Origin of the sequence: Neolewinella agarilytica, from assembly GCF_900110645.1 — a bacterium.
Lineage (GTDB): Bacteria > Bacteroidota > Bacteroidia > Chitinophagales > Saprospiraceae > Neolewinella > Neolewinella agarilytica.
Genome location: NZ_FOFB01000022.1, coordinates 57,672 through 111,761 on the forward strand (window position 1 = coordinate 57,672; position 54,090 = coordinate 111,761).

Annotated in this window: 50 protein-coding genes; 25 read left to right on the top strand and 25 right to left on the bottom strand. The window is 51.6% G+C overall.

All coding sequences use genetic code 11. From position 1 onward, the window contains the following. Positions 1-33: 33 nt before the first annotated feature. The 3 genes from BM123_RS17665 to BM123_RS17675 form a co-directional block, all read right to left on the bottom strand. On the bottom strand, positions 34-1,563 hold the full coding sequence (locus BM123_RS17665) for a SulP family inorganic anion transporter (RefSeq protein ID WP_090171188.1): 1,530 nt from the start codon (positions 1,561-1,563) through the stop codon (positions 34-36). A 257-nt stretch (positions 1,564-1,820) separates the two neighbouring features. Continuing rightward, on the bottom strand, positions 1,821-2,360 hold the full coding sequence (locus BM123_RS17670; protein ID WP_090171191.1) for a hypothetical protein: 540 nt from the start codon (positions 2,358-2,360) through the stop codon (positions 1,821-1,823). Between the two features lie 105 nt (positions 2,361-2,465). Further along, positions 2,466-2,900: a DMT family transporter gene (locus BM123_RS17675; protein ID WP_245748607.1), complete on the bottom strand. Its 435-nt coding sequence runs from the start codon at positions 2,898-2,900 to the stop codon at positions 2,466-2,468. A 76-nt stretch (positions 2,901-2,976) separates the two neighbouring features. On the opposite strand from BM123_RS17675, the gene BM123_RS17680 reads away from it, so the two are divergent. The 5 genes from BM123_RS17680 (at position 2,977) to BM123_RS17700 (ending at position 7,383) form a co-directional block, all read left to right on the top strand. After that, positions 2,977-3,471, top strand: coding sequence for a hypothetical protein (locus tag BM123_RS17680; protein ID WP_090171197.1), 495 nt, complete (start codon positions 2,977-2,979; stop codon positions 3,469-3,471). A 39-nt stretch (positions 3,472-3,510) separates the two neighbouring features. Then, positions 3,511-4,716 (top strand): saccharopine dehydrogenase family protein, encoded by a 1,206-nt coding sequence (locus BM123_RS17685; protein ID WP_090171200.1) that lies wholly within the window; start codon positions 3,511-3,513, stop codon positions 4,714-4,716. Between the two features lie 32 nt (positions 4,717-4,748). Further along, positions 4,749-5,573, top strand: coding sequence for a patatin-like phospholipase family protein (locus BM123_RS17690; RefSeq protein WP_175489446.1), 825 nt, complete (start codon positions 4,749-4,751; stop codon positions 5,571-5,573). Positions 5,574-5,710: 137 nt separating this feature from the next. After that, positions 5,711-6,253, top strand: coding sequence for a peroxiredoxin-like family protein (locus tag BM123_RS17695; protein WP_245748608.1), 543 nt, complete (start codon positions 5,711-5,713; stop codon positions 6,251-6,253). Positions 6,254-6,489: 236 nt separating this feature from the next. Continuing rightward, complete coding sequence (locus BM123_RS17700) at positions 6,490-7,383, top strand: MBL fold metallo-hydrolase (protein WP_090171209.1); 894 nt, start codon at positions 6,490-6,492, stop codon at positions 7,381-7,383. A 64-nt stretch (positions 7,384-7,447) separates the two neighbouring features. Here the strand turns inward: BM123_RS17700 and tilS are convergent, their stop codons facing one another. The 6 genes from tilS to BM123_RS17725 form a co-directional block, all read right to left on the bottom strand. Then, entirely contained in the window at positions 7,448-8,767 is a 1,320-nt protein-coding gene (tilS, locus tag BM123_RS17705) for a tRNA lysidine(34) synthetase TilS (RefSeq protein WP_175489447.1), read from the bottom strand. Between the two features lie 211 nt (positions 8,768-8,978). Next, the gene (gene miaE / locus BM123_RS17710) at positions 8,979-9,584 is read right to left on the bottom strand and encodes a tRNA-(ms[2]io[6]A)-hydroxylase (RefSeq protein WP_175489448.1); all 606 of its coding nucleotides are present in this window, start codon (positions 9,582-9,584) and stop codon (positions 8,979-8,981) included. A 198-nt stretch (positions 9,585-9,782) separates the two neighbouring features. Then, on the bottom strand, positions 9,783-12,338 hold the full coding sequence (glgP, locus tag BM123_RS17715; protein ID WP_090171215.1) for an alpha-glucan family phosphorylase: 2,556 nt from the start codon (positions 12,336-12,338) through the stop codon (positions 9,783-9,785). Between the two features lie 24 nt (positions 12,339-12,362). Next, entirely contained in the window at positions 12,363-12,602 is a 240-nt protein-coding gene (locus BM123_RS24045; RefSeq protein ID WP_139211934.1) for a hypothetical protein, read from the bottom strand. A 269-nt stretch (positions 12,603-12,871) separates the two neighbouring features. After that, entirely contained in the window at positions 12,872-13,657 is a 786-nt protein-coding gene (locus tag BM123_RS17720; protein WP_090171218.1) for an OmpA/MotB family protein, read from the bottom strand. Positions 13,658-13,731: 74 nt separating this feature from the next. After that, the gene (locus tag BM123_RS17725) at positions 13,732-14,811 is read right to left on the bottom strand and encodes a Smr/MutS family protein (RefSeq protein WP_090171220.1); all 1,080 of its coding nucleotides are present in this window, start codon (positions 14,809-14,811) and stop codon (positions 13,732-13,734) included. A gap of 162 nt (positions 14,812-14,973) precedes the next feature. On the opposite strand from BM123_RS17725, the gene BM123_RS17730 reads away from it, so the two are divergent. Continuing rightward, complete coding sequence (locus tag BM123_RS17730; RefSeq protein ID WP_090171222.1) at positions 14,974-15,654, top strand: class I SAM-dependent methyltransferase; 681 nt, start codon at positions 14,974-14,976, stop codon at positions 15,652-15,654. A gap of 105 nt (positions 15,655-15,759) precedes the next feature. Beyond that, positions 15,760-17,565 (top strand): translational GTPase TypA, encoded by a 1,806-nt coding sequence (typA, locus tag BM123_RS17735; RefSeq protein ID WP_090171227.1) that lies wholly within the window; start codon positions 15,760-15,762, stop codon positions 17,563-17,565. Positions 17,566-17,717: 152 nt separating this feature from the next. Here the strand turns inward: typA and BM123_RS17740 are convergent, their stop codons facing one another. Then, positions 17,718-21,293 carry a T9SS type A sorting domain-containing protein gene (locus tag BM123_RS17740; RefSeq protein ID WP_090171230.1) on the bottom strand — a complete coding sequence of 1,192 codons (3,576 nt, stop codon included), beginning with the start codon at positions 21,291-21,293 and terminating at the stop codon, positions 17,718-17,720. Positions 21,294-21,671: 378 nt separating this feature from the next. Here BM123_RS17740 and BM123_RS17745 point away from each other — a divergent pair, with 378 nt between their 5' ends. The 3 genes from BM123_RS17745 to BM123_RS17755 all read left to right on the top strand — a co-directional run bounded on the left by BM123_RS17745 (position 21,672) and on the right by BM123_RS17755 (position 24,447). Then, complete coding sequence (locus tag BM123_RS17745; RefSeq protein WP_090171233.1) at positions 21,672-22,379, top strand: response regulator transcription factor; 708 nt, start codon at positions 21,672-21,674, stop codon at positions 22,377-22,379. Between the two features lie 74 nt (positions 22,380-22,453). Further along, the gene (locus BM123_RS17750) at positions 22,454-23,926 is read left to right on the top strand and encodes a sensor histidine kinase (RefSeq protein WP_090171330.1); all 1,473 of its coding nucleotides are present in this window, start codon (positions 22,454-22,456) and stop codon (positions 23,924-23,926) included. Between the two features lie 281 nt (positions 23,927-24,207). Further along, complete coding sequence (locus BM123_RS17755; protein ID WP_090171235.1) at positions 24,208-24,447, top strand: hypothetical protein; 240 nt, start codon at positions 24,208-24,210, stop codon at positions 24,445-24,447. 383 nt (positions 24,448-24,830) lie between these two features. Here BM123_RS17755 and BM123_RS17760 read toward each other — a convergent pair whose 3' ends face one another. Next, on the bottom strand, positions 24,831-26,201 hold the full coding sequence (locus BM123_RS17760; protein WP_090171238.1) for an OmpA family protein: 1,371 nt from the start codon (positions 26,199-26,201) through the stop codon (positions 24,831-24,833). A 148-nt stretch (positions 26,202-26,349) separates the two neighbouring features. Between BM123_RS17760 and BM123_RS17765 the strand changes: the two genes are divergently transcribed. Then, positions 26,350-26,778 (top strand): 6-pyruvoyl trahydropterin synthase family protein, encoded by a 429-nt coding sequence (locus BM123_RS17765; RefSeq protein WP_090171241.1) that lies wholly within the window; start codon positions 26,350-26,352, stop codon positions 26,776-26,778. 3 nt (positions 26,779-26,781) lie between these two features. Next, on the top strand, positions 26,782-27,378 hold the full coding sequence (gene folE, locus BM123_RS17770) for a GTP cyclohydrolase I FolE (RefSeq protein WP_090171244.1): 597 nt from the start codon (positions 26,782-26,784) through the stop codon (positions 27,376-27,378). Between the two features lie 76 nt (positions 27,379-27,454). On the opposite strand, the gene BM123_RS17775 is transcribed toward folE, so the two are convergent. Then, the gene (locus BM123_RS17775; RefSeq protein ID WP_090171247.1) at positions 27,455-28,132 is read right to left on the bottom strand and encodes a DM13 domain-containing protein; all 678 of its coding nucleotides are present in this window, start codon (positions 28,130-28,132) and stop codon (positions 27,455-27,457) included. 301 nt (positions 28,133-28,433) lie between these two features. Here BM123_RS17775 and BM123_RS17780 point away from each other — a divergent pair, with 301 nt between their 5' ends. Beyond that, positions 28,434-29,639 carry a pyridoxal phosphate-dependent aminotransferase gene (locus BM123_RS17780; RefSeq protein ID WP_090171249.1) on the top strand — a complete coding sequence of 402 codons (1,206 nt, stop codon included), beginning with the start codon at positions 28,434-28,436 and terminating at the stop codon, positions 29,637-29,639. Positions 29,640-29,992: 353 nt separating this feature from the next. On the opposite strand, the gene ggt is transcribed toward BM123_RS17780, so the two are convergent. Next, positions 29,993-31,687, bottom strand: a complete 1,695-nt coding sequence (gene ggt, locus BM123_RS17785; RefSeq protein WP_090171251.1) for a gamma-glutamyltransferase — start codon at positions 31,685-31,687, stop codon at positions 29,993-29,995. A gap of 391 nt (positions 31,688-32,078) precedes the next feature. On the opposite strand from ggt, the gene ctlX reads away from it, so the two are divergent. Together ctlX and BM123_RS17795 are read left to right on the top strand one after the other, a co-directional pair. Continuing rightward, positions 32,079-32,996, top strand: a complete 918-nt coding sequence (ctlX, locus tag BM123_RS17790; RefSeq protein WP_090171254.1) for a citrulline utilization hydrolase CtlX — start codon at positions 32,079-32,081, stop codon at positions 32,994-32,996. A 185-nt stretch (positions 32,997-33,181) separates the two neighbouring features. Continuing rightward, positions 33,182-33,964 (top strand): enoyl-CoA hydratase/isomerase family protein, encoded by a 783-nt coding sequence (locus BM123_RS17795; RefSeq protein WP_090171257.1) that lies wholly within the window; start codon positions 33,182-33,184, stop codon positions 33,962-33,964. Positions 33,965-34,664: 700 nt separating this feature from the next. On the opposite strand, the gene BM123_RS24630 is transcribed toward BM123_RS17795, so the two are convergent. Then, on the bottom strand, positions 34,665-35,570 hold the full coding sequence (locus BM123_RS24630; protein ID WP_090171260.1) for an FKBP-type peptidyl-prolyl cis-trans isomerase: 906 nt from the start codon (positions 35,568-35,570) through the stop codon (positions 34,665-34,667). Between the two features lie 5 nt (positions 35,571-35,575). Next, positions 35,576-36,607, bottom strand: coding sequence for a DHH family phosphoesterase (locus BM123_RS17805; protein ID WP_090171264.1), 1,032 nt, complete (start codon positions 36,605-36,607; stop codon positions 35,576-35,578). Between the two features lie 257 nt (positions 36,608-36,864). On the opposite strand from BM123_RS17805, the gene BM123_RS17810 reads away from it, so the two are divergent. Both BM123_RS17810 and BM123_RS17815 read left to right on the top strand, forming a co-directional pair. Continuing rightward, positions 36,865-37,287, top strand: coding sequence for a nucleoside-diphosphate kinase (locus BM123_RS17810; protein ID WP_090171266.1), 423 nt, complete (start codon positions 36,865-36,867; stop codon positions 37,285-37,287). A gap of 48 nt (positions 37,288-37,335) precedes the next feature. Beyond that, complete coding sequence (locus BM123_RS17815) at positions 37,336-38,319, top strand: bifunctional heptose 7-phosphate kinase/heptose 1-phosphate adenyltransferase (protein WP_090171269.1); 984 nt, start codon at positions 37,336-37,338, stop codon at positions 38,317-38,319. 12 nt (positions 38,320-38,331) lie between these two features. On the opposite strand, the gene BM123_RS17820 is transcribed toward BM123_RS17815, so the two are convergent. The 4 genes from BM123_RS17820 to BM123_RS17835 form a co-directional block, all read right to left on the bottom strand. Then, on the bottom strand, positions 38,332-39,450 hold the full coding sequence (locus BM123_RS17820; RefSeq protein WP_090171272.1) for a hypothetical protein: 1,119 nt from the start codon (positions 39,448-39,450) through the stop codon (positions 38,332-38,334). Positions 39,451-39,474: 24 nt separating this feature from the next. Then, a complete protein-coding gene (locus BM123_RS17825; protein WP_090171275.1) occupies positions 39,475-39,903 on the bottom strand; it encodes a hypothetical protein in 429 nt (142 codons plus the stop codon). Between the two features lie 92 nt (positions 39,904-39,995). Next, on the bottom strand, positions 39,996-40,208 hold the full coding sequence (locus tag BM123_RS17830; RefSeq protein ID WP_090171278.1) for a PspC domain-containing protein: 213 nt from the start codon (positions 40,206-40,208) through the stop codon (positions 39,996-39,998). Positions 40,209-40,264: 56 nt separating this feature from the next. Next, complete coding sequence (locus tag BM123_RS17835; RefSeq protein ID WP_090171281.1) at positions 40,265-40,858, bottom strand: pseudouridine synthase; 594 nt, start codon at positions 40,856-40,858, stop codon at positions 40,265-40,267. Between the two features lie 84 nt (positions 40,859-40,942). On the opposite strand from BM123_RS17835, the gene BM123_RS17840 reads away from it, so the two are divergent. From BM123_RS17840 to BM123_RS17865, 6 genes are all read left to right on the top strand, one after another. Further along, complete coding sequence (locus BM123_RS17840; RefSeq protein WP_090171284.1) at positions 40,943-41,887, top strand: mechanosensitive ion channel family protein; 945 nt, start codon at positions 40,943-40,945, stop codon at positions 41,885-41,887. A gap of 111 nt (positions 41,888-41,998) precedes the next feature. Further along, positions 41,999-42,463: a hypothetical protein gene (locus BM123_RS17845; protein ID WP_090171287.1), complete on the top strand. Its 465-nt coding sequence runs from the start codon at positions 41,999-42,001 to the stop codon at positions 42,461-42,463. Between the two features lie 99 nt (positions 42,464-42,562). Continuing rightward, complete coding sequence (locus BM123_RS17850; protein WP_090171290.1) at positions 42,563-42,772, top strand: hypervirulence associated TUDOR domain-containing protein; 210 nt, start codon at positions 42,563-42,565, stop codon at positions 42,770-42,772. A 79-nt stretch (positions 42,773-42,851) separates the two neighbouring features. Further along, the gene (locus tag BM123_RS17855; protein WP_139211935.1) at positions 42,852-43,547 is read left to right on the top strand and encodes a coiled-coil domain-containing protein; all 696 of its coding nucleotides are present in this window, start codon (positions 42,852-42,854) and stop codon (positions 43,545-43,547) included. A gap of 99 nt (positions 43,548-43,646) precedes the next feature. Continuing rightward, positions 43,647-44,135, top strand: a complete 489-nt coding sequence (locus BM123_RS17860) for a hypothetical protein (RefSeq protein WP_090171295.1) — start codon at positions 43,647-43,649, stop codon at positions 44,133-44,135. A 12-nt stretch (positions 44,136-44,147) separates the two neighbouring features. Then, entirely contained in the window at positions 44,148-45,419 is a 1,272-nt protein-coding gene (locus BM123_RS17865; RefSeq protein ID WP_090171298.1) for an AI-2E family transporter, read from the top strand. Here BM123_RS17865 and BM123_RS17870 read toward each other — a convergent pair. Then, positions 45,324-46,451 carry a DUF819 family protein gene (locus BM123_RS17870; RefSeq protein ID WP_090171301.1) on the bottom strand — a complete coding sequence of 376 codons (1,128 nt, stop codon included), beginning with the start codon at positions 46,449-46,451 and terminating at the stop codon, positions 45,324-45,326. The two genes, BM123_RS17865 and BM123_RS17870, sit on opposite strands and share 96 nt — an antisense overlap. An 11-nt stretch (positions 46,452-46,462) precedes the next feature. Beyond that, positions 46,463-46,987, bottom strand: coding sequence for a SixA phosphatase family protein (locus tag BM123_RS17875; RefSeq protein ID WP_175489449.1), 525 nt, complete (start codon positions 46,985-46,987; stop codon positions 46,463-46,465). A 63-nt stretch (positions 46,988-47,050) separates the two neighbouring features. On the opposite strand from BM123_RS17875, the gene BM123_RS17880 reads away from it, so the two are divergent. Beyond that, complete coding sequence (locus tag BM123_RS17880) at positions 47,051-47,767, top strand: HAD family hydrolase (protein ID WP_090171307.1); 717 nt, start codon at positions 47,051-47,053, stop codon at positions 47,765-47,767. A 95-nt stretch (positions 47,768-47,862) separates the two neighbouring features. Then, entirely contained in the window at positions 47,863-50,565 is a 2,703-nt protein-coding gene (locus BM123_RS17885; RefSeq protein ID WP_139211937.1) for an FG-GAP repeat domain-containing protein, read from the top strand. A 74-nt stretch (positions 50,566-50,639) separates the two neighbouring features. Here the strand turns inward: BM123_RS17885 and BM123_RS17890 are convergent, their stop codons facing one another. From BM123_RS17890 to gatC, 4 genes are all read right to left on the bottom strand, one after another. After that, the gene (locus BM123_RS17890) at positions 50,640-51,386 is read right to left on the bottom strand and encodes a DUF5683 domain-containing protein (protein ID WP_139211938.1); all 747 of its coding nucleotides are present in this window, start codon (positions 51,384-51,386) and stop codon (positions 50,640-50,642) included. 118 nt (positions 51,387-51,504) lie between these two features. Further along, positions 51,505-52,431, bottom strand: coding sequence for a ParB/RepB/Spo0J family partition protein (locus tag BM123_RS17895; RefSeq protein WP_090171315.1), 927 nt, complete (start codon positions 52,429-52,431; stop codon positions 51,505-51,507). A 281-nt stretch (positions 52,432-52,712) separates the two neighbouring features. Continuing rightward, positions 52,713-53,453 carry an ABC transporter ATP-binding protein gene (locus BM123_RS17900; protein ID WP_175489451.1) on the bottom strand — a complete coding sequence of 247 codons (741 nt, stop codon included), beginning with the start codon at positions 53,451-53,453 and terminating at the stop codon, positions 52,713-52,715. A gap of 106 nt (positions 53,454-53,559) precedes the next feature. Beyond that, positions 53,560-53,853 (bottom strand): Asp-tRNA(Asn)/Glu-tRNA(Gln) amidotransferase subunit GatC, encoded by a 294-nt coding sequence (gene gatC / locus BM123_RS17905; protein ID WP_090171318.1) that lies wholly within the window; start codon positions 53,851-53,853, stop codon positions 53,560-53,562. Positions 53,854-54,090 lie beyond the last annotated feature (237 nt).

Consider the following 54,090-nt stretch of genomic DNA (forward strand, 5'->3'; position numbering starts at 1 on the left):
CTGCACCTGCGGAAGCGCCCGGATAGTATTTCCTCACACAAAGTCCGTCATCACCTTATACTTCGGATCTTCCGAAACATTGACCTCGATGATGTCTTTTGCTTTACCCAACAGGCGGCGGCAATCAGGAGACAGGTGCTTTAATGTCACCTCTTTCCCGACTTTAGCGTAGCGCTCCGTAATGCGGTTTACGGCTTCAATGGCGGACATGTCCACAATCTTGGACTCCATGAAATCAATCACAATTTCCTTGGGGTCGTTGAGAACGTCAAACTTCTCATTAAAGACCTGTACGGAGCCAAAGAATAAGGGACCATAAATTTCATAGTGTTTCACCCCGTTTTCGTCAACGCGCTTGCGGGCGCGGATACGCTTGGCGTTCTGGTAGGCAAAAACAAGAGCGGAAATCACCACCCCTACTAAAACAGCCAGGGCCAGGTTGTGCAGGAATACCGTGATGAGGGTAACCAGCACCAACACGAAGATGTCCCACTTTGGCATCTTGCCAAAGGTGCGGAGGCTGGCCCATTCAAAGGTGCCGATGGATACCATTATCATGATGCCGGTCAGCGCGGCCATCGGCAGCTGTTCGATCAGACCAGCGCCAAACATGATGAAAACCAATAGCATCACCGCCGCTACAATGCCGGAAAGGCGGGCACGGGCACCGGAGCTGATGTTGATCAGGCTCTGACCAATCATGGCGCAACCGCCCATTCCTCCGGTAAAACCGCTAAGGATATTGGCGGCTCCCTGAGCGACGGCCTCCTTGTTGCCGCGGCCCCGTGTTTCCGTGATCTCGTCGATAATGTTGAGCGTCAGCAGACTTTCAATGAGACCAACGCCAGCAACGATAAGTGAATAGGGGAAGATGATCTTCAGCATCTCCAGCGTGAATGGTACCTGGGGGATGCTTGGCCAGGGAAAATCTCCCTGTATAGGGGCAATATCGCCCACCGTTTTAGTGTCAATGCCGAAGGCGTAAACCAGCCCGAAAACAACGAGAATACCCGCCAGTCCGGAAGGAAAAGCTTTCGTGAGTTTGGGTAGGCCCCACATGATCAGCATCGTTAGCCCGACGAGGCCCAGCATTATCCATAAAGAGGAACCTGTGAGCCAGTTGCCGGCTGCGTCCTGAAACTGGGGAAGTTGTGCCATGAAGATGACGATGGCCAGTCCGTTCACGAAGCCAAAAACAACGGGGTGAGGAACGAGTCGCATCAGTTTACCCAGCCGGAGAACACCTGCGATGACTTGCAAAATACCCGCTAAAATGACACAGGCGAAAATGTATTCCGGGCCATGCGAAATGGCCAGAGCAGCAATAACTACGGCGACAGCACCGGTGGCGCCGGAAATCATACCCGGCCGGCCACCAAAAATGGAAGTAACGAGACCCATCACGAAAGCTGCGTACAGTCCGATGAGCGGATCAAGCCCGGCAATGAGGGCAAAGGCTACTGCTTCGGGGATCAGCGCAAGAGCTACCGTAAGCCCGGAAAGGATTTCCGTCTTGTAATCCACTTCCTGGCTAAAATCGAAAAGGTTGAGATATTTCTTCATCTGGAGGCTGTGATCTGGGGTTCACACCAGGGGAAGGTCCGTGGCATGCTTAATATTGATCGACAATAAGACTATGGGAATGCGCCTAAGCACTGAGTAACAGTAATTTGCGGTCAGTACTTAGTTTAAATAAGGCGCAAAGGTAGTCGTATTCGATGACCCAGACAAGCATTTGGGGCAGCGGGAATTTTTTGGGCGCTACCGCAGGTGCAGTGGACGGGATGAAGGAGCAAGGTGAGATGGCTCATGACCCGTTATCAGCGGTTTTTGGTGACCGTGACTTCCAGGTAGAATTCTCCGCTGGCAAGCCCTTCCGCACCGGCAACGCCGATGGTGACGGGGTAGGGCCGGGTTACCGCTCTCAACTCCACTGAGCGCGTATGATCGGGGCGTGGGCGGTTGATGGACGGGCGCTCCTGCTTGAAATCCGCTTCACAGCTAACACAGCCGTTTAACTCCGGAGGCAGTGCTCCGTGGCCACCAGAGTACGCATAAAGGCTCATGTTTTGCTTCTTGTCTTTAGGAACCAGTCTGATGACCATAGTTGAATACTTCGGTATTTCCGTTGTCAGCAGAAGGTGCTTGCCCGTAAACCAGGCTTTGCGGGGCTCCACAAAGCAGGCATTCTGGCTGTTCCAGGCCCAGCTGAGGTCGGCCATCGGAGCTCCCTGGTTCAGGTCCAGCTCATAAGTAAGGGATTCTCCTGCTTTGGCCTCCAACCGAAGAGGAACCGACTGAGCGGCCAGGCCGCCGAAAAGTATCGTGCAGACCAGTGTACTGAATAAAAGACGTTTCATAATGGAGGGATGATGAGGGAATAAAATTAGTCAGCATTATGAAGCTGCCAACCACCCACGTGGGTGAATTTTAAGTAGGGACGAATTTTTAGCGCGAAATGCACATCAGTAAGCCCGCACCAGCGCTACTCCGCCAATAATCATCGTAACCCCGATCACGCGCATCCAGTTAATGGGGTGTTCCGGCACACCAAGCCAGCCGTAGTGATCCATCAGTACACCAAAGATCATCTGCGCTGCAACGGTGATTCCGAAGGTGAGGGCCACGCCCAGGCGTGGCGTCAGAATGATAATGGCGGCTACATAAACGGCTCCTAGTAAACCTCCGATCCAGTAGAACCAGGGGAGCTGAAAACCTCCCTTAATGTCCGCCCAGTTTGCTCTGGTAAGTACCATATAGAGTAGTAAGCCCAGGGTGCCAACCAGAAAAGAAATAAGGGTTCCGTAGACCGGACTTTTGACGGCTTTACCGATTTCAGAATTCAACCCGGCCTGAATGGGAAGCATGACGCCGGCAAAGATGGCAAGGAGAAAAAACAATACCTGCTGCATAGGGTTATTCTGTTGACGGTGAAACCATTTTTGTTCCACTATATTTGCGCCAAATTAGCACAATATGATCAGAGAATTTAAGAATCTGACCCCGGCCGAGCAACAGATCATGTTCGACGCCATTCCTCTCATTACCATCCTCGTTGCCGGAGCGGACGATGATATGGACGAAGTAGAGCTGGCGGAAGCCCAGCGCCTGGCGGATATCCGCAGCTACAACAACACCAATCTGATCGGAGCTTTCTATGAGATCATCGATAACGACCTTACCGGACGGATCATGTCTTTGGTCGCCGAGCTTCCCAATGCCCTGGCTCCTCGTCAGGAGGAGGTCGTTGCACGGCTGACTAAGCTCAACGACGTATTGGCTAAGATTCCGGAACCATTTGGCTACCTCTACTACAAAGACTTTGTTTCCTTCGGACACCACGTTGCGGAGTCTCACGGAGGATTTATGCGCTTCATGACCGTTGGCCCGGAGGAGGCTAAGGTGATGGACCTGCCAATGCTGACCCCCGTACCGCGTCCTTCAGAAGTAGATTACCCGGACCTGCCTTAAGTAAGGTCCGTCCTATAAAAAAATAAACAGTTTCCAAGTATGTCCAGAGTAATGATTATCGGCGCCGGAGGCGTCGGGCGGGTAGTGGCGTATAAATGTGCCCAATACCCTGAAGTTTTCTCAGAGTTCATGATTGCCAGCCGAACGATCCAGCGCTGTCGGGAAATCGCCGCTGATATAAAGGAAGACCTGGGCTATGACAAGATTACCACTGCTGCAGTAGACGCGGAGGACATCCCTGCGCTTACAAATCTGCTTAAGGAGTATAAGCCCGTCATGGTTATCCACGTTGCGCTACCGTATCAGGATCTTACGATTATGGAGGCCTGCCTGGCGGCCGGTGTTCATTATCTGGATACGGCAAACTATGAACCTAAAGAGGAGGCCAAGTTCGAGTACAGCCATCAGTGGGCTTACCATGAGCGCTTTAAGAAAGCTGGCCTGACGGCTATTCTGGGCTGTGGTTTTGACCCCGGGGTAACGAGCATCTTTACGGCACGGGCTGCGAAGCATATCTTCGACGAAATCCACTACCTCGACATCGTTGACGCCAATGCAGGAGACCACGGAAAGGCCTTCGCCACCAACTTTAACCCGGAAATCAATATTCGGGAAATCACCCAAAATGGTAAGTACTGGGAAAACGGAGAGTGGGTTGAAATTCCTCCCTTCAGTATCCGTAAGGACCTAAACTACCCCGACGTAGGCCCCAAAGCCAGCTATGTTCTCTATCACGAAGAACTCGAAAGCCTGGTGAAACATTTTCCAACCATCAAGCGCGCGCGCTTCTGGATGACCTTCGGAGATGAGTACCTGACTCACCTGCGGGTGATTCAAAACATCGGAATGGCAGGCATTGAGCCCGTTATGCATAAAGGAGTTGAAATCATTCCCCTGGAGTTTCTCAAAACGGTTCTACCTGACCCGGGAGAGTTGGGCGAAAACTACGTTGGGCAAACCAGCATCGGCTGCCGCATCCGCGGCATCAAGGATGGAAAGCCGGAGACTTACTACATCTGGAATAACTGTCATCACGCTCAGGCCTTCAAAGAGACGCGCGCGCAGGGTGTAAGCTATACCACCGGCGTACCCGCCATGACCGGTGCCATGATGCTGCTTAAAGGAGAATGGACCGGAGCTGGTGTCTTTAACGTTGAGCAGTTTAATCCGGACCCCTTCCTTAAAGTACTGGGGAAACATGGCCTGGAGTGGAAGGAAGAAATTGGTGCAGACCTTGAGCTGTAGAACCTTTACGAGAGCCTTCTTGTCTTCTGTGCGTGAAAAGAATTGCACCTGAATTAACTGTAGGTATTACCCTTTCCGGTGGAGGCGTCCGGGGAGCAGCTCACATTGGGCTGATCCGTGCTTTACTGGAGGCCGGCATCGTCCCTACCCGCATTGTTGGCGTGAGTGCCGGGTCTATAGTCGGCACGCTCTATGCTGCGGGCCTGAGCCCGGATGAAATGATGGAGCGCGTTCACGCTACTTCCCTGCGCCGGATCATTAAGGTGGGCTTGCCAACAACTGGCCTGACGACTCTTGAATACCTAAAGGAGCGCTTACGGGAGATCGTTCCGGAAAATTCATTCGAAGGGCTGAAGTATCCGCTTTTTGTTGGTATTACCAATCTGAATACGGGCCAGCTGGAAATTAAGAGTGAAGGCCCCTTGCACGATATTGTCGCAGCCAGCTGCGCGATACCCTTCGTTTTTAAACCGGAAGTAATTGATGGCGATCATTATGTTGATGGAGGAGTAATCAAAAACATGCCCGTTGATCCGCTCCTGAATGAGACAGACTTTATTATCGGTAGTAACCTGATGCCCTACGGCCTGCTGCCTCCGGCGGATACCGGAACGGTAATCAATATCGTCTGGAGGGTTTTTGATCTGTCCATTATGGCCAATACCCTTCCTTGTACGGAGGTCTGTGATATCGTAATCGAGCCTTCTCAACTGAATGCCTATCACATATTCAGCATTACCAAACTACAGGAGTTGCATGACCTCGGTTATGAGCATACGAAGCAGCGAATGCCCGAAATCGTGAATGCCTTGCGAATGAAACAAGAGCTTCTGCAGGAGATGAAAGGGATCAGCTAAACATTTAGACTTGTTCTATTTTGGCAGCAAGTTTTATTTAATAAAGTGAACTTTCTATTAAGGTCTTAAATTACATCTGTTGAACGCCGGGTGTCTACGTATAAAGATGGTAGACTTTGGCTCTGAAGATGTTACCTATGCCACAATCAGATTACCTCACGGCTCTTGATCAGATGAAGACTAACTCCGGCGATTCCGTCAAGGAAGTCAGTTATAAGCAACCCGTGCTACTGGTCTTTTTACGTCATTTTGGCTGTACCTTTTGCCGGGAGGCTTTGAAGGACCTTGCGGACCGAATTGAGGAAATCAATCGCCTGGGGGCTAAGTTGGTCCTGGTTCATATGTCCGATATGAAGACCGCGGAAGAATATTTCGGTAAGTACAAGCTTACCGGGGTGGCTAATGTGATGGATCCCAACTGCCTGTATTATCAGGCCTTCGGCCTGACGAAGGGAACCGCCCGCCAGCTTTTTGGCCTCCACTCCTGGATCAGAGGTTTCCAGGCCGGTGTGATTGATGGGCATGGTGTAGGGACAAAACAACTGGGAGACGGGTTTCAGATGCCAGGGGTTTTTGTTCTTCAGCAAGGAAAAATTTTGAACAAATTCGTCCATAAAATGGCGGGTGACCGGCCAGCCTACGTAGACTTGCTCGCGGGTTGCTGTAAGGTGAAGGCCTGACCATATTTTTAGTTCCTGCTCTTAAATTTTGCATAGCAAAGCCATCTGCTCACTTCCGTCCTGAAAGGGGATGCTGGAGAAGCTGATAGTGGAACAGGAGCTTTCTGCTTGTAATTTTTCAGAGTTTAAACAGGTTCTATGAGAGGTGGAGGTAATTGTTAGTGATCTTACTTCCCTCTGATTAATCAATTCCTTGCTCTGTGGTGTTCAGGTAGTATTCCAATCCAAACCAGCCTATGCCTACTATCCATACTATTGACCTTAATTTTCTTGGCGAAGAAGCAGCTATTGCCGTTTATGCCATTGAAGATGCCGCCGGCGTTACCTTGGTGGAGTGTGGGCCCTTCTCTACGAATGATACTCTGATTGAAGGTTTGAAGGCTGTAGGTATTCGCCCGAGTGATGTTCACACTCTCCTGCTTACTCACATTCATTTTGATCACGCAGGTGCAGCCTGGTGGTGGGCCCGGCAGGGGACACGGGTGTTCGTTCACCCCAAGGGGCTTAAACACATGATGGATCCCTCAAAGCTCTACAGCTCAGCCGCCCGTATTTACGGCGAAGAGAATATGGAAAAACTCTGGGGCCGGATGGAAAAAATTGAAACCTATGACATCGCTTCCGCGGCTGATCGGCTGCGGATGACCATCGGCGGTAACCTTTGGGTTGCTCACCATACGCCAGGGCACGCCAGCCATCATATTGCCTGGCAAATGGGTAAAGTTGTATTCACGGGCGATGTCGGTGGAGTAATGATCAAGGGCGGGCCAGTGGTGCCTCCCTGCCCGCCACCGGATATCAACATCAGTCATTGGAAATCTTCACTGGACCGGCTGCGGAGCTTACGGGCCGATACCTTTTACCTCACCCACTACGGTGCCGTACCCGCCCAGGGCAGTCACCTTCCCGACCTTCGTAAACGACTGGATGAATACGTAGACTACGTCCGACAAGCACTAAAGGCAGGTAAAACCGAAGAAGAAATCGTTCCGGGATTTGCCCAATTCGTGGAGGAAGACCTGCGGGAAAATGGCGTGAATGACACCACCATCGGTGCTTACCGCGCGGCTAATCCGCCGGAGATGTCCGTGACGGGAATTGCCCGCTGGCTGGCTTTTAGTGAGGGGTAGGGGAGTCAGATAGTCAAGTAGTCAGGTAGATTGACTTCCGTGGAGGATAATTTCAACCAACAGGTTATTTCCAACGAATCTGCAGCACCTCTTTATGCTCCGGCAGCACCTTGAAATTCTCGGCGATACAGTAGCCGGGGATGGCCATGATCTCGTCTTCGTCGTTGACCAGCAGATAAATTCTGTCCCGTTGCCAGACCGGAATCTTCTGGTCAATCATATAGTCTTTGACCTTCTTGGTTTTGCCGCCAAGGCCAAGTGGTTGGAAGCGATCCCCGTTTTTGCGCGGACGCAGGTGCAGGGGAAATGTTGGAGGAGCGAGGTAGAGGGTGTTTTCCTGATCCAGCAACTCAGGAGTGGGAACTGTGCTGAGTTCCACTTTAAAATAGGCATAAGGATGACCGGTGGCAGGAAGCTCCCGAATCTCCACCGGCTCTGGCTGCCGGTTATTGGCGGATGATTTTAGCTCAAAAACAAGTTGCTTCGGTGTAATGTATACCGTCGTACTATCCGTTTCCAGCGTGCGCTGACCCGATAAGTTGACCATTTGCCTGATCTGTTCACGCGTGAAGCCATAGACATGAGCCTGTTCATGCAAAAAAGTCTGTAGTTCCTGCTTTCCCCATCCCGTGCGCTGAACGATCCAAAGGCTTTGCCGGCTCTCACATCGTTCCCGGTGAACGCTGGCTATTCCGAGATTATAAAAGCTGGCCGCGGAGCGCAATTGTTCGCTCGTTGTTACCCAGCCATCGACACTCATTCCCAGCTCAAAGAATTTAGGGGCGAGCTGGTGGCGTACCCGGTTGCGCAGGTAGTCATCACTCGCATTGCTTGCGTCCTCCCGCCAAGGGATGTCTCCTGCCGCAGCATATGTTTTCAGTAAGACCTGATTCGTACTCAGCAACGGCCGGCAAAGCCGTCCTCGCCTTGGCAGCATTCCTGCCACCCCGTGAATGCCCGTTCCCCGAATCAGATTAATCAGAACCGTCTCCAGATTGTCTTGTGCATGATGAGCGGTCAACAAGCGGTCGCAGTTGTACTCCTCCAGGATTTCCTCAAACCACTCATACCGCAGCCTCCGCGCCACCATTTGCGTACTCTCGCCCGACCTGGCCTCCGCCTTAACGTCCACTGCCTTATAATAAAACTTTGCACCCAGCGTCCGCGCCAACTCCTCCACAAAGGCAGCGTCACCGTCGGAGGCTTCGCCCCGCAGCCGAAAATTCATGTGCGCAATGGCAAAGTCGTAGCCTTCCTCCTTCAGTAAGTGCGCCAACACCGTACTGTCCAGCCCACCACTACAGGCCAACAGTAATTTATCTGCCTTTGTGAACAGCCGTTCCCGTTCCACAAAATCCCGAAATGATTGATTGAGTGTTTTCATAAGCTCCACAAAGCTACCCATTATCCCTCCGTCCACGCCTCCAAAGTGCGGCAGCCAAATCGCATATAGTTAGAACCGACGTTCCCGTTCCACAAACTACCGAAATGACTGATTGAGTGTTTCCATAGGTTCCACAAAGCTACCCATTATCCCTCCGTCCACGCCTCCAAAGTGCGGCAGCGCTACAAGACCATCAGACTACAAGACCACTCTAGTGCATCCGATCCCCCCGAACTTCCATATTCGCCAGCAAATCGGCCTCAAATTCAAGGAACTCTTTCCACCGCTTATCCACCCGTTCCCGGTCAAAATATTTGCGGGCCAGCTCAATGAAGAGCACGTAATGGCCGGCTTCCGCGACCATGAATTTGTGGTAAAACTTCCGGAGATCTTCATCGGCACAATACAGACTCAGCAGCCGAAAACGCTCACAGCTACGCGCTTCAATGAGCGCACACAGGAGTAACTTCTCCAGCAAAGCCGCTTCGCGCCCACCGCCCTTTTGCATCACCTTCATCAGCCCGTTGACGTATTCGTCTTTTCGCTGCCGGCCCAGCTTCAGCCCACGCTTATCCAGTTCGTGCAGCACCATCCGGAAGTGCCCCCATTCTTCGGTCACCACCGGCGCTACTTCAGCTACCAGTTCCGGATAATCCGGGTAACCCTGTACGAGACTTATACAGCTCGTTGTGGCTTTTTGCTCACAGTAGGCATGGTCCGTCAGGATTTCTCCCAGGTCCATCTCCGCCAGGTTGACCCAGCGGGGGTCGGTGGGGAGTTGAAGGTTGAGCATTTGAACGGTGGCGGGAGTATCCATGGATAGTTTCTATTAATTGCAGCTGCAAAGTTAAGCCATTTGTTGCTGCTGCCTACGGAATGAAAACGCCCGCTGATGCAATAGTTGCAACAGCGGGCGAATTGTTTTTAAATGACAGGGATCGGGTAGAAAAAAGAACGGAACCACAGATTCACTCCTTCCTCCATTCACTCACTCCACCATTCTTTCCTTCACTCCCTACGCCCAGAATACCAGGTTCAGATCCTGCGCATGTGGCATCATCGGATGGTTCGGGCGCAGACGGAAGCCATATTCATAAACGCCCGCAAGGCGGGGATCGAGCGAAATACTCCAGGTTGCCCGGCTGCCTTTACTCTTTTTGAGCTCAAAGACTTCCTTGCGGCGAAGCTTGATCTCATCTTCTCCCAGGCGCTCGTAGAAACAGGCTTCGAGGAGGAGCTTCCTGGGGTCAATGCCGTTAGTGTCCAGGGTGATTTCTGCTACGAAAGGTTCTCCAAGTGGCAGGGCATGATTAACGGTGTCATGCGTCTTACTTTCCACTACTTCAATACCTCCCCAGGTAGTGAGGACGTCCTGCTTCCAGGCAGCGAATTCCTTAGCGGGCTTCCAGTTGGATTTGCTGGCGGCTTTCTGGCTCTTTCCCAGTGGGAAGTAGAAGCGTTCGTAGTAGTCATCCATCATCCGCTTCATCGTGAAGGTAGGAGCAACCTCTGCAATAATCTGCTTCACGTAGCTCATCCAGGTTTTACTGATGCCGTTCTTGTCCCGGTCAAAGTAAGTAGGAACAATCTCCTCCTCCATAATGCGGTAAATGGTCTCTGCGTCGAGCTCGTTTTGCAGGTGCTGGTCTTCGTAAGTCCGCTCCAGCGGAAGCGCCCAACCAGCATCGGGGCGGTAACCTTCGGCCCACCAGCCGTCCAGAACGGAGAAGTTTACCGAACCGTTCAGCGCAGCCTTCATACCCGAAGTGCCGGAAGCTTCCAGCGGGCGGGTGGGCGTGTTGAGCCAGATGTCAACTCCTTGCGTTAGCAGCTTGGCCATCTCCATGTTGTAATCTTCCAGGAAGATCACCTTGCCGGCAAATTCCGGCTTCTTGCTGATATGGATGATATGGCGGATGAGGTCCTGACCACCCTGGTCAGCAGGGTGAGCCTTTCCGGCAAAGAGGAAAATGACGGGGCGGCCCTCCTGATTCACCAATTCCCGCAAGCGTTCTTCGTTCTGGAAAAGGAGCGTGGCGCGCTTGTAGGTGGCAAAGCGCCGGGCAAAGCCGAGCACCAATGCGTCGTTGTTGATCTTACTAAGGATGTCAAACGTCACCCGTGGGCTTTCGCCACGGCGGCGCATATCGGCTTCCAGCTTCTCCCGGACGTAGTCCAGCAGCCGAACCTTCAGCTTATGGCGCACGTCAAAAAGCTTCTTGTCGTCGATGTTATGAATCTTGCGCCAGATGTCTTTATTGCTCTGATCACGGACCCAGTCCTTGCCAAATTGCGTGCTGTACAAATCATGGATTTCGTTCGCGATCCAGGTAGGGTAGTGTACCGAGTTGGTGACGTAGCCAATGTGTACCTCCTCCGCGGTGTAGCCGGGGTAGAGTGAGGTAAACATCTCCCGGCTCACCTCGCCGTGAAGCTTCGATACGCCGTTGACTCGCTGGCTCAGCCGGATGGATAGTTTGGACATGTTGAAGTCCTCTCCACTGTCGTCCGGGTTTAAGCGTCCAAGGGCAACGAAGTCATACCAGTCAATGCCGAGCTCTCCGGCATAGTGATACAAATACTCTCTGAGCATATGCTCGGGGAAATGGTCGTGCCCCGCCGGTACCGGCGTGTGGGTGGTGTAAAGGCTGCTGGCGCGAACGGCCTCTACCGCTTCATTGAAGCTCATGCCGTCGCCAACGTGATTCTTCAGACGCTCAATACTCAGAAAGGCAGCGTGGCCTTCGTTGAGGTGATAAACTTCAGGCTCCAGCCCCATAGCCTCAATGGCGCGGACACCACCAATGCCCAGAAGAATCTCCTGTTTCAGCCGGTGTTCGTTATCGCCGCCGTAGAGCATATGCGTAAGGGCACGGTCCTCCTGACTGTTGTCTTCGTGATCCGTATCCAGCAGGTAGAGGTTGATCCGTCCGATGGGGAGTTTCCAGACCTTCGCCCGGACGATCCGCCCCTGAATGGGAACCGATACTTTGAGCCAGTTCCCGTCAGCATTGCGCACGGGCTCTACGGGAAGCTGGGTAAACTTTTGAGCGGGGTAGTGATGAATCTGATCCCCGTTCATGCTCAGCCCCTGATTGAAGTAGCCGTAACGGTATAAAAGGCCTACACCAAAAAGATTGACGTTGCTGTCAGAAGCTTCCTTCAGATAATCGCCCGCTAAAACTCCGAGGCCACCGCTGTATAGCTTAAGGCTGATATGTAACCCGTATTCCATGCTGAAGTAGGCCAGCTTTGGCCCCTTTTTCATGGGTTCCGCCAGGTAGGCGTCGAATTGCTTTTCGACCGATTTTAGCTTCTTCAGGAAGGCTTTGTCTTTGGCTAACTCCTGCATCCGGATAGGGTCCAGGGTTTCCATCAGGGCAACGGGGTTGTAGTTCAATTTCACGAACCGGTCCGGATCGATGGAATTGAAAAGTTCCTGTGCGTCAAAGTTCCAGGACCACCAGATGTTGTGGCTGAGCCGGTTCAGGGGCTCGAGCTCTTTGGGCAGTTGATTCTGAATAAAGATGCGCTTCAGCTTCATCTCCGAATTAGTTTGAGTCAATGTCATCAGATATAATTTAGCGGCAGGCATTCAGGCGAAATAGCCATCGGCAGCCTGTTTGCCGGGGAGTGGCAGGTGTTTGCTCTTATAGAGGCACCCATACTGTGGGAAGTGCCAATGGAATACATCGAAGTGTATTCGGTAGTAAGAGGTCACCAACTGATCGGATATCTGGTTAGAGGACAGATTTTGCAGATCAGAAACCAATGGCGCAATGGCGCAACTATGCCAGGATGTCCGTGGAAAACCCTCCTGGCGGAATGGAAGCATGAAGCAGTGTTTTTCTCACTGTCCACCTAATGCAGACCACCCGGAACATCCCGTAGCGGGGCCAAAAATGATAAATCTTTAACTGGTGTGCAAGTTTCCGACGCGTTTGGCTGCGCACGAAAGATTACAGATACTATTGAGGTCTTTCGGCTTAATGAGTTAGGCGGGGTGCCGGGTGCCAGATGTGGATTGCCGGGTGGACCCACGTCGTGAATGACGGATACCAGGCACCTGGCACCCGGTACCGGGCACCCCGCACGTGGCAAGTCCTAGCCATTTATTCCGTTCTGCTTGGCCAGATCAAAGAATTCGTCGAGGTTCGGGGTGATTACAATTTCCGTACGGCGATTCATTGCTCTGCCAGCAGGGGTGTCATTGTCTCCCCGTGGATCGTGTTCGGCACGGCCGGCAGCGGTCAGTCGGCTGGGGTCTACATAAAAATCATTAACGAGCTGGCGCACAACGGCCGTAGCGCGCTTGGTGCTCAGCTCCCAGTTGTCATTAACACCCCGGATGTTAACGGGAACATTGTCCGTATGCCCTTCCACAATAACGTTCAGATCACGGTGATCATTAAGGACAAGGCTCACCTTTTCTAAAACCTTGGTGGCCTGGGCATTGATCCGGGCTGAGCCGGAAGCGAACAGTAGTTTGTCACTAATGCTAACGTGTACTTTCCCGCCGCGGACTTCTACTTTGACGTCATCGTCGGCAACATTATCCAATGAGCGCTTCAGGTTCATTACCAGCGCCATGTTCAGGCTGTCCTTACGGGCGATGGAACGATTTAATTCCTGAATGTAGGAGGTTTGGCCGCTAATGCTCTGGAGGCTTTCCCGAATACTGGTAGCACCTTCTTTGGAGATGACGGACAGGTCTTCCAGCCGGGCGAGTAAGTCGCCGTTCGTTCGTTGTACACTTTCTAACTGAGTAGACAGCATAGTGCGTTGCTGTTCGCTACCCGCCAGTTTGGTTTCCAGTTCTTTGACTTTAGCCTGGTTACAGGAAGTGAATAGCAGAAGGATCGTCAGGGTAAATAGAAGGGAAAATCTCATAATCGTTGGTTGTTATACGGGGGTATTAACGAAGCGGACTATCGTTTAGCGTGTTAAACACAGGGGAGATGAAATCAATCAAAGATGACTTCCGTTGCTCCGTAGCCATATTTCGGATGATGTTCGTTCACAAAATTACGGACGAAAGGGTAGTGGTGGAGGCGGGAATGAATGGCTCGTTTCAGCACTCCGTTTCCAACTCCATGAATGATGAAAACACGGTCAACGCCCATACGTAGCGCCTGGTCCATATACTCATCGTAGTGTTTAAGCTGGAGGGGTAATACCTCGTGGCGGGCAATTTTTTCGGGATCTTCCACCAGCTTGTCAATGTGAAGATCAATGCTGTCTTCAAAGGCCAGTTTTTCGCTCAAATTAGTTTCCACCTTCCGCTTATTGGCCTGGGCTTTTGCTTGTTTTTCCCGGAATTTTTGCTGTACAGCTACCTGAGTAATCGCTTTTAATGACGGTACATTGGGCGCGGCCGCAGGTGCAGAGGGAGTTGCGGAGAGCGTAGGAAAGACCATATAAAGGTGGGCGTCGCGGTACAACTCAGGTACGTCCTGCAGTTTACTGAAGAATTGCTGTCCTTTCAGGTTGATCCGTTGAAAATTACGGGGACCGGTACCTCCCACGAGTATGGTTCTGACGTCCAGCTCGCAGTTCAGTTTTTCGTTCAGCCAGCGGTATTCAACGGCGTCCAGTCGCTTCTTTCCGTATCCTTCCAGGGTGCCAGACTTTGACCAGCGGCGATCACCATGGGTCATCATCTTAAGCTCATAGATGATCTTATGCGGGGTGCCATTAAGCAGGTACACTTCGTAGGCAACGGGGTTGGCCTCGTTGTCCGTCATGGGGTCAAAGGCAAGGCGAACTCCCCGGTTACGTTCGTCTTCTTTCGCCGGGGGCGGGCTTTGCGCCTTCGGGGGAGCGGCGGCCTTTTGCGGAGGCGCAGACTCTTTTTTCAGCCGGGGACGCTTCCCTTCTTTGGCTGCCTGATCTTCTACTTTTTCCAGTATATCTGCCGGTAAAGGAAGTTCTCCCTTGCCAGCATCCAGCCGTACTTCCACCAGGCCGCCAGGTAGAATAGCAGTAACGACTCCGTAGTTGTCAGTGCGCTGCATGCGCACCCGATGACCGATTTTAAACTCCATGGAGCGAAGGTACGCAATCGGTTTTTCCTTTGCTGTTTTATCGTCAAAAGCCCGCACCTGCGGTGAGCGCCCAGCTCCTCGCCAAGCCGTAATCCTGACTTATTTGTTGAAGGCGTCCCTAAGCATGGCTATTCGTCCGCCAAGGTTGTACCTTCGCGGCTCATGGCAGAAAAATCTACTTTTTCGACGCTTCGTTGGCGTACTGCCCAGTGGCTTGAGCGTCGCTGGTGGCGGAATTATCTGAAGGGTAAATCTCCGGAAGAATACCTTGCCGATAAGCGAGCCTACTGGGCGAGAACACTGGCGGAGCTGGACTGGCAGCCAGTTGCCGGGCGCCGGGTAATTGATGCCGGGTGTGGACCAGCCGGAATTTTTATTCACCTGCATGATAAGGAAGTAGTCTCGGCCTTAGATCCGCTTCTGGATAAATACGAAACGGATCTGCCCGTTTTTAACCGGGCAGACTATCCCTCCGTAAATTTTCTGCATCAGCCCCTCGAAGCCAGTTTGCCTGAAGGGGAAACTTTTGACGCCATCTACTGCTTCAACGCCATTAACCACGTGGCGGACTGGGGGCTGGCCTTAGACGCACTTACGGCACTGGCTGCTCCCGGAGCAAAGATGATCATGACCAGCGACGTACATCGTCATGGGTGGTTGATGCCCATCTTTAAAGCGCTCCCCGGTGATGCGCTTCACCCTCAGCAGCACGATGCCCGCGCTTACCGCGAAGCATTGGAGCAGCGGGGGTGGGTCGTTGAACGGGAGTTGGTGCTGAGGACGGAGGCTATTTTTGAATACAGGGGATGGGTTTGTACCGCTGACTTCTCCCGGCGGCCTTAAAACTAATCCACCAACTGAAACTGAGGTGCAAACTTTTCACTTGTTCCATCAGGAAAAGGCGTACCTTTGCGCCTTCTTAGCGCAAGCTACCCCAAAACAAACGAGATGAAGTCTATTCGTAATATCGCGATCATCGCTCACGTAGACCACGGCAAAACGACCCTGGTAGACAAAATGCTTCTGGCTGGCCAGCTTTTTGGTGACCACGAGAAGCCAGGCGAGCTGATCATGGACAGTAATGATCAGGAGCGGGAACGCGGGATCACGATTCTGGCCAAGAACGTTTCCATCAATTACAAAGGCACGAAGATCAATATTATTGATACTCCTGGTCACGCCGACTTCGGTGGTGAAGTAGAGCGAGTCCTCAATATGGCCGATGGCGTTCTGCTTTTGGTAGATGCTTTCGAAGGCCCGATGCCGCAGACGCGCTTCGTGATGGACAAGGCGCTTAAGCTAGGGCTTAACCCGCTAGTGGTTGTTAATAAAGTCGATAAGCCTAACTGTACACCGGAAGAGGTGCACGAAATGGTTTTTGACCTCATGTTCAGCCTGGATGCTACTGAAGAGCAACTTGACTTCCCGACCATTTATGGTTCGGCTAAGAACGGTTGGATGAGCACCGACTGGAAAAACGAAACGGACAGTATTGTTCCGTTATTAGATGCCATTCTGGAGCACGTGCCGGAGCACAAAGCGGAGGAAGGTAATACTCAGATGCTGGTAACCAGCATTGAGTTTAGCAAGTACATCGGCCGGATGGCCATTGGCCGTCTTAACCGGGGTACGCTGAAGCAGAACCAACAGCTGACGCTGATTGACCGGGAAGGCAACCAGACAAAAGGTAAGGCCCGTAACCTGTATGTCTACGAAGGTTTCGGCCGTGTAGAAGTCGAAGAAGTACAAACCGGTGACATCTGCGCCGTGTTCGGTGCAGAAGGTTTTGACATCGGGGACACGATCGCCCACGCCGAAAACCCGGAAGCGCTGCCTACCATTGCCATTGATGAGCCAACGCTATCGATGACGTTTACCATTAACGATTCGCCATTTTTCGGTAAGGAAGGTAAGTACGTTACCAGCCGCCACATCAAAGACCGGCTTACCGCCGAGCTGGAACGCAACCTGGCGTTACGCGTGGAGGAAACCGACAGCGCAGACACCTTCCGCGTGTTTGGCCGTGGCGTAATGCACCTTTCCGTACTCATCGAAACGATGCGTCGTGAAGGTTACGAATTACAGATTGGCCAGCCTCAGGTAATCATTAAGGAAATCGACGGGGTTAAGTCGGAGCCGGTGGAGGAAATGACCATTGACCTTCCGGAGCATATGTCCGGAACGGCCATTAATATGGTTACCCAGCGTAAAGGGATCATGCTCAGCATGACCAACAAAGGCGAGCGCGTCGTCCTTGAATTCGAGGTCCCTTCACGGGGTATTATCGGCATGCGTTCCAATATGTTGACGGCTACCCAGGGCGAGGCGATCATGACGCACCGCTTCAAAGAATTCCAGCCCTACAAAGGTGACATTCCCGGCCGTATGAATGGTTCTCTGATCTCTATGGAGCAGGGCAAGGCCATTCCTTTCTCCATCAACAACCTTCAGGATCGTGGACGCTTTTTCATTGAAGCTGGCGAAGAAATTTACGAAGGACAGGTAATCGGTGAAAACAGCCGGGCCAGTGACCTGGTCATCAACGTTACGAAAACCAAGAAGCTGACGAACATGCGCTCCTCCGGAGCCGATGATAAAGCCCGCCTGGTGCCACCGCGTAAATTCTCTTTGGAAGAAGCGCTGGAATACATCCAGGGAGACGAATACGTAGAGGCAACGCCTGAAAGTATCCGCCTTCGGAAAATCCTTCTTCGCGAAGCTGAACGTAAGCGCGGATCAAAAATTCTTTTCTAGTAGTTAACTGGAATTAAAGGTAAACGCCCCTTCGGAATCTCTCCGAAGGGGCGTTTTAGTTTTCCCCGTTTTGCGGAAGCGAAAAAACGCCTCTCCCGAAAATTCGGAAGAGGCGTAATGATAGAGGATAAAACAAAATACTAATACTCACTTTAGAATCGGGTAAAGCGGCTGGTTGCGCTCTGGCGATTATTAACCACCCGTAAAATATAAGCACCGGCAGGAGCTTCGGGAAGGTTGACGGTAGAGAGGCCATTGGCCGCTTTCAGGTTCTGGCTTACCAGTCGACGACCACTGAAATCATAGATTTCTACGCGGCTGTCGGCTCCGATCATACCATTAACTTCGAGGCTCAATTGATCGCCGTTAACCGGATTAGGGAAAATGCTGACGGAAGCCTGGCTCGTTTCTCCCCTGGTGCTGGTAGTGGCGTTGTTGACGTCGCAGAGAGTTACCACCTTGGTTACCCATTCGAGCTCGTTACTGGCGTTGACGGTAAGTTGCAGTGACTCATCACCAGTAGGAGGAGTGAGGAAGAAGTCTTCCATCCATAGCCCGGCCTCAACAGCTACACTTGCCCGGCCGTGCCCCGCAGAGCCCCATTCCAGGTAGGAGATGAGAGCAGTTGCGCTGCCAAAGCTATTGGTCGTATAAAGACCAAGTTCCGCATCGGCGGCATCAAAACCACTAAAGCCACTTATTACCGTTACGTCTCCAGGCTGAATCAGCAGTTCGCCACACTCTACGGTCATGGCGGAGATCAATTGGTAAGCGGGACGATTACAGAGCCAGAAGGAGGAAACATCAATCGCCTGATCGGTGCCATTGAATAGCTCAATGCGGCCGTCGGGGGCAACTTCGTTGATGGTAACGTTACTGAAAGTAAAGCCGTTAGCGCAATCGTCACCTACATTGCGGGTTACCACGATCGGGTTAGAGAGGTCAAAACATCCGGCGATGTCGTTGATGTTGTTACCGGTAGCCAGTCCGGTGAGCTCACCGTAGTGAGACAGGTACCAGATATCACAGACACCTTCGCCGGCACCGTCGAGGTCGAACGGACCGTTGTTACCGGGGATGGCGAGGATCTCGCCCGTGGCAGCATCGGTAATGAAGAAGGTGGAATTATCACCAGCCACGTCACCAGACATGATTACGGTCAGCGGATCAGGAGTGCCATCGGCACAGATGCTGACTTCCGTCGTCCCTCCGTCGAGGGAGATAGCACCGGCTTCAGCTTCGTTGCGGGTCACGGTGATGGGGTTGGAGAGGTCGAAACAACCTTCGAGGTCATTAGCGTTCATGCCCACTTCTGCGCCGGAGAGTCCGTCTTCAAAAGCCAGGTACCAGATAAGGCAAACGCCGGGGCCGGCAGGGTCGAGATCAAAGGGGCCATTGTTGCCGGGGATGGCAAGGATCATACCGGCATCATCGGTGATGACGAAAGTAGAGTTAGAGCCGGAGGTTTCTCCGCTCATCACGACTTCCAGCGGATCACCCGTTCCGTCTACGCAAATAGTGGCGGCGTCAGAACCGTCGGCGAGTGCGATGGTGCCTGCTTCGGTTACGTTGCGGGTAATGCTGATAGCATTGGAAAGGTCGAAGTCTCCCATGAGGTCAGCTACGTTGTTGCCCGTGGCCAGTCCGGTCAGGTCACCGTTGTAGGCCAGGTACCAGATGTCACAAACACCACCGCCTGCAGGGTCGAGGTCAAATGGACCGTTGCTGCCGGGGATGGCGAGGATTTCGCCGGTTACGGCGTCTGTAATAATGAAGGTGCGGTTGTCACCAACGGCGTTACCGTCGCGGGTAACTTCCAAAGGATCGGCAATACCGTCTACACAAATGGACGCTTCCGTTCCACCGGTAGCCAGGCTGATGGCACCGCCATCAACCGCACCATCACAGTCGTTACCCACATTGCGGGTTACGGTGATGGCATTGGACAGGGCAAAACAGCCGTCAATAGCGTTGATGTTGCTCCCCACGCTTACACCACTTACATCTCCGTAGGCAGAGAGGTACCAGATATCACAGACACCTTCGCCGGCACCATCGAGGTCGAACGGACCGTTGTTGCCGGGTACACCAAGGATTTCGCCCGTGGCAGCATCGGTGATGAAGAAGGTAGAGTTATCACCGAGCAGGGTGCCGCTCATCACCACGGTAAGTGGGTCAGGAGTGCCGTCAGCACAGATGCTTACGGATGTAGCACCGCCGTCGAGGGCGATGAGTCCGGCGTTAGGTGCATTACGGGTAACGCTGATGGCATTCGAGAGGTCAAAATCGCCCATCAGGTCGGTGACGTTGTTACCGGTCATTAGTCCGGTCAGACCATCATTGTAGGCCAGGTACCAGATGTCACAAACACCACCGCCTGCAGGGTCGAGGTCGAACGGACCGTTGCTGCCGGGGATGGCAAGAATCTCGCCGGTTACCGCGTCCGTAATAATGAAGGTGCGGTTGTCACCGACGGCGTTGCCGTCGCGGGTAACTTCCAAAGGGTCGGCAATACCGTCTACACAAATGGTCGCTTCCGTTCCGCCGGTAGCCAGGCTGATGGCACCGCCATCAACCGCACCATCACAGTCGTTGCCCACATTGCGGGTTACGGTGATGGCATTGGACAGGTCAAAACAGCCAGCCAGGTCGTCAATGTTGTTTCCGGTAGCAAGACCCATTACATTGTCATAAGCAGACAGGTACCAGATGTCACAGACACCTTCGCCGGCACCATCAAGGTCGAACGGACCATTGTTGCCGGGGATGGCGAGGATTTCGCCCGTGGCAGCATCGGTGATGAAGAAGGTGGAGTTGTCGCCGGCCACGTCACCAGACATAACAACCGTTAGTGGGTCAGGCGTGCCATCGGCACAGATACTTGCAGAAGTGCTGCCATCGCTCAGGGAAATGCTTCCCGCTTCGGCTTCGTTACGCTTAACAATGACCCCGTTGGAGAGATCAAAACAGCCCACAAAATCGTCAGTGTTCTGCCCAACGGACAGACCGGTCAGGCCATCGTCATAAGCCAGATACCAAATAACACAGGTGCCGGGGCCGGCACCGTTTAAATCGAATGGGCCGACACCTGGAGGAATTGCCAGAATTTCACCATCTGCGGCGGTGATAATAAAGGTCGTATTGTCGCCGTCAAATTCGCCGGACATCACAATGTCTAAGGGATCACCCACTTCATCGACACAGATGGACGTAGAGGTAGAACCGTCCGTCAGAGCAATACCGCTACTAAGCGCCGTACAGGCGGCATTACAATTATCTCCGGTCTGCCGGTTAATAGTGATGTGATTAGACAGGTCAAAACAACCGTCCTCCTCGGTGAGCTCACAGATGTTATCACCGGTAGAGATAGCGCCGGTGAAGCTGGCGTCATAGCTGATGTGATACAGGAAACAGGCCCCGCCACCGGCACCTTCCAGATCAAAAGGTGGGCCGGCGGGCCGGGCAAGGATGTAGCCCGATGCACTGGTGATGATCCAGCCGGAAGTTTCGCCGTTTGCTCCGGTAAGTACCGGAGTAAAAGCATCGCTTATCCCGTCTCCGGCACAAATGATGTTTATGTCTCCGCCTTCGGCGAGCATTAATTGACCACCGTCTGCGGCACATTCCTGTGCTGAAAGACGATGGCTGAATAGCGTTAGAAGTAAAATGAATATCCCGGGAATTATCCGCCAGGATCGTGAATAAGGATTTTGTAATACTGATCGCATGCTTGTGTGTTTTATGGAGAGAATACCCTCCTTTACAGGTTAAATTGTTACAAGAGCAAAAGTATCGGGGGAAGGAGCAGTCAATAATCACGGAAGTATCACGCAACTATTAAAATAGATTATGGGCCGTCTTAGCTATTGATAAACAGCAAGTTGTGTGGGTGGGCGCTGCCGCAGGTGCAAGGAAAGGCCACCTAACTGTAGCCATCGCGACACTTATCCCGACTTTTTCTCGGGCCAAAGCAAGTGTAGCTCATCTTTGTCAACATAAAGAGCAATGAAACTGTGATACTTCCGTGATAATTGAAGCCTTTCTTTGCGAGGCTTTTGAGAGTTGCCCTTTATTATTGAAGGGATTTATTAAAACCAGTACTACATATGCAACGCCATGCCTTAATTGTTGAAGACGATCCGGACATCATCGAATTACTCCGCATTCATATGACGGATCTAAATTGTGAGTTGACGGCCGTAACGGATGGCCCGACGGGCCTTCAGCATGCTTTTGACAACGTTTACGATATTATCATTCTGGACGTGATGTTGCCCGGAATGGACGGTACGGAAATTTGTCGCCGTATCAGAGGTAAAGAAATAAATACGCCTATTCTGATGCTAACGGCTAAGTCCGAAGAATTTGATAAGGTGATCGGACTGGAAATGGGGGCAGATGACTACCTGACCAAGCCGTTTTCTGTCCGGGAATTCATCGCTCGTGTAAAAGCGCTCTTCCGGCGTGCTGAGCGGGCTTCCAAAACGACCTCCCAGCAGGAGAAAACGGCCCTTTACCGGTACGGAGACCTCATGATTGATCTGGATAAGCGAAAGGTGACGACTTACGGAAATCGGGTTGATTTGTCGCCCAAGGAGTTCGAATTACTCAGCCTGCTGGCAGCTAACCCCGGTAAATGTTATGACCGGGCCAAAATCCTGAACCTCGTGTGGGGCTATGACTTCGATGGATACGAGCATACGGTCAACTCCCATATTAACCGCCTGCGGACTAAGATAGAACCGGACGTGCAACGGCCGATTTATATTCTGACTAACTGGGGCGTTGGCTATCGCTTCAATGAAGATCTTTGAGCTCTACGTTCATTGCTCCATTAACCTCTTTCTGCACCTGCGTTCTGCGCCGCATTTTCTCATTGTCTTTCTCCATGAACAAACTTTTCCTCAAACTCTCCGGCATTATTCTGGCACTGCTTTTAGTGGTGGGAACGGCCTACGTAATGGTTTCTTCTTATATCAGCGAAGACTACGTGTCGGAAGTCAATCAACGCCTCTATGGAGGTATTGCCGAGCACATGGTGCACGAAATTCAACCGCTGGTAAACGGAAAGGTGGATACTGCCACCATTCAGGATATTATGCACTCCATGATGGTCATTAACCCAAGCGTTGAAGTCTATCTGCTGGAGCCCGACGGTGATATTATAACCTACGTAGCCCCCAATAAAACAGTGGAGCTGGAAAGCGTTCGTTTGGAGCCTCTTCATGAATTTATTGCCGCAGACCCCGCTAACCGGCCCTTTCTTAAGGGGGATGACCCCCGACATGCAGACAAATCCAACATCTTCTCCGCAGCCGAAGTGAGGGATGATGCGGGGAATATGGAAGGGTATGTTTACATCATTCTGAGCGGAGACGAACAGGCTTCGGTGGCCGGACCACTTCAGTCATCCTACATGCTTAAACTCGGCGCGAACCTTTTCTTCCTCAGCCTGCTGGCTGCCTTTCTGATGGCTATGATTGCCATCCGCTACTTGACCCGTAACCTCCGGAAGATAGAAACGGCTGTCCACCGCTTTCAGGATGGTGATTATGAAGCCCGGGTGGATACGGACACAAAGGGAGAATTTGCCGTTGTCGCTACCACCTTTAACGATATGGCTGAACGAATTGGGGCAAACATCAATGAAATGAAATCGTTGGATCAACTCCGGCGGGAGCTTATCGCAAACATCTCTCATGATCTGCGCACCCCGTTGGCCATCATTCAGGGTTTTGTGGAAACCCTGATTATGAAGACCGAAGAGATGCCACCTGAAGACCGGAAGCGCCATCTGCAAACGATTTACAACAGCTCCGAACGCCTGTCGGGGCTCATCAGTCAGTTGTTCGAATACTCTAAACTGGAAGCACAGCAGATAGAACCTGCCAAAGAAGCATTTAATGTAGGCGAGCTGGCGCAAGACGTGGCCCATAAGTTCAGTGTCCTGGCTGCCGGAAAGGAGATTGAAATTAAGCTGGACGTGCCGCAACAGCTGCCCCGCATTTTTGCGGACCTTGGGCTTGTAGAAAGGGTACTGAACAACTTAATGGATAACGCCCTGAAATTTACTCCTAAAGGCGGACAGATTTTGCTGGAGATTCGGGCTGATCAAAACGATGTCCGGGTCCGGGTCGCTGATACTGGCCCCGGAATTCCCGAGGCAGACATCCCCTTCATTTTTGACCGTTACCGCAAAGGGAACCGGTCGGCCAATGGCCGGAACGTAGGTGCAGGGCTGGGCCTGGCCATCGTGAAAAAAATCCTGGAACTGCACGATAAGAGTATTCGGATTCAGAGTAAGCTGAAGGAAGGAACCAGCTTTATCTTTGAACTGCCACGGATGGAGGTGGTGGGGTAGAGGAATAGTAGTGATAGATTGACCCTAAGCCTTTTCCATTAGTTCATAGCGGACGACCTTAGCCGTGAGCAAAAAGACATTAAGATTAAGAAGATTTAGGTGTAATTTTTAGGATACCACTCTAATGGTCAGTGTAGCTAACGTCATTATAAACGTTGCCTCTCTCCTCCTACTCCTTTTCTCCTCCCCCTCCTTTGGATAAAATGTTAGTAGGGCTGTCGGGAGCAACTTTGGTAAGGAAGAAACCTGTTGGTAGGCTATACCAATAAATTTTAGTGACTGTGCTTCTGAAATTAGCGATAAAAAAAGGAATAAATAACAACAAGAGCCTTCTTGGTTTGAGAGCAGAGATCGTTGCGTTTAGGAAAGAAGGGGGAAGCCAGCAAGAAGCTAAGCAAGTTCTTTCGGAGTTGCGAAACGACTTTATGAATAATGCGGAAAAAGAAGACAGAATATTAGAGCTATTGGATTTCGTCTGTGGCTGGTGTAGCCCTTCTTTAAGAGTTTGGGAAGAGGAATAATAATGTGTTGGTTCGATTCCCGAGTAATAAAGTGCGGACGGTTGACCGTCTTTCAAGTTATTTTGCCGCAAGCGACTTTATTGACACCAAGTGCACCAAGTGCACCAAGACACAAAGGAGGGCCTTTCATTAATGAGCCGGAATGTTCTCAAAGCCCTTCGTCCGACGAATTCTTTTCTGCTGCGACGGAGGAGCAGTTGCGGGAAAGTTCGTCTGACGAGTTGGGGGACTTTATGTCTCTGCGCAAAACGAAGTCGTCACAAACTTTTCAATCGGCTGCGCCAGATTTAAAAGGATTTGCCGGACGACTGAGCCTGAAAAAGAAACCCCCGCCGAATCCAGAAGATCCGACGGGGGTAACTAATGTCAATATAGTTCAGCGATTACTTAGCGGTAACCCGAGCGGCGATGCGGCGGTTTTGCGCCTTACACTCAGGAGTGTCGTTGGCTGGGCACATGGGGTGTGCTTCACCGAAGCCTTCAGCGGCAAGGCGGGATCCATCGATGCCTTTGGCTACGATAGCAGCCATTACGTTGCTGGCACGGCGCTCAGAGAGCTTCATGTTAGCTTCTTCGCCTCCGTCACTGTCGGTGTAGCCACCGATCTTGAGGTTGACGTTGGGGTAAGCCTTCAAAACAGCTACCATGTTGTCGATCTGACGCTGAGAGTACTCAGCGTCCAGGTCAGCGCTTCCGGTTTTGAAACGAAGAGCGTCGAAGTTGAACCAGGTCGTCTTGTCAACAGCAGCGTCACCTTCGATGAAGCTGATCAGGGAGTACTCTACACCCTCTTTGTTAGCTTCGATGGTAGCACCTCCGGGAAGTGCACGCTCCCACAAACCGCTGGCGGTTTCTTTAAGGCCAGAGAGTGCACTGCTGCCGGCAGCTACTGCGCCGTCAACCATGTCACCGGCTCCGTCTACCAGATCACCGGCCGCACCGGCTGCGCTGTTGGCAGCGTCGCTTGCCGCATCGGTCATGCTACCTGCAACATCTGACATGCCAGCAGTAACGTCATCACCACAGCTCTTAAGGCCGAACCATGCGAGTGCGCCAAGAAGAAGGAGGGGGAGTAACCACTTAAGGAAACCAAGTCCGCCACCAGTTGGAGCAGAAACGGCGGGAGCAGCGTCCCGTACCCGGCTGGCAGTATTACCAACGGCTGCGGTAGCAGCTTTAGTCGTATTGCTGACCGCTCCGGTTGCGTGGCTTACAGCAGACTGCTTGCCGAAACCGAGGACGGCGCTGAGAACAGCGGGGATAGCACTCATGATGCTACCTTTCTGACTGAGCAGGATGGATGCCAGGCCTCCGGCGTCGAGCTTTTCGCCGCGGATTTTCTTAGCCAGGAAGCTCATAATGAAAGGAGCAGCCATGCCCAGAAGGGAAGAGGAAGATTTTTTGTTGATGCCGGCCATGCCGCTGATGGCATCGATCAGGCCACCTGTCTTGTTGCCAAGCAGGGAACCGAGAAGGCCACCACCGATATCGCGTGGGTCGTTCTGGGCAAGATTGCCGCTACCCATCATGCCGATGAGGTCGCCAAGGTCGAAGTTATTTTCGCCCTTAAGCATATCGAAGATCGCACCAAAGTTGCCACCTTCTGCTTTCTGTACCATACCTCCAAGGATGGAAGGTAAAATGCCACTGAGGGCAGACTCTACACCTCCTTTTGATTCGCCTAATTGATTGCTGATGGTGCCCATCATTTCGGGAGTAATCATTCCCTTGAGGTTGTCAAGAATATTTGCCATGTAAAAAGAGTAGTTTTTAGGACAGTCCGGCTTGGCGGCCGGGCTTGGTCCCCGTAAAAAAGTAGTTTTGAAATTGAATCCATCCCTTCGACGTAAGTTTTAACATATAGTCACGTTTCCCAAAAAAGGCTTGCTTAACTTTGCGCCCATGTTATACCTTACCAGACGTGAGACCTTCAATGCGGCCCACAAACTGCACAATCCGGATTGGTCCGATGAAAAGAATAAAGCGACCTTCGGCAAATGTTCTAACCACAACTGGCACGGCCATAATTACGAGCTCTTTGTGACGGTGGTTGGTGAACCCGATCCCGTAACTGGCTTCGTGATGGATGCCAAAGTTCTTTCGACGATCGTCAAGAAAGAAATCGTTGATCAGGTCGATCATCGTAACATCAATCTTGATGTCGAATGGTTCTCTTCTGACCTCCAACCGACAACTGAAAACCTTGCCAGAGCGTTCTGGAACAGAATCGAAGCTCTGATCAACGAGCGTGGTGCTCAATTGTACTGTGTCAAGTTAAAAGAGACCGAAAACATTTTTGCTGAGTACTTCGGCCCACAAGGAAGAAAATAATTAATGGCATTTACCAAAACGTTGAATTACGACGATAAAGTCACCGATCAATTGTCAAAAAACTTCACGGATATCATCAGTGGAGTAGGAGAAGAGGTGAGCCGGGAAGGCCTGCTTAAAACGCCGGAACGAGCCGCAAAAGCGATGCAGTTTCTAACGCAGGGCTATGAACAGGATGCAGAAGCTATTCTACGGAGTGCCATGTTCGCTGAAGACTATTCAGAGATGGTAATCGTAAAAGATATTGAGCTCTACAGCCTGTGCGAGCACCACCTGCTGCCTTTTTTCGGAAAGGCCCACGTCGCTTATATTCCGGACGGTTACATCGTCGGCTTAAGCAAAATTCCCCGGGTGATTGATGTATACGCCCGCCGTTTTCAGGTGCAGGAACGGCTGACGGACCAAATCCTGCAGGCCATCCAAACAACCCTTAACCCCCTTGGCGTTGCCGTAGTCATTGAAGCCAGGCATATGTGCATGATGATGCGCGGAGTACAGAAGCAAAACTCCGCGACCACTACCTCAGCCTTTACCGGCGCCTTCAAGGCTGAGCGTACCCGAAATGAGTTTTTGAAGTTGATTACGGGTGACCTGGGGTAGTCAGCGCACCAGCTGGCTCGTCGATGGGATGACTTTGATTGTTCCCTTACCCCTTTCTCCTTACTCCCTTACCCCTTTACTCAATCTCCCCGTCTCCAACCTTTACGTTGAAAGGCTTACAGAAGTAGAGGACATGGGAGTAATCATTCAGCGTGGCGCCGTCGATTATATAATTGTGAGCGCCCTGGAAAGTTTGTACGGCAGCAATTTCCAGCGCATCGCTGGTAGAGTTGGGGTTGTTGCTAAGGTAGACGTAGAGGCCAGGTAAGCCGCTGTCTGCAACGTAGTTGTCTCCAAAGGAAAGGTCCAGTTGTCCGTTTGGAAGTTCAGTCAGGGTGAAATCTCCTTCAAGATCGTAGCTGCTGGTGGTGGCAATCGCGCCGCTTTTGCTCATCGTTTCCACTACGACCGTAGACTCGCCGACTTCCACCGAGAGGGCATCGGTGGCGCTCTCGCCAAATTCATCCTGATAAGTTACGCTAAGATTTGTAGTGCCAACCTGCAGGGCCGATGCAAGGCCAGTCGCGGAAATGCTTACGATGCTGGGGTCTTCTGATGACCAGTTGGCGTCCACCGCTTCAGCTTGTCCAATGTTGTTGAAAAACTGAAATTCAAACTGGTAGGTGGTCCCTTCTTCGATGCTGCTAATGGGGTTGGTCAGTCTGATTTGAGGTGCAACGTAGTCGTCTACCACATCCTCACCAATGCAGGAAAAAAAGAGAGAGGTCAATAGGATCAGGAAAAAAAACCGCATAGCTTATCGTTTGGAAATCCAAATTTACGGACTATCCGCTGGCTTTGTTTCTTTTCGTGGCGGGATTGTCGCCTGATGGATAGTTTAGGGCTGAATGCCGCGTCGTGAAGTTAATATTCATGCCCGATCAATGTGGTAGAGGGGGCGCGGCCGCAGGTGCACAGGAGCTTGTAAAAAGCAGTGTTGGCAGGAAACCACACCTTAGCCTTCGGACAACTACCTCAAATATTTACCTCTACAAGCCCGCTGCGCTTACTAACTTTGCGTAGTTTTAAAATTAACCCCCTCAAGATCAATTCAAATGTCTACAATGACCTCTCCACTCTCCAACCGAGTACTTAATATGGAAGAGTCCGCTACGCTGCGGATGGCCGCTCTTGGGCGGGAAGTGAAGGCTAAGGGCCACGATGTTATCAGCCTGAGCCTCGGAGAACCTGATTTTGATACCCCGGAGCACATCAAGATGGCCGCAAAGAAGGCCCTCGATGCAGGCCATACCAAATACACGCCGGTTCCTGGAATTCCCGCTTTACGGGAAGCTGTTTCCGAAAAATTCAAGCGGGAGAACGGGCTCGAGTACAGCCCCGCCCAGATTGTCGTTTCCACCGGTGCCAAGCAATCAATCGCTAACCTGGCGAATGCTCTGCTGAATCCTGGTGACGAAGCCATCATCCTCGGCCCTTACTGGGTAAGCTACTCTGACATTGTAAAGGTTGCAGAAGGCACACCCGTAATCGTTACGGCCGGGATTGAAGACGACTTCAAAGTTACCCCTGAAGCTATTGAGGCGGCCATTACGGATCGGACTAAGTTCATGCTCTTTTCCTCGCCCTGTAACCCAACGGGTTCAGTGTACACTGCGGATGAGCTGGCCGCTATTTCTAAAATGCTTGGCCGTCACCCGCACGTCCATGTTATCTCCGATGAGATCTATGAACATATCAACTTCACCGGCAAGCACGCCAGTATTGGCACTTTCCCCGAAGTAAAGGACCGCACCATCACCGTTAACGGTTTTTCAAAGGGCTTTGCCATGACGGGCTGGAGACTTGGCTACATTGGTGCACCACTGCACATCGCTAAGGCCTGCGCGAAGCTGCAGGGGCAATGTACCTCGGGTGCCAACAGCATCGCCCAGTGGGCGGGTGTGGAAGCACTCAATACCAGCCTGAAGCCAAGCATGGATATGAAGGAAGCTTTCGGTAAGCGCCGTGAAATGATGATCGCCGGCCTTGAAGCTATTGATGGTCTGCGCGTTAACCGCCCGCAGGGTGCCTTCTACATCTTCCCGGATGTAAGCGCCTTCTTTGGCAAATCCAACGGTGAATTTACCATCAACAACTCCGACGATATGGCGGAGTACCTGCTGCTATCTAAGTACGTAGCCACCGTCACCGGTGCTGCTTTCGGAGCACCCGACTGTATCCGTATTTCCTACGCGGCCAGCGAAGAGCAGCTACAGAAAGCGATTGAGCGAATTTCTGAGGCACTCACAGCCTTAAAATAGGGTAGGGTTCAAGCATAGAATTTAGGCGAAGCCCTGACTTTTGTTTACACCTGAGAGTATTGGATCGTAAAAAAGTCACGACTTCTCAGGTGTAAACTACCTTACCCCTTACCTGAAGTGTACTCCGGAGCTACCCGTTTTCTACCAATTGATACCGCTTCAATTCCGCAACCCTGTAGTTCTGAATTGAGTCAAGGGGGTAAGATCTCAGGCCTGTTTTGTCATCATATGCCCGGAAAACATTGAAGTGTAAGTGCTTCTCTGTTGTTTGTCCTGTCTTGCCACTCACGGCAATTGGCTGGCCAACAGATGAGCTGGTACTGTCTGCTGCCCACAGAACTGATTCTTCCCGATTAATATCCCTTTACATCATCATCCGGGTTTCTTCTGTCTGCTGCAGCAACAATTGTTCCCTCCGGTAATCGCTGCAGGGCTTTGATTACGGCCATGTACTTTGTTTCGCGGAATTGGTGGCCCATCTTTTCCAGGTCTTCCTTGACACCATTGCCGAGGGCGTCGGCTTCGTGAACGATGACGTCGGGGAGATACTGGTGGTGGAAACGAGGTGCGTTTACCGCTTCGGCCAGCGGCATACCGTATTCGGTGACGTTGAGGAAGGTTTGTAATACGGCAGTGATGATGGTGGATCCGCCGGGGGCGCCGAGTACGAGGAATAGCTCTCCGTCTTTTTCCACGATGGTGGGCGTCATGCTGGAAAGCATCCGTTTGCCTGGCATGATAGCGTTAGCTTCCTTCCCGATGAGGCCAAACATATTGGGGACACCAGGTTTTGCGCTGAAGTCATCCATTTCGTTATTAAGGAAAAAGCCGCCTTCATCGACCATGACTTTGCTGCCAAAATTTCCGTTGAGCGTAGTGGTGATGGAGACGGCATTGCCCGCTGCGTCGATGATACTGATGTGTGTCGTTTCGTAACTTTCTCTTACGGCTTCCAGCCCGGCGACGATGGCATCCGAGGTGCCGGCAGAGTCTTCCCGGAAATCATTCATGCGGCCGGCGAGGTAGTCATCGTCCAGAAGAGAGTCGAGTGGAACGGGGTAGAAGTCGCTGTCGCCCATGTATTCCGCCCGGTCGGCGTAGGCGCGGCGCATGGCTTCAACGGTAGTATGCACGGCGGGGGTAGACTGGAAGCCCCAGTCGGAGAGTGGATAAGGCTCCAGCATCTCCACCATCTGGGCAAGGCAGAGGCCTCCGCTGCTACTGGGTGGCATAGAGATGATGCGGTATTCTTTGTAATCCTTACTGATGGGTTCCCGCCACGCTGGTTTATAGTTGGCGAGGTCTTCGAGGGTGATGAGCCCGCCGCCGGATTTCATTTCTTTTACGATTAATTCGGCGGTTTTACCCTTGTAGAACCCTGCCGCTCCTTTGTCGCGGATTCGGCGTAGGGTAGCGGCCAGAGCAGGTTGTACGATGAGGCTGCCTTCAACAACTGTAGTGTCAGAGAAAGGGGTGCTTTTATTGAATTCAGCGAAGTCATCATGATAACGTTTAATGCGACCTACCTCTGATTGGCTTAGGCGGTAACCATTCATAGCTAGATCAATGGAATAGCCGACGAGGTCTTTCCATGGCCGGGAGCCGTGCTTACGGTGCATTTCCGCAATGCCGGCAACGGTACCGGGAACGCCAACGGCGAGGTGCCCACGGGTAGAGAGACCCTGTACGACATTTCCTTCTTCGTCCAGATACATATCCCGATCAGCGGCTGCGGGCGCTTGCTCCCGATAGTCGAGGGCCTCCGAATTTCCGTCCGCATCCCGATAAACCAGAAAGCCACCGCCGCCGATGTTGCCGGCACGGGGATAAACAACAGCCATAGCGAATTGCATGGCCACTGCGGCATCGATGGCATTGCCTCCGTTTTGCAGGACTTTGAGGGCTACTTTAGTGGCCAGCGGATGCGGACCGGCAACGGCAGCGGTGGAAAAGTCAGCCGTTTTAGTGGCTGAGTAATTAATTTTTGGTTCTTCGCGGCAGCTGGATAACAGCAAACAAAGGCCAAGGGAAAGGAGTAGAAAGCGCATATGGGGGCATTTGGGGATGGAAAGGTAATGTTTGCCCACCAACTTTTCAGGTGTCCCGCAGTATTGCGGGACAGGTGCTGTGCAGGTTATGGTGCTAGTTCAGCATTACTCAGTCCCTGCTCTTAAATGGCATTTCCTTGCACCTGCGTCCGCGCCACCGACGATTTCGCCAGTTGGAGAAATAACGAAATCGTTAACGGAAAGATGCCTTGCTCAGCGGGCAACAACTTCCTTCACGGGGCTCTTCCCGTAGCTCATAAAAATCATTCTTTATTTCTAGCCGTTAAACTTTAGCTTTGCCATTATAAACCAAATCTGGTGGCTCCTGAAGTCACCATTCCCGTTGGCAGGTATTTTTCCTGCCGACACAGCGCCCTAACCAAGCCGATCAATGCATAATCAAACTACTAACCACGTCCTGATGGTGCGGCCAAAGAACTTCGCAGTTGGCAGCCCTACACATATGGACAATGCTTTTCAGTCCGTTGCGCCACCGGAGCATCAACGGGACATTGCGGCTGCCGCCGTCAGGGAATTCGATAATTATGTCAATGTACTTCGTCAGGCTGGTGTACTGGTGACCGTTATTGATGACCAGGACGACTTACTGACCCCCGATTCTGTCTTCCCAAATAACTGGTTTAGTACCCACGAGGATGGCTTACTTGTGACCTATCCAATGTATTGGCCCCAACGCCGGGTTGAACGCCGGGCGGACATCCTTGAACTACTGGACAAGGAACACAAAATTAACCGAACCCTCGCCCTGGAACACTGGGAAGGAAGCGGTCGCTTTCTGGAGGGAACCGGCAGCCTGGTACTGGACCGGGTAAATCGAATTGCCTACTGCTGTTATTCTGAGCGTGCTACGAAGGATGCTATCTATGACTGGTGCGCAGCGATGGATTATTCTCCGATCACTTTCCATGCACATGATCAGCGCGGGACGGCCGTTTACCACACCAACGTGATGCTGGCCATTGGCACTGAAGTGGCCGTTGCCTGCCTGGACAGCGTAAAGGACCCCGCGGAAAAGTCGAAGCTGACGGAAAGTCTGGCCTTCTCCGGCAAAAGAATCTTCGGGATCAGCCTGGATCAGATGGACCAGTTCGGCGGGAATATGTTAGAGTTGATGACCGACATTGGCCCCGCCTGGGTAATGTCCACTGCAGCGCATGATTCTCTCGATCCCGCCCAAAGAGAGGCCCTTGGTGCCCCGATTATTCACGTTCCACTTCCCGTTATTGAAAAATATGGCGGCGGTAGTGCGAGGTGTATGATTTCGGAAATATTTTTAGAACGAAAGTGAATCTGAAGTTGCAGGTTTCAGGTTGCAGGTTGCAAGGGGTACAAGTTGCACAGTTCTAACAGACCTGTATCTTGCAACCCGCAACTTGTACCCTGCAACTTGCAACCCGCAACCTGCACCCCGCAACTTGCACCCCGCAACTTGTACCCTGCAACTTGCAACCCACAACTCAAAAACAATCCCCCATGCCCAACTACAATAACCTCCTCGTTGAGGAAACCGACGGAATTCTATACGTAACCATCAATCGGCCCAAAGCCCTTAATGCGCTGAACCAGGAGACGATGGGAGAGTTGGAAGCCTTGTTTGGATCGGACTATGCATCCCGCAAAGACCTGAAGGGAGTATTAATCACTGGTGCCGGAGACCGTGCCTTCGTGGCGGGGGCTGACATCAAAGAATTTCTCGGCGTCGCTGCCGCCGGCAGCGGTAAAGAGATGGCTACCCGGGGCCAGGACGTTTTCTTTCTCATTGAGCGCTTCCACGCACCGGTCATTGCTCTCGTCAATGGGTTTGCACTGGGCGGCGGCTGTGAGTTGGCTATGGCCTGCCATATGAGGGTCGCTACGGAACAGGCCCGCTTCGGGCAACCGGAAGTCAACCTCGGCATTATCCCGGGTTATGGTGGCACTCAACGCCTTAATCAACTGATCGGGAAGGGAAAAGCCATCGAGCTTACCCTGACCGGGAACATGCTCGACGCCGCAGAAGCACACCGTATCGGACTGGTCAATTACACCTTGCCAGCAGCAGAGGCCCGGGCAAAAGCCATTGAATTACTACAAACCATCGGAACAAAAGGTCCGGTAGCCGTAGCGGAATCCATCAAGGCCATAAATGCTTATTACGCCAGCAGTGACTTCGAAGAGGAGGCTGCGGCCTTTGGCCGCGCTTCGGGGACGAAAGACTTCGCCGAAGGGGCTGCCGCTTTCGTAGAAAAGCGAAAAGCGGACTTCAAAGGAGAGTAGGTTCGTGGTGATAATAGGGCTAGTAGCTTGAATATACTCCAAGCCAACAGGAACGGGTAATTACCCCTCGGTACTGTGCGGCCTTGGTTATTGCTTCGCTTTGCCTTCCACGCCCATTTACCAGACTTAGAGACCGATGACTTAAAGTTCTTAGTCGATAGCCTAAGAGCCTTTTTTCCCGGAAGAGGGGGAGGAGGAAAGGAGTGGGAAGAGAGAAGCAACGTTTATAATGCCGTTAGTCACCCGGACCATTTGAATGATATCCTGAAAATTCTAACTGAATTCTTTTCAGTCTGGTGTAGTCTATCGAAAAATCTGCCTGACGAAGGCTATAAATAGTACACCGCTTCAATAATGAGCGTCTCTTCTTTGTGCCTTTGTGGACTAAGTCTCAAAAAGGTCGCTTGCGAGCAAGAACATCGAAGACCGACCGAAGGGAGCGGAAGTGATAGCTGGCGGACCGCATCTGTACTTGTAGGTATAAACACGGTAGCAACCTTAGCGGAAGCGATCTAAAGTATCGGTCCGTATGCTCAAACCTGGTCAAAAAAAGCGGTCAGCCACCAGTACCCAGAGCCTTGTGGCTCGAATACTGATGGCTGACCGCTATCTATCATCGTAATCTCACAGGAATAGTAGACTAGTAACCTCCAATGTGCGGCAGCTACTATCCGACTATCATACGATCACTACTATAATACTACTCCACGTCTTCCAACTCAACGTAGAAGGCGAGTTCTGAATTCGGGGGGATATCTCCACCGGGTGTGCCTTGCGCGCCGTAGCCCAGCTCAGAAGGAATAAAGAAGGTTGCTTTAGCGCCTTCTTTGAGCAGCGCAATGCCTTCGTCCCAACCCGGAATTACCCGGCCGGTACCCAACTGGAAAGGAATACCTTCACCGCGCTGGAAAGACTGGTCGAACACATTACCGTTGCTGGTAAGCATACCGATATACTGAACGACTACGCCACGGCCGGCTTCAGCCTGTGGGCCGGTGCCTTCTTCGTGGATAACGTACTTGAGTCCGCTGGCGGTTTCTTTCATGTCTCCGTCAAGCTTACCGGCATTGTAATCTTTTACTGCCTGGGCAGCAAACTCAAGCCGCTCTCCTTCAAGAGCTTTCACGATTTCCCGCTTGGCGTTAGCTTCCGCCTGTTCCTTTTCCTGGCGGGCGGCAAATTCTTCTTCGGAGAGAATGTCCGTAACGATCATGTCGTAGAACAGGACGGTATCTGCCTCGAGGCCCGGGGGCTTGCTGGGGAACTCTTCGATGTTCACCCGAACGACGGCGCTGTCGCCAACTCGCATGTAACGGAGAACGTCTTCTACCGGGCTTACCTCTTCCGGTCCGCCATCCGCTACGGCTTGAATAACGGGTTGTGGGCCGCCGGCTGTACGCGTGTCAAACAGCGTACTGTCTCCTTCGGTACGCATGCTTACATTGAAGTAGACGTAGTCTCCGATTTCAACGGGTTCTCCGCTGCCGTTATCCTTGAAGAGCTCGTAACGGTTGCCTAATGGAGAAACCTCCATGGATGCCCCGGAATCGGACTCACAGGCAGTGAAGATGCCGCAGCAAAGCAGCAGAAAAATTATTGAACGCATAGTTTTTATTGATTTTTAAATTCTAGGTAGGCTGCGTCAATTTCAGCAGCGTAATCTGGTAACAGTTTTTTGAACTTATTGATGGTTGTTCCCAGCGGAGCAAAGCTGGCACCACCGGCAGCGTTGCGGTGGCCGCCGCCCCGGAAGTGAGACTTACATATTTGTTGTACGTCCATATTTCCTTTGGAGCGAAGACTCATCTTAACGATGGTAGGTTGCTCATGGATGAAGGCGGCGATCATCATGCCGGGCATGCGCAAAACGTAGTTCACGATGCCCTCAGTGTCTCCCCGTTTGATGTCAAAATGCTCGTAGTCTTCCTTGGTCAGCCAAATGATCCCCGTTTTCAGCTCGGGGAGGAGCTCCATCTGATTGGCCAGGCAATGCCCCAGAAGGCGGAGCTGCTTTTCGGTCATGGAGTTCCAGATGTTATCCTGGATCTTGTTATCGTCCGTACCGGCTTCGAGCAGCTTGGCTACCGTACGGAAAAGCCTGGGAGAGGTAGCGTATTTGAAACCACCCGTATCCGTGATGATGCCGGTGTAAAGGCAATCGGCCACGTCTTTGGTGACCCAGCCCGCGTGGCCAAGATCATCGATAAAGGTATATACCATCTCGCAGGTGGAACTGGCGGAAGGGTCGCTGAACATATGGTCGGCTACCGGCTCCGGAAAGAGGTGGTGGTCGATCATGATTCGCGGCCGTTTGTCTTTGTCCAGTCCTTCGGCGACTTTGTCAATCCGATCGAAGGAATTAAAGTCGAGGATGAAGAAGAGGTTAGCCCGCTTGATGGCGGCACGGGCTTCTTCAGTTTCATCATCGTAAATGATGATATCACTCACTTTAGGCAGGAAGGCCAGGAAGTCCGGATAATCAGATGGCAGAACGATATTCACCTGATGGCCCTGAGACTTCAGGTAGTGGGACAGTCCTAAGCTGGAGCCTACGGCATCGCCGTCGGGGTTCCGGTGGCTGAAGATGACGATGTCCTTAGGTTGGGCAAGCAATGCTTTTACGTCGGATATGTTCGGTTCCATAGTCTACGATCTTAGGGAAAAGACGCGCAAAGGTCGCAAAATTAAGTGGTAGGGAAAAGTTTTGAGGTTTGCAGGCGCGGCCGCAGGTGCAAAGAGTTGCTTTTACCGGCAGGGGAGAGGTGGCTTTTAATCCATTGCTGTCTTGAACCTTCTCTGCACCTGCGGCTGCGCCCAGCTCCTTCTTAGTGATTGGCAGGCATAGATTTTATCCAAAAGAAAGCGTACTTTTGCGGCCCAAAACTAAATCAAATAATACCATGGCCACTAACAGAACTTTCACGATGATCAAGCCCGGAGCTGTTCGTAACGGACACCTCGGTGCTATTCTTGCCGATATTACCGCCGGCGGTTTCAAGATTGTCGCCATGAAGTACACTAAGCTCAGCGCCGAGAAGGCCGGTGAGTTCTACGCCGTTCACAAAGAGCGTCCTTTTTACGGTGAGCTCGTTGAGTTCATGAGCAGCGGCCCGATCGTGGCGGCTATCCTCGAAAAAGACAATGCCGTAGCTGATTTCCGCACGCTCATCGGTGCTACCAACCCCGCTGACGCTGCCGAAGGCACCATCCGGAAAAAGTACGCGACCAGCATCGGTGAGAACGCCGTTCACGGTTCTGACAGCGACGAGAATGCTGCCATCGAAGGTAGCTTCCACTTTGCGGGAACGGATATCTTCGCCTAAAAAGTCTTGTAGTCTTGTAGTTTGGTAGTCTTGTAGTGCCCGTCACACATGGTTGCCAAACTACAAGACTACCAAAACTGCCAGACTATCGACTTCTCCTCCCTCCGCATCCTCGTCGTTGGTGACGTCATGATCGACCGCTATCTGGACGGCCGGGTGGAACGGATCAGCCCCGAAGCCCCCGTTCCGGTAATGCGCCTCGGGCGGGAGGATAACCGACTTGGCGGGGCGGCTAATGTCGCGCTCAATCTGAAAGCGCTCGGTGCCACGCCATTGTTGGCGGGCCTGGTGGGCGATGACGAAAACGGGAAAGTCTTCCGTCAACTCCTCACGGATAATGATCTCAGCGATGCATTGATCGTCTCCGATCCAAAGCGTTGTACTACGGTGAAAACCCGTCTTGTTGCCCAGGGGCAACAGTTGATGCGGGTTGATCGGGAGGAGACTTCCAATGCGGAAGAAGACGCTGCCGACCAAATAATCCGCCGGTCGGAAGCTGCTCTGCAGGGAGGAAAGGTTGATCTTCTCCTCTTTCAGGATTATAACAAGGGAGTGCTCTCCCCATCCATCATTCGTTCATTGTCGGAGCTGGCGCAGAAGCACAGCGTAGATATTATTGTCGATCCTAAGGCCCGACATTTCTGGAATTACGAAGGCTGCTCTCTCTTCAAACCTAATCTCCGTGAAATTCAGCAGCAGCTGGACTTCGGGGTTCGGCCCGTTCTGGAAGATCTGGATAAAGCCGCCGCTGTTATTTTCGAAAAACTCGCTTGTGCTTCGGTTATGATTACTCTTAGCCAGCACGGTATTTACGTGCATGACGGGACCGCATCCGAAATCTATCCTACTGACGCCAAAGTCATTGCCGACGTGAGCGGAGCCGGAGACACCGTCATCAGCGTAGCGGCCTGCGGCCTGGCCGCAGGGATGCCCCTGGGCGAAATCGCCAGACTTGCGAACCGGGCTGGCGCTCAGGTAATTGCCAAGAGTGGGGTAGTGGCGGTGGACCTGGCGGAACTGATTGGCGAATAGACGTACGTTGTTTTACTCTTCCCGCTTCAGAATCATCCAACCGCCCCGGATTTCATCCGTAAACAGCTTAAAACTATTTCCATAAGGTGGCCGGAGTAACTCGGATCGCTGGGTGCCGAGATAGCCGACCACAACGACTCGTATAGGAACCTGATCTTCTACGGGTAGGCGGACATTGATCTCTCCTGCGGTGGGCATATAGAACAGAAAATTACCCTGATCGTCAGTAAAGGCGTGCGCATTTTTCCCGATGAGTACTTCCGGAGCGGGCTTCAGATCCCGGAACCTGAGGTAACGCTCAACGGTGCGGATAGCGCGGATGCTGGCCAGCCGTGCACCGCGCATTTCAAATGTGGACCGTGAAGATGCGTAGCACAAGCCTGCATACCCGTTCGCTGCCGCAAGGTTGAAGTTCTTGATGACATCGTAAGGGTCATTCCCATCAACGGCAGAGAAGTGGACAGGGCCGGTGTAAGTCCCCGCGGTCGGCAGAGAAGGTAGTGCCTGCCGGAAAGGATACTTGTCGGTAAAGGTCTGACCATTAGCCCGGACGGCTAATTGCCGTAGCTTGCTCAGTGAAGAAGGTGCCGAGGCCTGATCGTTTAGCTGCCTGATGCTGTATAAGACGTTCCGGTAGTGCTGGGAAATGCTGAGAGCCTGCTCCGCCATTACGTTGTAAAGCAATTCGTGCGTCTGTGTGCTATCGGCCATCGGTAACTCAAGCTGAACGACCATGTCAAGGCTGGCGGCATGGCGGAGGAAGGCATGGAAGTTGGACCAGTAAAGACTGTCCGGAGCATTCAGATCGAATTGCCCGGTAAGCGGGTTCCGGGCGAAGGGTTCCGGGCGGGTTCCTTCAAAGGGATCAATTTGACTGCAGACGTAATTGCCGCCGGCTTTTTGTAGTTCTTTCAGCTGTTGAATAACATCAACGGACTGCGACAGGTTTTTTTGGTTGATGGTGCCCAAAAGAAGTAAGGGGTTACCTTCTTTATCTGCCCAAAAGCGCTTGTTTTCTGCCCAGGCCTGAAGGCTGTTACTGGGGCCAATACGGTCAGGGTCTTCGTTTGCCTCCGGGAAACAGGCGCATAGGGAAAGCAGTAAAAGGCTGCAAAGTAAACGTGGAATCATATCAGGGGTAAGATGATTCCTGAATCAATCTTGGCGTGGCGTCCAGTCGCTTAACAGTAGTTCTGCCTGAATCTCTCCGGCAACGAGGTCACGATCAACGGTAAGTACCCGGCCACGGCCAAAGCCGTAGCTGCCGTTTTCGATCTTTTTGATAACGTCCGGGCTGGTTACGGAGGTGACTTTGTAGTCGATTCCGCTACGATCTTTTAGCGAGTACGTGATTACCGGGTCTTGATTAAGAACGGCAACTTTACTGTAAGAACTTACCTGAAACTGCCAGCCATCTACCAGCTGCCCTTCCCGGAGAACAGGTTCCAGGTCGCCATGATCAGCTAATCGCTTGAAAGACATTTCTGCCGAAATCTGATCCGGAGGGAAAGAAGACTCATCAAAATTATTTCCGGCGCAGGCGTTTAACAGGACTAAGGGAAGCAGAAAGAGGTAGAACTTCATAAAGAGTCGATGGGTATTAGTTAGTTCAGGAGTGCCTTGCCGCTGTATGGTTGATAAGCTAAGGGGCGAAGGCCTCGTGGCGGAGATTGCTGCTAAGAAACAATCTTTTTGCCCTCCCGAATATATTCTTTTACGTTGAGCCAAAAGGCAGCAAAGAAATAGAATAACAGGGACGAGCCAAGGGAAAGGCAAGACAAATAGATGAAGTAAATTCGGACACGTTTACGGGAAATCCCCATACGGTCTGCCAGCCAGGCGCAAACGCCAAAAGCAGATCTCTCCAGCTTGTTTCGTAAAATTTCCATGGTGAGCGGTTCGTCCTAAAGATACAGCATAAACGATATTTTGCGGGTATTGTTGATCAAAGATTCAGGCGGGATGACAACCAATCGCGATCTACCTGGCGAACTGAATGCTCATGCAGATCGGCCAGCGATATTCCAACAATGCCTACACGTATGAGGCGCAGGACGGGCAATCCTACGGCGGCACAGATACGCCTTACTTGCCGGTTTTTACCTTCTGTGAGTTCTAATTGAAGCCAGGCATCGGGGATGGACTTGCGAAAGCGGACGGGAGGGTTTCTGGCGGCAATCGTACCCGTTTCTTCTATTGACAGAGCGTGTGCCCGTAAGGGAGCAGACCGATAATCCTTTCCTTTTGCCCTGAAGGACACCCCGCTTTCGAGTTGTTTGATGGCCTGATCAGTGATGGTTCCTTCTACCTGTGCCCAGTACTTTCTGCCATGTTGGTTTCTGGGGTGAAGCAGCTTTTCGTTGAGCGATTTGTCGTTCGTCAGTATCAGTAAACCTTCGCTATCCCGATCTAAGCGGCCGACGGGATAGACGTCCGACGGAAAATCATGAAGCTCACCTAGTACCCGATGCTGAGGTGCTTCTTTAGTGAACTGGCTGAGCATGCCAAAAGGCTTATTGATAAGAAAGTAGTACTGCATGGCACAAAGCTAATAACGAGGACCAATGAGAACTAGCTTGTCCTTACTTACGTACTACAGACACAATAGAATATTTTACAACTTATGCTGCTTTTTAAATTATTGGGAATAGAGTTCGATTTTAAACCCCTCGTGGAGGAGGTCCAGGGCTGGTGGAGTGGTCTTCTGGGAATGCTGCCCAATATGGTGCTGGCCTTCCTGGTGGCTATGATTGGCTATATCGTTACCTCTTTTCTAAAGAAGTATTTCGATAAGCTAAGCAGAAAACTGGTGCGCGATAAAACGATCGCCAGTTTGATGAGTACGATGATGACCGTTGGTGTATCTCTGCTTTTTCTGCTGCTCATCCTGTCCGTTCTGAATCTATCCGGAGCGGTAAGTTCCATCCTCGGGGCCGCAGGGGTAGTAGGTCTCGCGGTAGGCCTTGCCTTTCAGGATCCAATCCTAAACTTCTTCAGCGGGATTCAGCTCACGGTTCGTCACCTGTTCAGACTTGGAGATCTCATCGAGGTAGATGGATACCGGGGAACCGTGATGAAAATTACCCTCCGGCATACCGCCATAGAAACCTTTCAGGGACAGGATGTGATGATTCCTAACAAAATCATGGTGCAATCAGCACTGACCAACTATTCAACGCTTAAACGGAGACGAGTGGACCTGGCCTGCGGAGTTAGCTATGGGGATGATCTTGCCAAAGTCAAAGAGGTAACCATCAAAGCTATAAAAGATAATGTCCTGCATGATGCTGAACGAGGGGTTCAATTGTTTTTCAATGAGTTTGGGGGGAGTTCGGTCAATTATTCCCTGCGATTCTGGATGGATAAAAATAAGACTTCACAAGGCGATTTTCTGCAGGTTCAAAGTGATGCTATCATGGCTATTATGACGGCATACAACGAGAATGACATCATGATTCCATTCCCGATTCGTACGCTTGACTTTGGTATTCGGGGCGGAGAAAAACTATCTGCTATGCTGGCACAAAGTAATAGTGCCAATGGAAGGGAAGTGGTAGGAAATTCTTAATAGGGCAACGAACACAAAAGTCCTGAAACCGTTTTATGGAGTGAAACACGGGCTGGGAAATGTGTATTTCAAACTACCTGGCTTCTCTTATCAAACAAAACCAACGATATTATGAAAATCAAATTTTTAAGCCTGGCACTATTGCTTGCTCTGTCTACTGCCTTTTATAGTTGTGCGGACGGTTCAGACGCTGACCGGGCTGCTGATGAAATGGTAGCTGAAACCAAAAACACGATGGCTGATGTGGGGGCAGAGCTTAAAGGCGAAAGCAACGAGTTGGCCCGCGAATTCGAAAACATCCATCAAAAGATTGATGTCCGGATGGAAGAATTAGAGGCGGAAATGGAGGACGCAAACGAAGAGACGAAAGCCAGATTACAAAAGGAGTGGGACAGGCTCGACGATTATCGTGCTAAGCTGGACGCTCGTATGCAAAAGGTTGGCGACAACATGGAGTCTGGCTGGAAAGACTTTAAGGGAGACGTCAAAAAGGGATGGAGAGACTTCTCCGAAAAGTCTGAAGCTTTTTTAGAAGAGGTTGAAGATTCTCTTGATTCCGACAATGACCTTGACTAAGTCATAACTTCCCATTTGGGATAACTTATAACTCTGGCCCAATTATTACCTCCTTTGGTAACTGATTGGGCCATTTTTTTTATTTAAATAAAAACTACAATGATTCGTAAAGGAAGCAAGGTGAAGTGGACATGGGGCAGTGGTACTGCGGAAGGTAAAGTAAAGGAAACATTTACCAAAAAAGTTACGCGTACCATAAAGGGTAATTCCGTCAGTCGGGATGGGGAAAAAGGTAATAAGGCCTTATTAATAGTCCAGGAAGATGGAGGCGAGGTCTTGAAACTGGAATCAGAAGTGGAGAGATTATAGATAGATTTTGAGTTGGCTTATTTTATAAACCGAACACGGCTTGCCGGGCTCCCGTTATAATAACAAACCAACCAAAAACATGAAATATTTACTATCCGTTTTTTGCTGCTTGTATTTTATCAGCCTGTCAGCTCAGGTCACCGTGCAAAGCATTGACTACAAAAAACAAAGTCTTGAATCGCTTCAGGTAGAAATTGACGCTGAAAAAGATTTAGTGGAAGACTTATGGGACGATTTCTGGGACGACCGCTACAATATTGACGTTGATAAATTTGACAATGATAAAAGAGGGACAGCCTATCTGGCGGAACAGGTTTCTGTTCCATTGATCAGCGTCAAAAATTTTGATCTTTATTCTAAAATTGAAGATCGCGGGAATAAATCAAACGTAAGTATGGCCGTAAGCTTTGCTGAAGGGAGCGCGATCAACAAGCGCTCAAACGCAGAGGCTTATGATGCAGCAGAAGCCATCATGATGGAGTTTCGTACCTATTTCTACACCCGGTATTTTGACGATAAGTTAAACGAAGCGCGGGATCAACTTACAGATATCAGAGACGATAGCCAAGACGCAAATGAAGATGCCATTAAGGCAAGAGAGAAGATTGAAAAGTATGAGGATAAAATAGCTAAGCTTCAGCGAAAGATCGAAAAGGAACGGGAAAAGGCAGGCGACGAATTTGAAACGGCGGAAGAGAAATCTCGTCGCGCTAAAGAGTTGGAAGAACGTATACGTTCAATCGAAGAAATGAGAGCCCGCTATTTAGGAAAATAGCGACTTGCTTACCCGAACGACACTTGTTAAGCGTAGCCGGAAGGGTGAGCTGCAACAAGTTTAATTAAATGAAATTTCAACACTAAAATTTAAGCGAAAATGGAAACTACCACATATAATGAGCCGGACTTAAGTATCAACAGTGATAATGCATTATCCAGTAAATACGCCTGGACTTTTGGTCTTGCGCTTGGCCTGATAACGGCACTGTACCTTGTAATACTCAACCTTGCTACAGATAGTCCCTCTACGGGGATGCGTTTTGCCAAACACCTACTCATTGTTCCGGTTGTATGGATGGCCATAAGCTCTTATTCAAGCCGCCTCCCTGAGGGCAAAGCTTTTAAAAGTGAGCTAGGGCTACTACTGAAACTGGGCTTATGGGCCGCAGGGGTAATCGCTATTCTGAACATCTTATTCTTTGGCCTTGTGGGAACTTCCTTCGAGCAGTTCATGCAAGAAGGAGACACCCTGGCTGGTGTGCTGATCAACAGCGGATTTCTGATTTTTGAGACGATGGTGTTTGTGATGATCATTGGATTCGTAATTTTACAGGCCTACAAAGGAAAAGGCTCACCAGAAGACTAATTCAACAAGCGATTGGGAAATAAGAATAAAAAGAAGAAGAAAAAAAGTGAACAGTTCAGCGTAGAGCGACTGGCCTACTTTATGATCTGCCTGAGTATTGTACTTGCTGTACTGTACTTGGGCAGCTCTTTTTTTATACCACTCACCTACGGAATGTTGTTCGCTTTTCTCCTCAAACCCATTCGCGATTGGATAGAAAGAGGGATTAACAACCGAGTGGTAGCGATTTTGCTTAGTCTGAGTTTTGTGGGCTTGATCATTTCTGGCGTATTCCTCTTCTTTATCAGCCAGATTAGTGAAGTAGTTGACCGGGCGGATAACATTATGGCCAGCCTGCAAGACACTGGCAGCAGTTTCATGGAGTGGTGCGGAGAAACAATGGGGTATACAGGAGACCAAACTTTGTTGTTTTTTGAAGAAAATTTTACCCAGGCAATCGATCAGCCTCTGGGTATTTTAACCTCGAGCCTGTCTACCTCAGGACTTATTCTGGCCAACCTTAGCTTAGTCGTCATCTACAGTTTCTTCTTTCTGCTTTACAGTACTGCTTTTAAGAACTTTGTTCTCGGGCAGTTTGCCAGTCACGATCAGGCGGAAGGCATGGAAACTCTGCGAGAGATTCAGTCGGTAGCAACGGATTATCTGGGAGGCATGGTGACGGTTATGGTCATATTAGGCGTGCTCAACAGCGTTGGACTCTTTCTGATCGGAGTCAAATATGCGCTGGTCTGGGGCTTTCTGGGCGCCTTGCTGGCCGTTATCCCTTATGTCGGGACTACCATCGGAGGGCTCGTACCATTTATTTATGCAGTGGCGACAACTGATTCTTACTGGCAGCCCATTGCAGTGGTTATTCTTTATGCTACTGTCCAATTTGTAGAAGGGAATTTCATCACGCCAAAAGTCGTTGGCAATAGTGTAAAGATCAACGCTCTGGCAGCCATCGTGTCCTTGATTTTCGGTGCTTTGATCTGGGGAGTGCCAGGGGTTATCATTGCTATACCGATACTGGCAATGGTACGGATAATCATGGAACATATTCCACCCCTGATGCCAGTGGCACTGATGTTAAGCGATGACTTATATGAAGAGTCTGATCAGTTTTTGACAACTTACAATTCTCCCGAATATCGTTTGTCAAAATTATTTTTAGGACGGAAGTTGGTCCGAATAACGGACAAGCTGCCGCTAACCGGCCAACCAGTAAACGAGGTGGGCAAGACCGATACCCAGATAGTTGCCGATGCCAAAGCCAAGCAGGGAAACGGCAATACCAGCAGCTAATAATCGATGATTTCGAATGGCTGCCGCCACTTGAACCACAAATACCGGACCATAAAAGCCCGCAACGTAGCTAAGAATCACCGTGTCCCGGTCAACATTGAAAAGCTTACAGAGGATCAGGTGTAAGAGAGTAGTAGAAATCAGGGCCAATGCAGAAAAGTAGAGTAAGTCCATGCCATTAGCTGCTAACTCCCGGAAGTCAGCCATTAGGCCCAGTGCCACACAAAAGATCAAAATGAAATACTCTCCCAAAGGATAGGTGTTTCCCAGTTTGTCGGCAAAGCCCGATCCCGCTACCAGCAAAGAGACGGAAGTGAGTAGCAGGATGAGCGCCGTCAGGTCGCTGATCCCTCCGGTAATCAGGAAGCAGAGCCCGACACTGGCAGCGGTCACCAAAACGCCCGCTAAAAGCTGTGGGAGCTGTTTCTTGAAAGCAATCCTGGAGATCAGGTCGTTGGTTTGAGCTTCTTCCATCGCAGAGTCCGATGGGCGAAAAAACCAGCTATAGACAGCGGGGAGAAAGGTCACCAGCCCGAGGAGGTAGCTGCCGCCCAGCAGGACGTCCGCCGCTTGCACCAACACCATATATTCTGCCGGAGCTTCCAATGCCAGGCCGATGGCCTGTACGTTAGGGGTGCCGCCTGTATACAGGCCCACCAGCATGCCGGCAATCTTCCAGGCGTCCGGTAGTTGCCCCGTCATCAGATATCCAACTACGGCCGTGCAAATGAGACCCGACAGACAGCAAAGCCCGAAGGCCAGAAGCATACTACCCGCATAGCGCAGGCTCTCCTTAATCCGAACGGCAAATAGTAAGAGAGGAAGACCAAGTAGCATACTGGCGCCGGCTACCTGTTCCATAAGCTTGTTGTCCACCTCCCAGAGGCGAAGATTACTCACCAAAATTCCCACCAGATAGCAGGCAATGATGGAACTGACCCAGGAAGGAAACCGTCCTTTTCGTTCGGTATGACGGGCAAAAAGCGGAAAGCCGATGCAAAGCAGTACGCTGAGAATTTGTGGAGTGGACATAGCCCTTAGTTTTAATACCGTAACTTCAATACTCTTGCCTTGCCAATCCGTGGAATGGTCACTACGTAAAGGTTGGTGTAATCCAATTCACTAAAGCGTGGGTTTTCATCCGTATTCGCCAGAAAGTTCGCCATTGCAGGCGTTGTATTGCTATGACCGACGATGAGAACAGTTTTGCCCTTGTATAGCCTCTTTAAGTCCTGGGAGAATTCTTTGAGCAAGGTCGCGTCATAAGGAATGACCGGCAAGCCATGTGCCTCCGCCGTAGGAGCCGCGGTGAGCCGGGTGCGTTTAGTGGGCGTGCTGTAGACTGCATCCAGGTCTGTATTCTTCAGTATAAAACTGAGCCGATCAGCCCGTTCATGGCCGGTTTCCGTCAGACCGGGCTTAGCTCCGTATTCCTTTTCTGCATGCCGGACAAGAATAAAGGTGGCCACTTCTTCCTGACCGAGCTCCTCTATGGTGGTTTTTCGCAGTGTGTTGCAGGAGAACAGGAAAAAAAAAAGAAGCAACGGAATAAAAAACGTTCGATTCATGCGGGTCATATTGTAGCAAAACATGTTGTAGCTGGTTACCTTGGGCGCCAAAAGTACGCAAGCATGGACCTTTCAGGTATAACCCACGTCGCCTTTGATGCTGATGACACACTCTGGGCACACGAAAATATCTTCGTTGATGCAAAAGCCCGCTGCCTGAAATTACTCTCTCCCTACATGAAAGAAGGGATGAACCTGGAAGAAGAACTCTACCGTTTTGAGCGTAAAAACCTGAAAATATTCGGGTATGGTGTGAAGGGCTTTACGCTGTCGATGATTGAAACAGCTATTGAGCTATCCGACGGAAAAATCAGCGGAGCGGAAATTCAGCAGGTCATTGACCTGGCGAAAGAAATGCTGAACCACCCCATTAATCTCCTGCCGGGAGTAGAAACCGCGCTGGATGCACTGGAGAATCACTACACGCTGATGGCAATCACCAAAGGGGATCTCTTCGATCAGGAAAATAAACTGGCGCGCAGCGGGGTAGGAGACTATTTCGAAATTGTGGAAATAGTCTCGGAAAAAACGGCAGATACCTACCGCGACATTTTCCGCAGGCACAAGATTGATCCTTCCGGACTTATCATGATTGGTAACAGCCTGAAGAGCGATGTCTTGCCCGTCATCGAAGCGGGCGCGCGGGCCGCCCACCTGCCTTTTGAATATACCTGGCATCATGAAGCCGTGACGGAGACGAAGGAGGAGTATTGGAAACCAGATTCGATGGATGCCTTTATGACGGGGTTGTTGGGGGCGGTCGAAGGCTCCGCCTATTAGTAATAGGCCAGGTCTTGCCCCGGGTATTACGCAACTTGGCCCGGCCGGCGAGCGGTAAGAACCGTATCTTCACCCTTCCAATCTAAAGCCATCCTGTGCTAAGAAATCTCGTCATTCTCTGCTGTTTAGTTACCTTTCTTTGCACCTGCGACCGCGCCCCAGATCCGCTTTTTCGTGTACGCACGGACACGGGGGTGATGAGCACAAACCAACTTCAGGAAACGGAAGATTTCAACATCATCGAGTACCTGTATTATTACAACGGTGGGGGTGTAGCGGCCACGGATATTAGTGGTGACGGCCTGCCGGATCTCTATTTTACCAACAATCAGGGGCCCAATAAATACTACATCAACGAGGGGGATTTTAAGTTTCGTGATGCCACCGAAGAGGGCGCAGTCGCAGGTGCAGGGGATTGGTCTACGGGAATCAGTGTGGTGGACATTAACCAGGACGGACGCATGGATCTCTACGTCTGCAACGTCTCAGGCTATAAAGGTCTCGAGGGCAAAAACGAACTATTTATTCAACAAACCGACGGTACTTTCGTCGAATCTGCCGCCGACTACGGCCTCGACTTCGCCGGCTTCAACACCCAGGCCTACTGGTTCGACTACGATTTGGACGGTGACCTCGATATGTATCTGCTGCGCCACTCCGTCCACAACGACGCCACCTACGGCACGGCCGAAGGCCGCGAAGTACCCGACTCTCTGGCCGGCGACCTTCTCCTACGGAATGACCTTAACCTTGATTCGCTCAGCGAATCCCCTAAGCCCCTCTCCCGTGGGGAGGGGTTGGGGAGGGGGTTCTCCAACGTCACCACCGCCGCCAACCTCTTCTCCTCCAAAATCGCCTACGGCCTCTCCGCCGCCATCGCTGATTTCAACCAGGACAGCTTTCCCGACATCTACGTCTGCAACGACTTCAGCGAGAACGATTACTACTACATAAATCAGCAAGACGGCACCTTCAGGGAATCCGTCCGCGAGCTTACCGGACACACCACGAACTTCAGCATGGGCTCTGACGTCGGCTATTTTGATGGGGATCGCTGGCCCGATCTTTTTACCCTGGACATGCGCCCGAACGACGAATCCATCCTCAAGTCCACCATGTCGTCTGACCAACCCAACGTCTATAACCTCAAGCGAAAACTAGGCTACTACGATCAGCTGCCCCACAACGCCCTGCAGTGGAACCGGGGCAACGGGAACTTCTCCGAAGTGGCCGAAATGGCGGGCGTAGCCGCCAGCGACTGGTCCTGGTCGTGCCTCATCGAAGACTTTGATCTCGATCGCCGGCCTGACATTTTCATCGCCAACGGCATTGAGCGCCGCCCCAATAGCCTCGACTTTCTCAAATTCATCTCCTCCGGCCTCGCCCGCCGGGCCACTAACCTTGAAGTGCTGGCCAATATGCCCGACGGACACGTCCCCAACCAGGCTTACCGGCAAACGGGTAACCTGACCTTCGAGGAGGTTGCGGCGGACTGGGGCCTCGACCTTAACGGCAGCTCCACCGGCGCCGCGGTGGCCGACTTCGATCAGGACGGAGACGCTGACCTCGTGCTCAATAACCTCAACGCCCCGGCTACGATCTACGAGAATGTGCATCAACCGAAGCAGAAGTCCATGGGTGCTTCCTTTAACCCAGTTACGCAAAGCCCCGCCCGCTACGACCCTGACCGGCTCATCTGTCCGCAGCGGGGCATGATGTCGCAAAGCGAAGGCAGCTATGGTTCTATCTACGGCACGGCGGCGAAGTACCGCAAATGGTACACCGTGAAACCTTCGGGCATTGTTCGTCCGGAGAATAAGGAAAACTTCTTCGACCGGGAGCCATTGGTGATGGCTGCTCCGCGGGGCAACGGCTATCCGGTGATGTCCTTTGATGGCGGTATTGCCATTCCCTCACCCTCCCGTACCACGTTTACGGTCTACCGCTGGAATGGGCAGGCGCTGGACTCGGTGGAAACCCTGGCGCTGCCTCCTTTACACTACAAATATGAGTTGTTCCGCCCGGACAAAGCCCTCGAAGCCAACTTCCCCGCTCAGGAAGAAAGCCTCTACGCGGAGGCCTTCGGCAGCATTAACTCCTGGAAGGGAGGAGACGTAAGGGACCCGCTGGGCTTTCCTACCGGGCTCTGGCAATCCCTCACGACCGTGTCCGGAGACGGAGGTCCGGAGACGACGCTCATTGCCGGGAACTGGGGCCTGAACTCTACATTGGGAACGGCTACTAAAGAAGCTCCTGTTCGTCTTTACGAGGCTGACTTCGATGGCAACGGTAAAAAAGACCCGCTGTACACCTACGTTCGCAACGGCCAGGAAATGACCGTTGCCGACAAGGATGAACTGGCCGGACAAATTCCTTCCTTTCGGCGGAATAACCTGAGTTATACTGACTTCGCCCGCCGCTCCTTCGGGGAAAATTTCCCTGACCTGAGCCTTGAACCTGAAACCGCGGAGACTTTACATCACCTCCGCCTTACCCGCCTGAGCGGTCTGAACTGGAAGGCAGATACGCTGCCCATGGCTACTCAAATCACTACCGTCAATTGTGCCTGGGAAATGAAAGAGGGCATTCTGCTGGGCGGAAATAAGCAGGAGGTGTTGCCCCGCATCGGCCGGCAGGATGCTGCTGCGCTGCAACTTTTGCGGGACGACCACTCCCTTGAATTCATTGATTTAGGGGGCGCGAACAATCGCCTTGAGGTCAGGCAGCTCGTTCCATTGGATGACCGGCACGTGCTCATCGTCGTCGCAGCGGGGGAGCACTTAATTTTGGGGTGGTAGTTAAAGCAATAGTTCTCCTTCCTCCTTTCTTCCCTTTCTCCTTTTCTCCCTTACTCCTTTGCTCCTTTCCTCCCTTACCTAACCAAGGCCTTCACCCGGGCTTCTTCATTCCTTTTTTTACGCCCGCTTCCCAGCGGAACCGTCAGCCCGTAGCTCATCAGTCCTTCAGGGTTAGCGACGGGCCCGAGGCGGAAGGAAAGATCATCCGAGATGTCGAATTCCTGAAGGTGGGCGTCGGTGTAGGCCTCAACGGCCTGCATAACGTAGGCGATGAAAATGCCGATGTAGGCCGTCTGTCGGGCCCGGTCGGCATTGGCCCGGGCCTGAAGAAGGGCCGCATTGGAAACCTGATCTACCGGAAAATCATCCACGGTGGCAATACAATCTTCGTTGGGGAAAATGACCACGTTGCCTTCCCCGAGGCAGCGGTTTTCCAGTGCCGTCGTGAAGCGGGTATAGCGGGTTTGATTGAAGTCGGCGTAAGCAACCATCCCGAGCAGACCACCGTATACGATAGGCACTTTCCACCAGCGCTTGTTGTAGACTTGTCCGCCACCGGGAATAATACTCCAGAGCAGGGCCTTTTTCGGGCCTCGCTGAATTGCCGACAGAGCAACAATCGTGTCGCTCAGGATGGTGGCATCCGGAATACTGTCGGTCATTTTCCGAACGCCCCGATTAGGGTTTTTACTATCCGATTGTGCGGGCGCGGCCGCAGGTGCCAGGCAGAGGATTACAAAAGCAAGGGCCGTCAATACGCCAACAGCCCGCCTGCCGGCGGCTCCTGAACAACACCCCTCCAAAGGAAATAAGCTCGTCATATTATCAATGATCTCTGTTCCTGTGCTTTCGTAGCCATACAAGCCGGCTTTTAACGTATTATTAATCGCAGGTGAAAAATTGCCGATCGTGGGTCGAAAGGAAATTCCCAAACAAGCTCTAAAGCTCGACGGATTTATAAAACTGCTCCAACTGCTCCTGGTTGGCAAACTTAATGGTGATACTACCAGATTTGGCGGATTTGCCGTCAGAGCTAACCTTCACCTGCTTGGTGCCAAAGAATTTCTGAAAAGCTTCCCTGACCATTTTTAAATCCCCATCCTCCGGCTTGGCAGATTTGCTGGCTTTGTTTTTGACTTTATAACCGCGGGCTTCTTCCTCAATCTTACGAACGGACCAAGAGGGGTTGGCCAGGATATCTTTCAGGAATTCTTCCTGCTGGCTGACGTCCTTGATGTTGGAAAAAGTCTTCGCCACCCCGATACTGATTTTCTTTTCCTTGATGGCGTCCTGTACTTTAGGCGAAGTGTTCAGAATGCCCAGATAGCCCGCAACGGTCGTTCGGGGCTTGCCGACCCGGTCGGCCACCTCGTTTTGGGTCAGATCGAAGTCTTCCTTCAGCCGGTAGTAGGAGTAGGCAACTTCCATCGGGTTCAGGTCTTGCCGCTGGATGTTTTCAATCAGGGCCATTTCGAGCAAGGTCTGATCGTCTGCCGTGCGAATAAAGGCCGGAACTTCCTTCAGGCCCGCCCGCTGGCTGGCGCGGAAACGCCGCTCACCACTGATGATCTGGTAGGTTCCGTCTCCCATATGGCGGACGGTCATGGGCTGAATGATACCGTGTATGCGGATGGACTCCGCTAATTCCGCCAGGGGCTCTTCCTCAAACTCTTTCCGGGGCTGGTCCGGGTTGGCATGAATCTTACTGATGGGTAGAAAAGAAAAGTCTTTGCTCAACGTTGCAATCGTCTCCTTCGGCGACTCTTTCATCGCTTTATCCAGCCGATTACCGCCCAGGAGAGCTTCCAGACCGGAGCCCATTTGATCTTTGGTTGCTTTACGTTTGGGGGTGAATTTCTTTGCCATCAATAAAAATTTATACTATTCGGTCGGCAAAGATAACAAGCTTACCTAAGGAAAAATCCCAATCGGTGTAACGTTTTCTTAAGGAAGACCATAAACTACCCGAGAGCAATACCTTAGGGGTATTCGTAGGGCCGCCACCGAATAACTATTTTTCGGGGGCGGTCTTTGCTTTGTCTCCAGTAATGGTGCCGGTAAAATTCAATTGACTCATTGCTTTTACCCATCCCATTGCACCTGCGTATGCGCCTCCAATGAACTTGTCGAATGAACCCTAATGGCAATTACAGGCTCAGGCCCTGCTTGTAGCGGTGCTCTGGGTCACTGGCCCGACGGATTTCCTCGTTGCGGACATCGCTTTCCACGATTCCGTCCCGCAAACGGACGATACGGTGTGCGTGCTCGGCAATATCCGGCTCGTGCGTTACGAGGATGACGGTGTTGCCATTGTTATGTATTTCTTCGAAGATTTCCATAATTTCGATGGAGGTCTTCGTGTCCAGGTTACCCGTCGGCTCATCCGCCAGGATGATGGCGGGGTTGTTGACCAAGGCACGGGCAATGGCTACCCGTTGCCGCTGTCCACCGGAGAGTTCATTGGGGCGGTGATCGGTGCGATCTCCGAGACCGACGGATTCGAGCACTTCGCGGGCTCTGGCTTCCCGGACGCTGCGGCTCACACCGGCATACACCAGGGGCAGGGCAACATTTTCCAGCGTCGTTTGCCGGGGAAGAAGGTTAAAGGTCTGGAAGACGAAGCCGATCTTTTCATTTCTGATCTGGGCCAGTTCGTTGTCTTCCATTTTACTGACATCCTTACCGTCCAACTCGTAATGACCGTCCGTAGGTGTATCCAGACAGCCCAGGAGATTCATCAAAGTGGATTTCCCGGAACCCGAAGGACCCATCAGTGCGACGTATTCATTGGTATCAATGTTGAGGTCAATTCCGGCCAGGGCACGCACCTGCGTCTGCCCCATAATATAGGTCTTGGTAAGATCTTTAATTTGAATAACGGGTTGCATGGGCAGGGAGTGGATGGAAGAATTGGGAAATGAGTGAACAGGAACGATGAGAGAATGAGAGAGGAGATAGATGTCGGGAGTGAAACCCATTCACTCATTCAAAAAATCACTCAATCACTCGGGGCACCCGGAAAAAGCCACCTTCTACATCGGCATCGGGCGCATTATTAAGCGCCTCGGCACGATCGATGTGGTTGCCGGTTTCGTCAGGGCGGAGAACGTTTTCTACGCCAGTAACGTATCGGAGGGGTTGAACGGCCTCCAGGTCAAGCTCATCCAGCTTCTCCACCATGCCAAGGATATTGACAAGATCTTTCTGCAGCCGCGCAGATTGTTGCGGCGTGGGAGATAAGCGGGAGAGCTTAGCCAGTCGCGATAGTAGGGCTTCGTCTACGGTCATGGTATTCTTTTCGACAAAGGTAGCTTTTGGCTGGATGAAAACCAGGGGCAGGTTGGCAGTAGCAAGGGCAAACGCATCAAACTTCGTTTGCTACGTTTTTGATTGGCGATTGGCGATTTGCTTCGCAGTACTTCGTGCTCTTGATATTTGATTAGCTTGTATCCTTGCGTACCACGAAGTTAAGCTAGTTTGACGGCCAGAGGAGGAGCTTGTTTAGCTGGTGCTTGACACCGAAGC

Bases quoted from the DNA above. Each gene is read 5' to 3' on its own strand.
- BM123_RS17850 (WP_090171290.1), top strand. From the start codon at position 42,563: ATGATTCGTAAAGGAAGCAAGGTGAAGTGGACATGGGGCAGTGGTACT.
- BM123_RS17665 (WP_090171188.1), bottom strand. From the start codon at position 1,563: ATGAAGAAATATCTCAACCTTTTCGATTTTAGCCAGGAAGTGGATTAC.
- BM123_RS17825 (WP_090171275.1), bottom strand. From the start codon at position 39,903: ATGAAGTTCTACCTCTTTCTGCTTCCCTTAGTCCTGTTAAACGCCTGC.
- BM123_RS17695 (WP_245748608.1), top strand. From the start codon at position 5,711: ATGCCACAATCAGATTACCTCACGGCTCTTGATCAGATGAAGACTAAC.
- BM123_RS17855 (WP_139211935.1), top strand. From the start codon at position 42,852: ATGAAATATTTACTATCCGTTTTTTGCTGCTTGTATTTTATCAGCCTG.
- BM123_RS17760 (WP_090171238.1), bottom strand. From the start codon at position 26,201: ATGGCAAATATTCTTGACAACCTCAAGGGAATGATTACTCCCGAAATG.
- BM123_RS17750 (WP_090171330.1), top strand. From the start codon at position 22,454: ATGAACAAACTTTTCCTCAAACTCTCCGGCATTATTCTGGCACTGCTT.
- BM123_RS17745 (WP_090171233.1), top strand. From the start codon at position 21,672: ATGCAACGCCATGCCTTAATTGTTGAAGACGATCCGGACATCATCGAA.
- BM123_RS17725 (WP_090171220.1), bottom strand. From the start codon at position 14,811: ATGGAGTTTAAAATCGGTCATCGGGTGCGCATGCAGCGCACTGACAAC.
- glgP (WP_090171215.1), bottom strand. From the start codon at position 12,338: ATGACATTGACTCAAACTAATTCGGAGATGAAGCTGAAGCGCATCTTT.
- BM123_RS17740 (WP_090171230.1), bottom strand. From the start codon at position 21,293: ATGCGATCAGTATTACAAAATCCTTATTCACGATCCTGGCGGATAATT.
- miaE (WP_175489448.1), bottom strand. From the start codon at position 9,584: ATGGATACTCCCGCCACCGTTCAAATGCTCAACCTTCAACTCCCCACC.
- BM123_RS17700 (WP_090171209.1), top strand. From the start codon at position 6,490: ATGCCTACTATCCATACTATTGACCTTAATTTTCTTGGCGAAGAAGCA.
- BM123_RS17895 (WP_090171315.1), bottom strand. From the start codon at position 52,431: ATGGCAAAGAAATTCACCCCCAAACGTAAAGCAACCAAAGATCAAATG.
- BM123_RS17815 (WP_090171269.1), top strand. From the start codon at position 37,336: ATGGTTGCCAAACTACAAGACTACCAAAACTGCCAGACTATCGACTTC.
- BM123_RS17765 (WP_090171241.1), top strand. From the start codon at position 26,350: ATGTTATACCTTACCAGACGTGAGACCTTCAATGCGGCCCACAAACTG.
- BM123_RS17845 (WP_090171287.1), top strand. From the start codon at position 41,999: ATGAAAATCAAATTTTTAAGCCTGGCACTATTGCTTGCTCTGTCTACT.
- BM123_RS17875 (WP_175489449.1), bottom strand. From the start codon at position 46,987: ATGAATCGAACGTTTTTTATTCCGTTGCTTCTTTTTTTTTTCCTGTTC.
- BM123_RS17835 (WP_090171281.1), bottom strand. From the start codon at position 40,858: ATGCAGTACTACTTTCTTATCAATAAGCCTTTTGGCATGCTCAGCCAG.
- BM123_RS17795 (WP_090171257.1), top strand. From the start codon at position 33,182: ATGCCCAACTACAATAACCTCCTCGTTGAGGAAACCGACGGAATTCTA.
- BM123_RS24630 (WP_090171260.1), bottom strand. From the start codon at position 35,570: ATGCGTTCAATAATTTTTCTGCTGCTTTGCTGCGGCATCTTCACTGCC.
- BM123_RS17805 (WP_090171264.1), bottom strand. From the start codon at position 36,607: ATGGAACCGAACATATCCGACGTAAAAGCATTGCTTGCCCAACCTAAG.
- ggt (WP_090171251.1), bottom strand. From the start codon at position 31,687: ATGCGCTTTCTACTCCTTTCCCTTGGCCTTTGTTTGCTGTTATCCAGC.
- BM123_RS17840 (WP_090171284.1), top strand. From the start codon at position 40,943: ATGCTGCTTTTTAAATTATTGGGAATAGAGTTCGATTTTAAACCCCTC.
- BM123_RS17670 (WP_090171191.1), bottom strand. From the start codon at position 2,360: ATGAAACGTCTTTTATTCAGTACACTGGTCTGCACGATACTTTTCGGC.
- BM123_RS17880 (WP_090171307.1), top strand. From the start codon at position 47,051: ATGGACCTTTCAGGTATAACCCACGTCGCCTTTGATGCTGATGACACA.
- BM123_RS17810 (WP_090171266.1), top strand. From the start codon at position 36,865: ATGGCCACTAACAGAACTTTCACGATGATCAAGCCCGGAGCTGTTCGT.
- BM123_RS17780 (WP_090171249.1), top strand. From the start codon at position 28,434: ATGTCTACAATGACCTCTCCACTCTCCAACCGAGTACTTAATATGGAA.
- BM123_RS24045 (WP_139211934.1), bottom strand. From the start codon at position 12,602: ATGCTTCCATTCCGCCAGGAGGGTTTTCCACGGACATCCTGGCATAGT.
- BM123_RS17890 (WP_139211938.1), bottom strand. From the start codon at position 51,386: ATGACGAGCTTATTTCCTTTGGAGGGGTGTTGTTCAGGAGCCGCCGGC.
- gatC (WP_090171318.1), bottom strand. From the start codon at position 53,853: ATGACCGTAGACGAAGCCCTACTATCGCGACTGGCTAAGCTCTCCCGC.
- BM123_RS17860 (WP_090171295.1), top strand. From the start codon at position 43,647: ATGGAAACTACCACATATAATGAGCCGGACTTAAGTATCAACAGTGAT.
- BM123_RS17830 (WP_090171278.1), bottom strand. From the start codon at position 40,208: ATGGAAATTTTACGAAACAAGCTGGAGAGATCTGCTTTTGGCGTTTGC.
- BM123_RS17685 (WP_090171200.1), top strand. From the start codon at position 3,511: ATGTCCAGAGTAATGATTATCGGCGCCGGAGGCGTCGGGCGGGTAGTG.
- folE (WP_090171244.1), top strand. From the start codon at position 26,782: ATGGCATTTACCAAAACGTTGAATTACGACGATAAAGTCACCGATCAA.
- BM123_RS17680 (WP_090171197.1), top strand. From the start codon at position 2,977: ATGATCAGAGAATTTAAGAATCTGACCCCGGCCGAGCAACAGATCATG.
- BM123_RS17720 (WP_090171218.1), bottom strand. From the start codon at position 13,657: ATGAGATTTTCCCTTCTATTTACCCTGACGATCCTTCTGCTATTCACT.
- BM123_RS17900 (WP_175489451.1), bottom strand. From the start codon at position 53,453: ATGCAACCCGTTATTCAAATTAAAGATCTTACCAAGACCTATATTATG.
- BM123_RS17820 (WP_090171272.1), bottom strand. From the start codon at position 39,450: ATGATTCCACGTTTACTTTGCAGCCTTTTACTGCTTTCCCTATGCGCC.
- BM123_RS17730 (WP_090171222.1), top strand. From the start codon at position 14,974: ATGGCAGAAAAATCTACTTTTTCGACGCTTCGTTGGCGTACTGCCCAG.
- BM123_RS17870 (WP_090171301.1), bottom strand. From the start codon at position 46,451: ATGTCCACTCCACAAATTCTCAGCGTACTGCTTTGCATCGGCTTTCCG.
- ctlX (WP_090171254.1), top strand. From the start codon at position 32,079: ATGCATAATCAAACTACTAACCACGTCCTGATGGTGCGGCCAAAGAAC.
- BM123_RS17775 (WP_090171247.1), bottom strand. From the start codon at position 28,132: ATGCGGTTTTTTTTCCTGATCCTATTGACCTCTCTCTTTTTTTCCTGC.
- tilS (WP_175489447.1), bottom strand. From the start codon at position 8,767: ATGAAAACACTCAATCAATCATTTCGGGATTTTGTGGAACGGGAACGG.
- typA (WP_090171227.1), top strand. From the start codon at position 15,760: ATGAAGTCTATTCGTAATATCGCGATCATCGCTCACGTAGACCACGGC.